The 57,671-nt window shown below is 69.8% G+C and carries 47 protein-coding genes (2 of these 47 running past the window's edge); 42 read left to right on the top strand and 5 right to left on the bottom strand.

The genetic code is table 11. The features are described from left to right. The 5 genes in view from IU476_RS29855 to fadD8 are tightly spaced (at most 23 nt apart) and all read left to right on the top strand, a layout consistent with a single transcriptional unit that may run on beyond the window. Positions 1–38, top strand: the end of a protein-coding gene (locus IU476_RS29855; RefSeq protein WP_195105622.1) for a thiolase family protein. The gene continues 1,042 nt to the left of window position 1, outside the view; only the last 38 of its 1,080 coding nucleotides appear in the window; its start codon lies beyond the left edge, outside the window; it ends in the stop codon at positions 36–38. Then, entirely contained in the window at positions 31–1,191 is a 1,161-nt protein-coding gene (locus tag IU476_RS29850) for a thiolase family protein (protein WP_195105621.1), read from the top strand. Before IU476_RS29855 ends, IU476_RS29850 begins: the two co-directional genes overlap by 8 nt. After that, positions 1,188–1,976: an enoyl-CoA hydratase-related protein gene (locus tag IU476_RS29845; RefSeq protein WP_195105620.1), complete on the top strand. Its 789-nt coding sequence runs from the start codon at positions 1,188–1,190 to the stop codon at positions 1,974–1,976. The genes IU476_RS29850 and IU476_RS29845 overlap by 4 nt, the downstream gene beginning before the upstream one ends. 23 nt (positions 1,977–1,999) lie before the next feature. Next, positions 2,000–3,196 (top strand): thiolase C-terminal domain-containing protein, encoded by a 1,197-nt coding sequence (locus IU476_RS29840; protein WP_195105619.1) that lies wholly within the window; start codon positions 2,000–2,002, stop codon positions 3,194–3,196. After that, positions 3,193–4,830: a fatty-acid--CoA ligase FadD8 gene (gene fadD8 / locus IU476_RS29835; protein ID WP_438944085.1), complete on the top strand. Its 1,638-nt coding sequence runs from the start codon at positions 3,193–3,195 to the stop codon at positions 4,828–4,830. The genes IU476_RS29840 and fadD8 overlap by 4 nt, the downstream gene beginning before the upstream one ends. 178 nt (positions 4,831–5,008) lie before the next feature. Here fadD8 and IU476_RS29830 read toward each other — a convergent pair whose 3' ends face one another. Further along, on the bottom strand, positions 5,009–6,559 hold the full coding sequence (locus IU476_RS29830; protein WP_195105618.1) for a succinic semialdehyde dehydrogenase: 1,551 nt from the start codon (positions 6,557–6,559) through the stop codon (positions 5,009–5,011). 73 nt (positions 6,560–6,632) lie between these two features. On the opposite strand from IU476_RS29830, the gene IU476_RS29825 reads away from it, so the two are divergent. The 4 genes from IU476_RS29825 to IU476_RS29810 all read left to right on the top strand — a co-directional run bounded on the left by IU476_RS29825 (position 6,633) and on the right by IU476_RS29810 (position 10,373). Then, the gene (locus tag IU476_RS29825; protein WP_195105617.1) at positions 6,633–7,301 is read left to right on the top strand and encodes a TetR family transcriptional regulator; all 669 of its coding nucleotides are present in this window, start codon (positions 6,633–6,635) and stop codon (positions 7,299–7,301) included. Between the two features lie 114 nt (positions 7,302–7,415). Beyond that, positions 7,416–8,432 (top strand): MASE1 domain-containing protein, encoded by a 1,017-nt coding sequence (locus IU476_RS29820; RefSeq protein ID WP_195105616.1) that lies wholly within the window; start codon positions 7,416–7,418, stop codon positions 8,430–8,432. 43 nt (positions 8,433–8,475) lie between these two features. After that, positions 8,476–9,930, top strand: a complete 1,455-nt coding sequence (locus IU476_RS29815; RefSeq protein WP_195105615.1) for an aminotransferase class I/II-fold pyridoxal phosphate-dependent enzyme — start codon at positions 8,476–8,478, stop codon at positions 9,928–9,930. A 245-nt stretch (positions 9,931–10,175) separates the two neighbouring features. Beyond that, positions 10,176–10,373 (top strand): hypothetical protein, encoded by a 198-nt coding sequence (locus IU476_RS29810; RefSeq protein WP_195105614.1) that lies wholly within the window; start codon positions 10,176–10,178, stop codon positions 10,371–10,373. A gap of 4 nt (positions 10,374–10,377) precedes the next feature. On the opposite strand, the gene IU476_RS29805 is transcribed toward IU476_RS29810, so the two are convergent. After that, positions 10,378–11,091: a MerR family transcriptional regulator gene (locus tag IU476_RS29805; RefSeq protein WP_195105613.1), complete on the bottom strand. Its 714-nt coding sequence runs from the start codon at positions 11,089–11,091 to the stop codon at positions 10,378–10,380. A 262-nt stretch (positions 11,092–11,353) separates the two neighbouring features. On the opposite strand from IU476_RS29805, the gene IU476_RS29800 reads away from it, so the two are divergent. The 10 genes from IU476_RS29800 to IU476_RS29755 all read left to right on the top strand — a co-directional run bounded on the left by IU476_RS29800 (position 11,354) and on the right by IU476_RS29755 (position 23,355). After that, positions 11,354–11,833, top strand: a complete 480-nt coding sequence (locus tag IU476_RS29800) for a hypothetical protein (protein ID WP_195105612.1) — start codon at positions 11,354–11,356, stop codon at positions 11,831–11,833. Positions 11,834–11,880: 47 nt separating this feature from the next. Continuing rightward, positions 11,881–12,774, top strand: a complete 894-nt coding sequence (locus tag IU476_RS29795) for an ROK family protein (protein WP_195105611.1) — start codon at positions 11,881–11,883, stop codon at positions 12,772–12,774. Between the two features lie 298 nt (positions 12,775–13,072). Beyond that, positions 13,073–14,197, top strand: a complete 1,125-nt coding sequence (locus tag IU476_RS29790) for a GAF domain-containing protein (RefSeq protein WP_195105610.1) — start codon at positions 13,073–13,075, stop codon at positions 14,195–14,197. A gap of 70 nt (positions 14,198–14,267) precedes the next feature. Then, positions 14,268–15,278 carry a conjugal transfer protein gene (locus IU476_RS29785; protein WP_324194420.1) on the top strand — a complete coding sequence of 337 codons (1,011 nt, stop codon included), beginning with the start codon at positions 14,268–14,270 and terminating at the stop codon, positions 15,276–15,278. 18 nt (positions 15,279–15,296) lie between these two features. Continuing rightward, positions 15,297–15,560 carry a hypothetical protein gene (locus tag IU476_RS29780; RefSeq protein ID WP_187684214.1) on the top strand — a complete coding sequence of 88 codons (264 nt, stop codon included), beginning with the start codon at positions 15,297–15,299 and terminating at the stop codon, positions 15,558–15,560. Next, positions 15,557–16,096, top strand: coding sequence for a hypothetical protein (locus tag IU476_RS29775; RefSeq protein WP_324194418.1), 540 nt, complete (start codon positions 15,557–15,559; stop codon positions 16,094–16,096). The genes IU476_RS29780 and IU476_RS29775 overlap by 4 nt, the downstream gene beginning before the upstream one ends. Beyond that, positions 16,096–18,615 carry an ATP-binding protein gene (locus IU476_RS29770; RefSeq protein ID WP_195105609.1) on the top strand — a complete coding sequence of 840 codons (2,520 nt, stop codon included), beginning with the start codon at positions 16,096–16,098 and terminating at the stop codon, positions 18,613–18,615. Before IU476_RS29775 ends, IU476_RS29770 begins: the two co-directional genes overlap by 1 nt. Before the next feature lie 164 nt (positions 18,616–18,779). Continuing rightward, positions 18,780–21,188, top strand: a complete 2,409-nt coding sequence (locus IU476_RS29765; protein WP_195105608.1) for an ABC transporter permease — start codon at positions 18,780–18,782, stop codon at positions 21,186–21,188. Positions 21,189–21,230: 42 nt separating this feature from the next. Continuing rightward, entirely contained in the window at positions 21,231–22,136 is a 906-nt protein-coding gene (locus IU476_RS29760; protein WP_195105607.1) for an NlpC/P60 family protein, read from the top strand. A 49-nt stretch (positions 22,137–22,185) separates the two neighbouring features. Then, positions 22,186–23,355: a transglycosylase SLT domain-containing protein gene (locus tag IU476_RS29755; RefSeq protein ID WP_228824528.1), complete on the top strand. Its 1,170-nt coding sequence runs from the start codon at positions 22,186–22,188 to the stop codon at positions 23,353–23,355. A 15-nt stretch (positions 23,356–23,370) separates the two neighbouring features. On the opposite strand, the gene IU476_RS29750 is transcribed toward IU476_RS29755, so the two are convergent. Then, positions 23,371–24,840 carry an NlpC/P60 family protein gene (locus IU476_RS29750; protein ID WP_195105606.1) on the bottom strand — a complete coding sequence of 490 codons (1,470 nt, stop codon included), beginning with the start codon at positions 24,838–24,840 and terminating at the stop codon, positions 23,371–23,373. Positions 24,841–25,316: 476 nt separating this feature from the next. Between IU476_RS29750 and IU476_RS29745 the strand changes: the two genes are divergently transcribed. The 10 genes from IU476_RS29745 (at position 25,317) to IU476_RS29700 (ending at position 36,709) form a co-directional block, all read left to right on the top strand. Then, positions 25,317–25,781 carry a hypothetical protein gene (locus IU476_RS29745; RefSeq protein ID WP_195105605.1) on the top strand — a complete coding sequence of 155 codons (465 nt, stop codon included), beginning with the start codon at positions 25,317–25,319 and terminating at the stop codon, positions 25,779–25,781. 112 nt (positions 25,782–25,893) lie between these two features. Beyond that, entirely contained in the window at positions 25,894–27,669 is a 1,776-nt protein-coding gene (locus tag IU476_RS29740) for a hypothetical protein (RefSeq protein WP_195105604.1), read from the top strand. A gap of 48 nt (positions 27,670–27,717) precedes the next feature. Beyond that, the gene (locus tag IU476_RS29735) at positions 27,718–29,214 is read left to right on the top strand and encodes a PE domain-containing protein (protein WP_195105603.1); all 1,497 of its coding nucleotides are present in this window, start codon (positions 27,718–27,720) and stop codon (positions 29,212–29,214) included. Then, positions 29,211–29,567, top strand: a complete 357-nt coding sequence (locus IU476_RS29730) for a hypothetical protein (RefSeq protein ID WP_228824527.1) — start codon at positions 29,211–29,213, stop codon at positions 29,565–29,567. The genes IU476_RS29735 and IU476_RS29730 overlap by 4 nt, the downstream gene beginning before the upstream one ends. After that, positions 29,564–30,310: a hypothetical protein gene (locus IU476_RS29725; RefSeq protein WP_195105602.1), complete on the top strand. Its 747-nt coding sequence runs from the start codon at positions 29,564–29,566 to the stop codon at positions 30,308–30,310. The genes IU476_RS29730 and IU476_RS29725 overlap by 4 nt, the downstream gene beginning before the upstream one ends. 9 nt (positions 30,311–30,319) lie before the next feature. After that, on the top strand, positions 30,320–30,676 hold the full coding sequence (locus IU476_RS29720) for a hypothetical protein (protein WP_195105601.1): 357 nt from the start codon (positions 30,320–30,322) through the stop codon (positions 30,674–30,676). A 37-nt stretch (positions 30,677–30,713) separates the two neighbouring features. Beyond that, positions 30,714–31,022 (top strand): hypothetical protein, encoded by a 309-nt coding sequence (locus IU476_RS29715; RefSeq protein ID WP_195105600.1) that lies wholly within the window; start codon positions 30,714–30,716, stop codon positions 31,020–31,022. Positions 31,023–31,029: 7 nt separating this feature from the next. Next, a complete protein-coding gene (locus IU476_RS29710; RefSeq protein WP_195105599.1) occupies positions 31,030–33,564 on the top strand; it encodes a hypothetical protein in 2,535 nt (844 codons plus the stop codon). Between the two features lie 39 nt (positions 33,565–33,603). After that, positions 33,604–35,592 carry a type VII secretion target gene (locus IU476_RS36895; RefSeq protein ID WP_195105598.1) on the top strand — a complete coding sequence of 663 codons (1,989 nt, stop codon included), beginning with the start codon at positions 33,604–33,606 and terminating at the stop codon, positions 35,590–35,592. A 31-nt stretch (positions 35,593–35,623) separates the two neighbouring features. Beyond that, positions 35,624–36,709, top strand: coding sequence for a hypothetical protein (locus tag IU476_RS29700; RefSeq protein ID WP_195105597.1), 1,086 nt, complete (start codon positions 35,624–35,626; stop codon positions 36,707–36,709). Positions 36,710–36,725: 16 nt separating this feature from the next. Here IU476_RS29700 and IU476_RS29695 read toward each other — a convergent pair whose 3' ends face one another. After that, positions 36,726–38,030: an FAD-binding protein gene (locus IU476_RS29695; protein WP_195105596.1), complete on the bottom strand. Its 1,305-nt coding sequence runs from the start codon at positions 38,028–38,030 to the stop codon at positions 36,726–36,728. Between the two features lie 107 nt (positions 38,031–38,137). Between IU476_RS29695 and IU476_RS29690 the strand changes: the two genes are divergently transcribed. The 3 genes from IU476_RS29690 to IU476_RS29680 are packed head-to-tail and all read left to right on the top strand — an operon-like array spanning position 38,138 to position 42,693. After that, positions 38,138–38,521: a hypothetical protein gene (locus IU476_RS29690; protein WP_195105595.1), complete on the top strand. Its 384-nt coding sequence runs from the start codon at positions 38,138–38,140 to the stop codon at positions 38,519–38,521. 33 nt (positions 38,522–38,554) lie between these two features. Next, positions 38,555–40,507, top strand: a complete 1,953-nt coding sequence (locus IU476_RS29685) for a type VII secretion target (RefSeq protein ID WP_195105594.1) — start codon at positions 38,555–38,557, stop codon at positions 40,505–40,507. Continuing rightward, positions 40,507–42,693 (top strand): hypothetical protein, encoded by a 2,187-nt coding sequence (locus IU476_RS29680; protein WP_195105593.1) that lies wholly within the window; start codon positions 40,507–40,509, stop codon positions 42,691–42,693. Before IU476_RS29685 ends, IU476_RS29680 begins: the two co-directional genes overlap by 1 nt. Before the next feature lie 185 nt (positions 42,694–42,878). On the opposite strand, the gene IU476_RS29675 is transcribed toward IU476_RS29680, so the two are convergent. Next, positions 42,879–44,069 carry a hypothetical protein gene (locus tag IU476_RS29675; RefSeq protein WP_195105592.1) on the bottom strand — a complete coding sequence of 397 codons (1,191 nt, stop codon included), beginning with the start codon at positions 44,067–44,069 and terminating at the stop codon, positions 42,879–42,881. Between the two features lie 192 nt (positions 44,070–44,261). On the opposite strand from IU476_RS29675, the gene IU476_RS29670 reads away from it, so the two are divergent. The 10 genes from IU476_RS29670 to IU476_RS29625 form a co-directional block, all read left to right on the top strand. Continuing rightward, positions 44,262–45,245, top strand: a complete 984-nt coding sequence (locus IU476_RS29670; RefSeq protein WP_195105591.1) for a C40 family peptidase — start codon at positions 44,262–44,264, stop codon at positions 45,243–45,245. A gap of 663 nt (positions 45,246–45,908) precedes the next feature. Beyond that, a complete protein-coding gene (eccA, locus tag IU476_RS29665) occupies positions 45,909–47,714 on the top strand; it encodes a type VII secretion AAA-ATPase EccA (RefSeq protein ID WP_324194428.1) in 1,806 nt (601 codons plus the stop codon). Positions 47,715–47,718: 4 nt separating this feature from the next. Continuing rightward, positions 47,719–49,278, top strand: a complete 1,560-nt coding sequence (eccB, locus tag IU476_RS29660; protein WP_195105589.1) for a type VII secretion protein EccB — start codon at positions 47,719–47,721, stop codon at positions 49,276–49,278. Continuing rightward, positions 49,275–53,285, top strand: a complete 4,011-nt coding sequence (gene eccCa / locus IU476_RS29655; RefSeq protein WP_195105588.1) for a type VII secretion protein EccCa — start codon at positions 49,275–49,277, stop codon at positions 53,283–53,285. Before eccB ends, eccCa begins: the two co-directional genes overlap by 4 nt. Before the next feature lie 99 nt (positions 53,286–53,384). Beyond that, positions 53,385–53,705, top strand: coding sequence for a hypothetical protein (locus tag IU476_RS29650; protein ID WP_195105587.1), 321 nt, complete (start codon positions 53,385–53,387; stop codon positions 53,703–53,705). A 36-nt stretch (positions 53,706–53,741) separates the two neighbouring features. Continuing rightward, a complete protein-coding gene (locus IU476_RS29645; protein ID WP_195105586.1) occupies positions 53,742–55,097 on the top strand; it encodes a PPE domain-containing protein in 1,356 nt (451 codons plus the stop codon). A 48-nt stretch (positions 55,098–55,145) separates the two neighbouring features. Then, the gene (locus IU476_RS29640; protein WP_195105585.1) at positions 55,146–55,490 is read left to right on the top strand and encodes a hypothetical protein; all 345 of its coding nucleotides are present in this window, start codon (positions 55,146–55,148) and stop codon (positions 55,488–55,490) included. Positions 55,491–55,540: 50 nt separating this feature from the next. Continuing rightward, positions 55,541–55,834, top strand: coding sequence for a hypothetical protein (locus IU476_RS29635; RefSeq protein WP_195105584.1), 294 nt, complete (start codon positions 55,541–55,543; stop codon positions 55,832–55,834). 35 nt (positions 55,835–55,869) lie between these two features. Next, positions 55,870–56,730, top strand: a complete 861-nt coding sequence (locus IU476_RS29630) for an ESX secretion-associated protein EspG (protein ID WP_324194417.1) — start codon at positions 55,870–55,872, stop codon at positions 56,728–56,730. A 30-nt stretch (positions 56,731–56,760) separates the two neighbouring features. Beyond that, positions 56,761–57,671, top strand: the 5' portion of a protein-coding gene (locus tag IU476_RS29625; protein WP_195105583.1) for an AAA family ATPase. 580 nt of this gene lie beyond the right edge of the window; 911 of the gene's 1,491 nt are visible here — the first part of the coding sequence; it begins with the start codon at positions 56,761–56,763; the stop codon falls past the right edge of the window.

Here is a 57,671-nt window from a genome sequence, read left to right as displayed (position 1 = left end):
ATATGGTCTGCCTGCTGGAAGGGGACGCTCGTGCCTGAACCCATCGCTGTCGTCGGCATCGGCCAGGGCAAGCAGGCCAAGCGGCGCGAGACCACCATCGGCGGACTGGTCCGCGAGGCCGTGGCCGCAGCCATGGCCGACGCCGAACTGGAACTCGGCGACGTCGACGCGGTCGTGCTGTCCAAGACTCCCGACCTGTTCGACGGCGTCATGAACCCGGAGCTGTATCTCGCCGACGCGCTGGGCGCGCGCGGCCTGCCGGTGACGCGGGTCTTCACCGGCGGCAGCGTCGGCGGGCACGCGGCCATCTACGGCGCACACCTCATCGAGGCGGGGCTGGCGCGGCGGGTGCTCGTCGCGGCGTATTCCAAAGAGTCCGAAGGGAATTTCACCTGGGCGCTGTCGCGCGGGCTGCCGTTCAGCGCGTCGCTCGGGGCGGGCGCGGGCGGGCACTTCGCGCCGGTGATCCGCGAGTACATCCGCCGCTCGGGGGCTCCGGAGCACATCGGGTGGCAGGTGGCGGTGAACCACCGGCTCAACGCGCTGCACAATCCCTTCGCGCACGTGCACATGCCGGACATCACCGTCGAGAAGGTTCGCGAGTCGAAGATGCTCTGGGACCCGATCCGGTATCTGGAGTCGTGCCCGTCCTCCGACGGCGCGGCGGCGATCGTGCTGTCGGGCGCTGCCGATGTCGGGAATCCGGCGCGGCCGCCCGCCTGGATTCACGGGATGTCGTGGAGAACGGAGACAGGGCATTTCGCGGGCCGCGACGAGGTCAATCCGCGGGCGGGGGCCGAATGCGCGGCAGACGCGTACCGGCAGGCGGGAATCGGTGATCCGGCCACGGAGATAGATGTCGCCGAGCTGTACATCCCCTACAGCTGGTACGAGCCGATGTGGATGGAGAACATCGGTCTCGCGCCGTTGCACGAGGGGTGGAAGCTGGTCGACGACGGCACCACGCGATTCGGCGGTGCGCTGCCGATCAACCCGTCGGGTGGTGTGCTGTCCGGCAATCCGACCGGGGCGACAGGGCTGGTGCGCTTTCTCGAAGCGGCACTGCAAGTTCGGGGTCTGGCGGGGGAACATCAGGTCGAGGGCGCGCGGCGGGCGGTCGGGCACGCCATGGGCGGGGCGTCGCAGTTCCACGCGCTGTGGGTGGTCGGTAGCGAGAGGCCGAATTCGTGAGCGGCACAGGCGAATCGGTTCTGTTCGAACGAGCCGGTGCGGTGGCGGTGGTGACCATGAATCGCCCCGAGCGCCGCAATGCCCTGAACCTCGAGATGATCGGATTGCTCGCTCGCGCGTGGGACGAGATCGACTCCGACGACGGCATCCGGGCCGCGATCCTTACCGGTGCGGGCGAAAGCTACTGCGTCGGTGGCGATCTCGGCGACGGCTGGATGACGAAGGGCCGCGAGCAGGCGAACTACGATCCCGCCGTGCTCGGGCGGGGGCTGCTGCTCACGCGCTCGCTGCGCAAGCCGTTGATCGCCGCCGTGAACGGGGCCTGTCTGGGCGGCGGCCTGGAGATGTTGCAGCAGACCGACATTCGTGTCGCGGACGAGCAGGCGAGCTTCGGGCTGCCGGAGGTGCGGCGCGGGCTCATACCCGGTGCGGGGTCGACGGTGCGGCTCAAGCGGCAGATTCCGTACACCAAGGCGGTCGAGATGATTCTGACCGGTGATCCGCTCACCGCGCGGGAGGCTTACGAATTCGGCTTGGTCGGGCATGTGGTGCCCACGGGGACCGCGCTCGCGAAGGCACACGAGATCGCGGATCGGGTGGCGCGCAATTCGCCGCTCGCGGTGCAGCACGCCAAGGCCGCGCTGCTGGCGAGCGGCTGGCTGCCCGATGAGGACGCGCGGGCGATCGAGGGCAGGTTCGTGCGGGAGGTCATCACCTCCGAGGACGCGCGGGAAGGCCGGAAAGCGTTCGTGGAGAAGCGGGAACCGAGATTCACGGGCCGGTGAAGGAAAGCGTGAGGATGATGCAGATGCGGCGTGTTTTCGTGGTCGGGGTCGCGATGACACCGTTCGTCAAGATCGGGTCGCGGGAGTGGACCTACCCGCAGATGGTGGGGGAGGCCGTGCGTGGGGCGCTCGCGGACGCGGGGGTGGGGTACGACCGGATCGAGCGCGCGGCGGTCGGGTATGTGTTCCAGCCGTCGGCGGCGGGGCAGCGGGTGCTGTACGACGTCGGGCTGACCGGGATTCCGATCGTCAACGTCAACAACAACTGTGCGACCGGGTCCACCGCGGTGATGCTGGCGCGGGAGTGGGTGGGGAGCGGGCTCGCCGACGTGGCGCTGGCCGTGGGCTTCGAGCAGATGACGAAGGAGGCGATGGCGGGGCCCGCCACCAAGCCCGCCGTCACCACCGTGGACGCGCACCTGCGGGTGATGGCCCAGGAGTACGACTTCGGGACCGCGCCGATGACCACCCAGTTCTTCGGCAACGCGGCCGTGGAGCACATGCAGCGCTACGGCACCACGCCCGAGCAGCTGGCGCGGGTGGCTGTGAAGAACCACGAGCACTCGACGCGAAACCCCTTGGCCCAGTTCCAGGTTCCCTACACCCTCGACGAGGTGCTCGGCGACCGGCCGGTGCACGGCCCGCTCACGCGCTCGCAGTGCTCGCCGATGTCCGACGGCGCGGGCGCGGCGGTGCTCGTCAGCGAGGACTTCGTCCGTGAGCACGGCCTCGAGGCGCAGGCCGTGGAGATCCTGGCGCAGGAGCTGGTCACCGACGACGCGCAGGCCTTCGACACCGGCTCGATGATCGACGTCGTCGGCGCGCCGATGACCCGCGCCGCGGCACGACGCGCCCTGGACACCGCCGGGATCGGCATCGGCGACGTGGACGTGATCGAGCTGCACGACTGCTTCTCGATCAACGAGCTGATCACCTACGAGGCGCTGGGACTGTGCGATGCCGGCGAGTCCGGGCCGCTGGTGGAGTCCGGGGCCACCACCTACGGCGGCAAGTGGGTGGTCAACCCGTCCGGCGGGCTGATCTCGAAGGGGCATCCGCTGGGCGCCACCGGGCTGGCGCAGGCGGCCGAGTTGTCCTGGCAGCTGCGCGGACTCGCGGGCGAGCGGCAGGTTTCCGGCGCGCGGATCGCGCTCGCACACAATCTGGGCCTCGGCGGGGCCTGCGTGGTTACCGTCTACGCGGCACCCGGCGTCGCATGAGTATGGGAGAGACAGTGCGCGAAACATCGACCGAGATAACGGATCCGGCCACCCGTCTGCGGCTGCCGGTGCACAACGGCCACTCGCTGCTGGCGGGCCTGCGCCGGCATCGCCGCGAGCCCGTCATGACCCTCGGCGACACGGTGCTCACCGGTGCCGACGTCATCGACGCGATCAGTCGCTACGCCGCCGCGTTCGCCGCGCACGGCGTGGACACCGGCACACCCAGCGCGCTGCTGGCGCTGAACCGGCCCGAGGTGCTGTTCATCCTGGGCGCGGGGCAGATTCGCGGCCACCGGCGCACCGCCCTGCACCCGATGGGCGGGCTCGACGACCACGTGCACGTGCTCGCCGACGCCGGAATCACCAGCCTGGTGATCGACCCGCTGCCCCAATTCGTGCAGCGCGCACGGGATCTCGTGGACCGCGTGCCCGAGCTGACCCGGGTGCTGGTGCTGGGGCCGGTGCCGGACGAACTCGCCGACGTCGGCGTCGATCTGATCGCCGCCGCGGCGGAATTCGAGCCGCAGCCGATCGAAGCGGTCGACGTGCCACCGGATTTCGTCGTGTCGATCAGCTACACCGGTGGCACCACCGGGAAACCGAAGGGCGTCATCGGCACCGCCGGCGGCATGGCGACCATGACCCAGATCCAGCTGTCGGAGTGGGAGTGGCCCAAGCGGCCCAAATTCCTCATCTGCACGCCGCTCTCGCACGCCGGGGCCGCGTTCTTCCTGCCCGTGGTGCTGCTGGGCGGGCAATGCGTGGTGCTGCCACGCTTCGACGCGGGAGAAGTGCTGCGCGCCATCGAGGAACATCGGATCACCGCGACCATGCTGGTGCCGTCGATGCTGTACGCGCTGCTCGACCATCCCGACATCGACCGCCGCGACCTGTCCTCGCTGGAGACCGTGTACTACGGCGCGTCCTCGATCGACCCGACCCGGCTGACCCAGGCGATCGAGCGGTTCGGGCCGATCTTCGCGCAGTACTTCGGGCAGTCCGAGGCGCCCATGGCGATCAGCTACCTCGCCAAGGGCGAGCACGACAAGGAACGCCTGACCTCCTGCGGGCGTCCCTCGGCCGCGCTGCGGACCGCGCTGATCGGCACCGACGGGAAGGCCGTGGCCGCCGGTGAGGTCGGCGAGATCTGTGTCTCCGGGCCACTTCTCGCGGGCGGCTACCTGAACCTGCCCGAGGTGACCGCGGAGACCTTCCGCGACGGCTGGCTGCACACCGGGGATCTCGCGCGCGAGGATCCCGACGGGTTCTGGCATATCGTCGGGCGCAGCAAGGACATGGTGGTGACGGGCGGGTTCAACGTCTTCCCGCGTGAGGTGGAAGACGTTGTCTCCGAACATCCCCGGGTGCTGAACGTCGCCGTGGTCGGGGTGCCCGACCCGCGCTGGGGTGAGGCGGTGACCGCGGTGGTGGTGCTGGACAAGGAGATCGCCGACGATGCGGCCGCCGTGGCGACGGTGATCGAGGAGATCCAGGCGGAAGTGAAGCAGCGCAAGGGTTCCGTGCAGGTGCCCAAGCACGTGCTCACCGTCGACGACCTTCCCCTCACGGGGTTGGGGAAGATCGACAAGAAGGCGGTGCGGGCCCTCGCCGCAGAGCGGCTCGGGCAGTAGGAGGGAGTTCCTCCCGTCATTCCGGCATGCTTCGAGCCCCCGTCATTCCGGCATGCTTTTGGCCGGAATCCCGCCTGGGGGTGTGGATCCCGGCCAAAAGCATGCCGGGATGACAGGGAGGGGGAATTCGACCGTCCCACCGCGTGACACCACCAAACTGCCTGCGCTACAGCCGAACTCAGCGCAGGCGGAAGCGGCGCATCATGCGCAGCATCCGTATCGTCTGTCCCACGTACTTCTCGTAAGGTTGATTCGGCGGGGGCGTGAGCACCTGGCGTTTCAGGGTCGCCACGTTGGTGGATTCGGTGAACTTCAACAGGCCCTGATCGCCGTTGCGCACCCCCATGCCCGAGGCCTTGAAGCCGCCCGACGGCGCGTTCTTGCTCGCATACGCCAGGGCCGCACTGTCATTGATGTTCACGTGCCCCGCCTCGAGGCGCGCCCCGACCGCGCGGGCGGCGGCCAGGTCGCGGCCCCACACGCTGGCGCTCAGTCCGTAGCGGGTGTCGTTGGCCAGCCGCACCGCCTCGTCGACGGTCGCGAACGGGTACAGCGCCACCACCGGGCCGAAGGTCTCCTCGGTGAACAGATCCGTTCCGGCCGTGACGTTTTCGAGCACGGTCGGCTCGTAGAAGGTGGGCCCGAGATCCGGCCGGGTGCGGCCGCCGGTGAGGACCCGCGCCCCGTGCTCGCGCGCCCGGTCGACCTGGGCCGCCACCCGGTCGCGGTGCTCCTCGGAGATCAGGCCGCCCATCTCGGCGTCGAAGTCGTAGCCCGGACCGACGCGCAGCGCCGCGACCCGCGCGACGAACCGGTCGCGGAAGTCGGCGTACACCGAGTCGTGCACGTAGAGGCGTTCCACGTGCAGACACAGCTGACCGGTGTTGTTGTACACCCCGGCCACGGCACTCTCGACAGCCTCGTCCACGTTCGCGTCGGCCAGCACGATCATCGGATTCTTGCCGCCCAATTCCATGCACGCCTCGACCAGGCGGCCCGCGGCCTGCGCGGCGACCCGGCGGCCCGTGGCCTCCGAGCCGGTGAACATGACGAAGTCGGCGCGGTCCACCACGGCCGGGCCCACCACCGGCCCGTCGCCGCAGACGATCTGGACCAGGTCAGTCGGAATTCCCGCCTCCCGCAACAACTTCAGGCCGTAGGCGGGACTCAGCGGGGTGCGGTTGTCGGGCTTGAGCACGACCGCGTTGCCCGCCAGCAGCGCCGGGATCGCGTCGCAGAAACCGATGGCGAACGGAAAGTTCCACGGGGCGATCACGCCGACCACGCCGCGCGGCTTGCGAATCTCGGTGGCGGTGCTGACGAACGGGATCGCGCCCGGATGCCGGACCGGGCGCAGCAGTCGCGGTGCGTGTTTCAGGTAGTGACTCGTCGCCATCGGGATGTCGCACAGCTCCTCGAACGCCATCCGCCGCGCCTTGCCCGTCTCGATCTGGATCAGGTCGGTGATGGTGGCGTGGCGTTCGGTGACCAGGCGGTGGAAGCGCTCGAACACCGCCAGCCGCCGGCGAATCGGCCATCGCGCCCACTCGGCCTGCGCGGCGCGGGCGCGCGCGAAGGCGGCGTCCACGTCGGCCGCGGTCGACTGCGGCAGCCGCGCCACCGGGTTGCCGGTGAAGACCTCGACCACGGGGACCGCGCGATCCGGGTCGCCCGCGACGAGTCCGGTCAGGTCGGCGAAGTCGTGCACGGGCGCGGTCAGCGTGCTCATGACGGGCCACTCTATCAGTTGATTAGATCACTTGATAGAGATTGTGGGAGACGCTGGTCCGCACGTGATTACAATGCGGCAGGTGACGAATGGAACGGGCGATGCCGAACTCCGGGTGACCGCCGAGGAACTGGCGATGCCGACGGATCGGCGGCTGGTGCTGGCCGCGGAGCGCCTGTTCGCCGAACGCGGAGTGGACGCGGTGTCGCTGCGGGCCGTGATGGCCGCGGCGGGCACCAATGTCGCCTCGGTGCACTACCACTTCGGGTCCAAGGACGCGTTGATCGAGGCGCTGATCCGCCGGCGCAGCGACGCCGTGGCGACTCGGCGCGGAGCGCTGCTCGACGAGATGGAGCGGTCCGGCGAGGTGACGGCGCGGGGGCTGGCGGAGGCGTTCGTGGTGCCCGTGCACGAGATGGCCGCGGGGGAGGGCGCGGCCTGGGTGAAGTTCATCGCCGGCATCCTCGGCAGCGGGCATCCCGCGCTGACCACCGTCGCCGACGGATTCACCGATCAAGCGGTGCGCTTCACCGCGCTGCTGGAGCGCCGGTATCCCGACTTGCCCAGGCGCACAGTGCGTTTCCGATTGGCGCAGGCCATGACGATGACCTTCCAGGTGCTCGGCGACGTGCATCAGACGCAGAATCTGCTCGCCATCTCCGGCGTCCGGCTCACCCCGGACGAGGTGCTGCGCGAACTAGTCGACGTCGTCACCGCCATCCTCGCGGGCCCGCCGGACTGACGCCGGGTCGGCTTTCGCCCCGGTCCCGCCCGGATGCCAAGGGGGCTTGAAATGCCAAGTCCCCGAGCAAGATCGGCGTCGAAGCGAGCGAAGTGGGCGGTATTCTTGCTGACTGTGTCGTTCCGCACGCAGGCGGCGGCGGTGCTCCGGGGAGTCGCCGTGGCCGCCGCGTACTTCGTGGCCGCCCAGGCCGGGCTGCAACTCGCCCTCGTCGGCCAGCAGGTCACGCCGATCTGGCCGCCGACCGGGATCGCCCTGGCCTGCCTGCTGGTGCTCGGGCCGAGGAGCTGGCCCGGTATCGCGCTGGGCGCGTTCGCGACCAATATCCTGATCGGGCCGTCGCTGCCCGCCGTGCTCGCCATCACCGCCGGGAACACCGCGGCCCCGGTGTGCGCGTATCTGTTGTTGCGGCGCGCGGGTTTTCGCAATCAGTTCCAGCGGGTCGGCGACGCGCTGGCGCTGGTGTTCCTGGGCGCGCTCGGGGGCATGCTGGTGAGCGCCACGATCGGCAGCGCGACGCTGGCACTCGCCACCGACGGCCCGCGCAATTTCTGGGGGACGTGGTCGGTGTGGTGGACCGGTGACGCGATGGGCGTACTGACCTTCACGCCGTTGCTGCTGCTGCTCGAACGCTCTCGGATGTTCAAGCCGCTCAACGTGTTCCGTGCCGTCGAGGCGGTGGGCGTGCTGGCGGGCACGCTCGCGGTGACGCTGGTCGCGGTGTCGAATTCCGGGGCGCTGATGTTCCTGGTGTTCCCGTTCCTGATCTGGGCGGCCGTGCGCTTCCGGCTGGCGGGGGCGCTGCCCTGCGCACTGATCGCCTCCCTCGTCGCGACCGTCGCGGCCTCGCGCGATCTGCCGGTGTACACCGGGCTGGACCTCACCGCCAAGATGATCGTGCTCCAGTTGTTCAACGCCTCCGTGGCGCTGACCGCGCTGCTGCACGCCACCGTCATCGTGCAGCGCGACCACGCCCGCGCTGCCGTCGACGACGCCTGCGCGCAACTGGCGCAGGCCGTGCTCGTACTCGGCAAGGGCAGCCCGCTGGGCGACGGCATCGTCGAGGTGGTGAACCGCTTCCACTCCGGCAACACCGCCCTCGGCGGCGTGGACCCGCCGATCTTGTCCTGAGCCGCGGCGCATAGTGCCGCCGCGTCCGGGTATGGCGAGAACGATGGATCATTCACGTGCACCGATGCTCGACGCGCTGGCGGAGTACCAGCGCCTGGGCCGCTACGGGTTCACTCCGCCCGGTCACCGGCAGGGCCGCGGCGCGGACCGGCGGGTCCGGGACGTGCTCGGCGACGCCCTGCGCTGCGACGTGCTCGCCACACCCGGACTGGACGACAGGCTCGCCCGCGGCGACCGCCTGCCCGAGGCCGAGGCGCTGATGGCCGACGCGGTCGGCGCGCAGACCGCCTTCTTCAGCACCTGCGGCAGCTCGCTGTCGGTGAAGGCCGCGATGCTGGCGGTGGCCGGCGGCGACGGCGGGCTGATCGTCGGCCGTGACAGTCACAAGTCGATCGTGGCCGGGCTGGTCTTCTCGGGCGTGCAGCCGTACTGGGTGGCCCCGCGCTGGGACGCCGAGCGCCACATCTCGCATCCGCCGTCGCCGGAACAGGTCAGGGAGGCCTGGGAGCGGCACCCCGACGCGGCAGGCGCACTGATCGTCAGCCCCAGCCCATACGGGACCTGCGCCGACATCTCGGGGATCGCCGAAGTGTGCCACGAGCGCGGCAAGCCGCTCATCATCGACGAGGCGTGGGGCGCGCACCTGCCCTTCCACGACGACCTGCCGACCTGGGCGATGGACGCGGGCGCCGACATCTGCGTGGTCAGCGTGCACAAGATGGGCGCGGGCTTCGAACAGGGCTCGGTGTTCCACGTGCAGGGCGACCTGGTCGACCACGGGCGGCTGAAGCTGTGCGCCGACCTGCTCACCACGACCAGCCCGAATGTGCTGCTGTACTGCGCGATCGACGGATGGCGGCGGCAGATGGTGGAGCACGGCCGCGAATTGCTCACCGCCGCACTGGAGAACGCCGCCCGGGCGCGCACCGAACTCGCGCGGATCCCCGGCATCACGGTGATGGAGCAGGAACTGCTCGGCGTCGAGGCCTCGCACGACCTGGATCGGATGCAGGTGCTGCTGGACGTCTCCGAGACCGGCGCGACGGGATACCAGGTGGTCGACTGGCTGCGGGAGAACCGGCGCATCGACATGGGGCACAGCGATCATCGGCGGGTGCTGGCGACGCTGTCGATGGCCGACGACAAGACCACGATCGACACGCTGGTCGACGCGCTCGCCGCCTGGCGGGTGCAGCTGACCGACCCGCGGCCGCCGCGGATGCGGCTGCCGGAACCGCGTGAGCTGCAACTGGAATCGGTGCTGCGGCCGCGCGACGCCTTCTTCGGGCCGACCGAGGCGGTGCCGATCGAGGAGACGCCGGGCCGGATCGCGGCCGAACAGGTCACGCCCTACCCGCCGGGCATTCCGGTGATCGTGCCCGGTGAACTCATCGACCGCGCGGTGATCGACTATCTGCGCACCGGGCTCGCGGCGGGGATGAATGTGCCGGACCCGACCGATCCGGAGCTGAACACGCTGCGTGTCGTGGCGCGGTGAGGGCAGGGGCGGTGATGCGGTTGTCCGGCGATTGTCCGCTCTGGGGTGGAGGTGCGGTCCGAAGTGTCCGGGCTCGGGGTCCGCATGCGGGTTGTGCTGGGGATTTGCCAGCAAACCGACCGGACCGGTCGATCTTGGCAACCGTTCGGGGTCCCGGCGCTGACCGGGCGGCGGCTATACACTCGAGATTGCTCGAAATATGCTGAACGCAATCGTGCAAACCGGAGTCTGGTGGGTGTGACGCAATGCCTGAGACGCAGCGTGTGGTCCATGTGCAGATGAGGTTCCCGCAGGGCGGAGTCGTGCTCGACTACCGCACCGCGCCGACCATCGCGGCCCGGCTGGCCACCGAACTCCCGCGCCACGGCGTGGACGTGCACGTCGACGACCACGTCACCGACGCGCTGGCCGATCTCCCCAACGCGGAGCTGTGGACGCAGTAGCGGCTCAGGCCGACTGCTCGCCCGCGTACGGCGGGGTCTCGGCGTGCCGGGCGAAGGACTGATCGATGAGTTCGGAGGCGGCGCGCGTCGCGATGAGCCTGGCGATGGCCAGCTCGGTCTCGAGTTTGGCGTAATCCTTCGGGCTGCGCTCCGAGCGCTCGTACTGTTGTCCGGCGAGCAGGTACAGGACCTCGGTGGCGAAGCGGCCGGTGAGCCGCTCGCAGTCCTGCCGGAGCCGTTCCACCAGCTGGATCGCCTGTTCCACCGGGAGGCCGGAGTCGACGAGCCGGGCGGCGAGGTCGTAGCAGCGCGGATTCATCACCCGGTAGGCATCGAGTGGGTCGCCGCTGGCGGCCAAGGCTTCCTTGACGTAATCGGGGAGTTCGAGATCCGGTGGGGCGTCGGCGGATTCGTTCGCGGGCCGGGGCGGCGGGGCGCCCTCGGCGGGCGGCTGGTCGGCCACCCCGAGGACCTCGGCCAGGCCGTCGCCGCGGTCCCAGGCGTCCAGGAGTTCGCGGATGCCGTTGAGTTTCATGCCGCGACTGAGCAGCCGGCTTATCGTTTGCAGGCGGTTGAGGTGGTCGGCGTCGTAATATCCGATCCGCCCCCGCACATCGGGGGAGGGCAGCAGGCCGCGTTCGTGGTACACGCGAACGCTGCGCACAGTAGTGTCGGCTGCTCGCGCCAGTTCATCAATGGTGTACTCCACTGCAGCCATACCTCACAGAAAACCACAACCTACGCCACACGGAAACGGACCGTGGTTGAACGAGCCGTTAAATGACGATACGCGAGCATCACGTCTTGGTCAACGTGCCGTTAAGTAGCGGTGGAAGTGGTTGCCCACTGTCGAATCGTGGGTTAACGTGCCAATTACAGCGTTCACTGCTGGTTTTCCGGGGACTGTTGAGCAGCCTCGATGTCCGCCCGACCACGGGTCACGCGCACTCGGCGTGCCCTCGGCATCCTCGGAGACGGCTATGCGTACCACTCAGCCTCGTTGGCTGGTTACGAATCCCACTGCGCCGGTGCAGATCCCGGCAGCGATTGCCCCCTCGGCCTCGCATCTTCCTTCGAAGTCACCTTCTCATCGGCCCCCCTGTGCCGACGGTCCCGACGATTGGGATCTCGACGTCGGCACCCCGGAATCCTGGCGCTCGGCGATCCGGACCTGCCAGAGCTGCCCCCTTTTCGCGAAATGCGACCAACTCGCGCAGGCGCTCATCGCGCGCGGGGACGGGCCGCGCGCGATGATCTGGGCCGGCGTGGCCTACGACAGCGCGGGCCGGATCGTGGAGAACCTCGACCGCCACCGCGCCGCGCCCATCGACCACAAACGGCCGCTGCGCATCATCCACAACGGGCCGCGTCCGGTGTGCACCGAACCGGCGCCGCCGACTCCCCACCGCCGCATCGTGCTCGGGCGTCGCCGGGTAGCCGCGCCCACGGGCGGGCTCTGAGTTATGGTTCGTGCCTCGACTATTCGGCATATCTCGATGGGCAGCTGATGACACGACTCGCATTGGAGATCGGTCCCGTCCGGTTCGCGGCCGGGCGGGTGGCCGACGACGTAGGGGAGGACGAGATACGCCGGATCCCCGTGCCGGATCGCGGCGTGTGGGACGCCTGCCGCGAGCTGCTGCTGGACGTCGCCGGAAGTATCGAGGTGTCGTCGGTGGGCATCGCCGCGGCCGGGCCGATCGATATGGCGGCGGGAATCGTCGCGCCGACCGAGATTTCGGAGTGGCGGACCGGATTCGCCATCGTCGAACAGGTGCGGAAGCTGTTTCCCGCCGCCGAGGTCAGGCTCGCCTTCGACGGGGTGTGTCTGGCCCTGGCCGAGCGCAACTTCGGCGCCACCAGCACGGTGATGGATTCCCTGTCGATCTTCGTGTCCGATCGGGTGGTCGCCGGCATCTCGGTCGGCGGCTTCACGGTCGTCGGCAGGACCGGCAACGCCGGGCACATCGGGCACATGCTCGTTCCCGGCTTCGACGATCGCTGCGGATGTGGCGGCCGTGGGTGCCTGGAGGCGGTCGCGAGCGAAGGCGCCGTCCTGCGCTGGGCGACCGGACAGGGCTGGACCGGCGGGTCGGCGGAGAACCTGCTCGCCGCGGCCGTTGCCGGAGAGAGCATTCCGGTTGCCGCACTGGAACGGGCGGGAACGGCGCTCGGGCGGGTGGTCGCCTCCGTGGCGCCGCTGCTCGACATCGATCTGGTCGCGGTCGGCGGGCCGCTGGCGCAGAGCGGCTCACCACTGTGGAAGCCGATCGGCACCGCGGTCGCCACCCATGCCCGGCTCGGCTTCCTGACCGGGTTGCGGGTGGTGCCGTCGGAACTCGGCGCAGTGGGAGTGCTGGCGGGCGCGGGCGTCCTGGCCATGACCGAAAGCGACGACTGACCGCCGCGGATCGGGCGGCGTGGATCCGAGTGCGGCGCTCTGGCACGATTCGCGCTCGCGCGGCCGGTTCGGACTGTAAGTTCACTTACCGAGGACGGTATACAACTTCGAGTACATGTTGTCCTGGCTTCGAATGCCGGTAACCTTGCTTCTCACCCGAGCAGTCTTCGATCCCTATTGTATGGACCGCTGAGTAACGGTACATTGCTTTGGGTAAGCATGGCTCATCTGAGTCGTGCAGCCGAAGGAACGGGTTGGTACGGGCAAACACATGCGAAGCGACGCGGTGATCCCATGGGTGACGATCGAGACCCTGAACGCGGGCGAGATGTCCGTGGCGTCGGTCGGGGATTCGGCACGTGACTTCGCCGGTTGGCAGCGGGCGATACAGCGGTTGCTGGCCAAGATGCCGGCCTGCTACGACGCGATCACCACGGCGCGCATCGCCGAGCTGATCCAGCTGGCACGGGAACAGGCCGAGGATGTGGATCTGCGGATTCAGACCCGGACCGAGCCGCACGTGCTGAAGGTTCGCCCGGTCTTCGGACCGGCGGGCGACGTGCACGCCGTGCGGCTGTGGCTGGGCCCGGCGCTGTCGGTGACGCCGCCACCGAACCACGCGGTGGGGGCGATCTGGGATCTGCACTCGCAGACCCTCCAGCAACCCAGCGGCATCACGCGGCTGGCGGGGATCTCGCCCGAGGAATACGTGCCGCGGATGTCGATCGCGGAACTGTTCCACCGTGTTTCGGGGTTCGATCGCCATGCCGAGGTGCTCGACCTGCTCTACGAACCGAAGTCCGGCGGCAAGATGCAGTTCGACGTGCCGGTCACCGACGGCATGGGCCGGCTCGGGCAGTGGCGCATCACGATTCGCGTCCGCGACGACGAACGGACCTGCGGCGCCTGGCTGCTCATCGAGGACATCACCTCCGATCGGACCTCGCCGGTGTGGCCGACCCTGGAGCGGGTCGGGTTGCGTGAGGCGCACCGCCGGGCCGGCACGCACCTGGCGGTGTTGCAGCTCGAGCACACGAGTATCTCGCATTGGCTCACCGATCCCGCCCCCTGGATTCGGTGGGATTATCTGTTCCGGCCCATCGACGTGTTCCACCCCGACGACCGGAACCGATTGATCGAACTGGGCGATCAGCTACGCACCGGCGACACGGCCGGGGTCACGGTGCGGGCGCTCAACTACAGCGGCGGCTACACGCCGACATCGCTGCTGCTGTACCCCTATCCGGGATACTCGAGCAGACCGCTGGCGATCGCGCAGATGGTGCGGGTCGCGGTGGACACGCCGATGGTCGAACCGCACCGCAGCGCGCTGGAACCGCAGTCGCGGCGATCACCGATCGGCTATGACGATCAACTACGACATTGGCTCACGGGACGGATGAATCGCAGCCCCGTCTGCTGATTTCGACCATTCCCAGTGCCGGGAAGTGAGGGACCCGGTGGTGACGAATGCGCTCTCTACTATTTCGAGGGTGAGAACAAAGGCGCGATCGGCGGATTCGGGTGAAGAACTCCTTCGCCGGATGGCCGTCCGCCGCCGCCGCGACAATATTCTCGTCGCGGGACTGGCCGTGCTCGCCGTGCTCGGTGGTGTCCATGCCGTCCTGAGCTGGTTCTCCTCGCCGCCGCCCGGCCCGTCCGACGAGACGACCGTGGGCCTGATCGGACGTTCCGACCTGGCCGAGTCGTTCGCCCGGGATTTCGTGGTGACCTATCTCGGCGCGACCTCCGATCAGCAGGAGCGGATCGCGCAGTATGTCAGTGCGGGACAACAGATCACGCTGCCCAGTAATCACCGCCAGGTCGCCGACGCGCAGGTGGTGCACTCGTCGCGCAAGCTGACCGCGGGCAATGCCGAGATCTGGTCGGTCACCGTGTCGGTCCGCATGGGCGGGCCCGGCGCGGTCGCGGCCACCGGCAAGGACGGTGCGGCGCGCCAGTACTACCGGGTCGCGATCTCGGTGACCGACGGGTTGCGGGCATTGTCGATCCCGAGCCTCGTGGAGGCGCCGGCGCGCGGCGGCGATGTCGCCCTGTCCTATACGGCGACCTGTGCCGCGGACACCCCGCTCGCGCAGGTGGCCATCGGATTCGTCAAGGCGTACCTGTCCGGCAACGGCGACCTGTCCCGCTACACCGTGCTGAACTCCGGAATCGTCGCGCCGTCGCCGTCGCCGTTCACCACGGTGGAGACGGCCTCGGTGACCGCCGACGACAACGGTTGCGGCGCAACGGGTTCCACCGCCCACGTGCTGGCCTCGGTCAACGCGAAGGGCGCCGAGGGCGGCGTCCCCACGCTCGCCTACCCGTTGACTCTCGTGCGCCCCACCGGACAGTGGCAGGTGCAATCGGTGGACGCCATACCGGCCCTGCGGACTCCGCTCACGATCGTGGCCGACCAGAACCAGGGTGGGGCTGCCGCACAAGCCACCACAACCGCGCCGTCGACGACGGTGTCGGTCCCGCCCGCACGTCAGAACTGATCCGGAAAGGGCAGTCAAATGGGCACTCAACTCGGCATCATTCTCGAATACATTCTGGAGACGGTGCGTTGGCTGGGCATGATCATCATCGCCATCGTCGGGATCGGCTTGCTGATCTCCGAGGGCGCTAAGTCGAAGCTCTCGCCGAGCAAGATCCTGATGGTCGCCGGGTCGGCGATCCTCGCGGCCGTGCTGCTGTGGATCCTGCCCACCCTGATCAACTATGCCCGTGTCGACGCCAACAACGTGGTTCCCGATCACCCGATCGGGAGTTATCGGTGAGTCAGCTGATCAAGGTATACACCCCGGTCAAACGGGTGCCGACCATGGTCGGCAAGGCGCAGAACGGGCAGAAACTGCCGTTCGGGCCGTATACCTTGCCTCAGGTGGTGGGCGGGGTGGTACTCATGCTGATCACTTCGGTGTTCGCCATGACGTTGCCGCTGAATCCCGCCGTCACCTTCATCGCGGGCACGATCGTGACGATCGCCGCGGTGTTCGGTCTCGGGCTGGTGCCCTACACCGGCGTGCGGACCACTTCGCGAATTCTGTGGGTGGGGCGGCTGATCCTCGTCCGCAAACCGGTGTCGGCAGCGGGGATGCCGGTGACCGAGGAGTCCGCGCGGCACACCATGTTCATCGAGGAGAGCATTGTGGTGATTCTTCCCGACCGTGAGCAGATCACGGCCGCGGCGGCCGGTCCGGCGCCCGTCTCGGTCTTGGAACCGGCGCAGAGCATTGTCGACCGGTGGAGTGCGGTGTCCAAGCGCATGACGACCGTGAACGGCAACGGAGTCGCGGCGGAAGGGCGAGGCTGATGGCATTCGAACGGGAACTCCAGCCCACCGCCGCCATTCGCGGCAATCTGCAATTCACCCATGCCGGACTGGTGACCGCGACCTATTTCATCACGCCCCTCGGCTACGGTCTCCGCAAGGAGAGCGACAAATACGATGTGAAGTCCGCGCACCACGCTCTGATCAACAATCTGCCCAGTGGTTCGCTGCTGCTGGGAATTCAGGCGCGGCTCAACACCCTCGACGTGCTGAGCAAGATGGTGGAGGGTATCGACCTCGACGAGTGCGAGGACTACGCGCTCGAGGTGGTCGCCTCCTACGAGCGGGTGCGGTCGATCATGCCGCAGACCAGGTTGCATCTGCTGACCATTCCGGTGGGCACGACCAGCTCCGCCATCTCCGGCCTGTCCCGGGTCCTGCGCGGCGGCTCGGCCAGCGTGGACACCTCGGGGATCACGCGCGCCGACTTGGAGCAGTACGACCAGAAGGCGAAGGAGATCCTGTCGCGGATCGGCAGCGAGTTCGAGCCGACCCCCGTACCGGCGTCGCTGTTCCAATGGCTGTGGGAACACTATCTTTCCCGGGGCGCGGGCGGCGATCCCGTCGCGCCCACCCGGGCGGGAATTCTGGACGACGCGACCGCGGCGGTGTTCCGGTCCGCTGCGCTCGACGAAGGGGCACAGTCCGACAGCAAGCGGCGGGTGCGGCCGTCCTTCGTCCCGGTGATCAAAGTGGTGCAGCCGGATTACGATTACTGGCCCTCGTACCAGGCGATGATCACGCCGCATTCGTTCCCCTACGCGGGCATGACGTTCCCGGGCGGCAGCGAATTCCTCTCCGTGCTGGAGGGATTCGACGATGTGACGGTGGACTGGGGCATCCGGGTCTCGACGAAGCCCGCCGAGATGGTACTCAAGAACAACGAGCTGAATCTGCGCCGACTGGGCGAGCAGATGGATCAGCGCGACCAGGAGATGTCCTTCGCGCAGAACACGCTGATGACGAAGGCGCAGGCGCTCGCGGAGTACAACCACCACTTCGAGGTGAACGGCGGCGAATCGGAGGTCTCGTTCACCACGGTCATCGCGGTCGGCAGTTCGTCGCACGAGACCACGATGGACGCGGTCAACAAGATCAAGCGGCGGTACAAGCGGTTCCAGGTGGAGATGACCACGCCGCTGGGCGCGCAGGTCGATCTGTGGTCGATGATGATTCCGGGCAGCCCGATGCGGCGTGCCTACGACGATTTCGCGCATATCGTGCCCTCGGACATGTGGGCCGGGTTCGTACCCTTCATCACCAGTCAGATCGGTGACGACAGCGGGCCCGTGATCGGCGTCAATCTGCTCTCCGGCAATTTCGAGCCCATCCATTTCGGCATCATGGAGGCGGCGCTGCACGACCTGTCCGCGTCGTTCGCGGTCACCGGCGAACTCGGTTCGGGCAAGTCGTATTTCCTGAAATTGATGGCCGTGCTCGTGCACGACATGGGCGGCCAGTTCCTCGCCATCGATCGCAGTCAGGTGGGGGAGTGGGAGCATTTCGCCTCGTCCATCGACGACGCCGTGGTGATCGATCTGAGCAATCCGGTCGTCTCGCTCGATCCGCTGCGGCTGTTCCCCCGGCGGGTGGCCGGGGAGCGCACGCTGGACTCGATCCTGCCCCTGCTCGACCTGTCGCCGACCAGCGGCGCGGGCGCGGCGATGGGCAACCTGCTGAGCCAGAAAGGCATGGAAGAGCACAACATTCGGAGCATGCTGGACCTGTTCCACGTCGTGCGCCGAATGCGGGACGAGGGCCGGTACGGCGAGGAGTACGCGGATCTGGCCGCGCGGCTGGGCACCATCGTCGACCGGATGCCGGTGCTGTTCGATCCGAGACTGCCGACGCTGCGGCTGGACGCCGCGGCCACGGTGGTGCGCAGCCACCAGCTGTCGCTGCCGTCCGCGGAGGAACTGACCACCCCGCACCTGTACAACCGGCTGCCGCTGACCAAGCGGCTCGGCACCGCGCTGTACGAGCTGGTGGGCGTCGCGGCGAGGGACGCGTTCCTCACCGACAACGGACGTTTCGGCCTGCTGGTCGGCGACGAGGCGCACCACTTCACGCAGACCCAGGTGGGCGGGGCGGTGACCTCGGATTTCAGCCGTGACGGCCGAAAGCATCTGGCCGCGATCGGACTGGCCTCGCACGACCCGGCCACCGACTTCCAAGGCGCGGCACACAATCTGATCCCGAACCGGTTCGTCTTCCGGCAGCGCGACGAGACGCTGGCGCGCAACAGCCTGGAGTGGCTGGGCGTGGATCTGTCGGAGGCCCCGTTCCTGTTGCAGGTGCTGCGCGAGGAGACCTCGCCCCCGGTCGGTCCGGGCCGCCAGGTCCCCGAGGAGCGGCGCGGCGAGATGTTCATGCGCGACGCGCTGAACCGGATCGGCCGGGGCAAGGTGCTCGGCCCCGCCCGGCCGGACCGGGCCGAGGCGATCGGCAGCACGCCCGAGGTGGCGCGGAAGATGGTGGCGGAACGGCAGGCAGTGTCATGATCATCGTCGGCGGTTCCGATCGCCGTACCCAGGCCGAACTGCGGTTCTTCAACTGGCAGATGGATCTTTTCGACGCCCGCAAGTGGCGTCCCTCGGCGCTGTGGCAGACGTTCGTGAGCTGGACCGCCGTGACGCGCCGCCGGTGGTGGACCGTGTGGTCGTCGGTGACGCTGTTCGCGCTGTTCGGACTTCCGCTGATCGTCGGCGCGGTGGCCACGGCACAGACTGCCACGGCTACCGAGACGGACACGAGCACAAGCGATCCCGGCAACGGTGGGCTGAGCTGGATGAACATCCACGACTCCGCGGGCGTGCCGCTGTCGAGGTACCAGATCGTGACCGACCCCGGCGGCCTGTTCCATCCGGTGGACACGGGCATCTCGATCATCGTGAATCTGGAGTTCGCCGGGTGGAGCGTGCTCGTCACGTCCTCGATCTGGTTGATCGGCTGGGCGCTGAGTTTCCGTTGGCTGGACATCTTCAGCGCCGCCCTGCGCGGTGTGGCGGAGAGTCTGACCAACCAGCTCGCGACCTCGATCATGTTGATCACGGCCGCGACGATCGGCGCGTTCTTCGTCGCCTACTTCGTCACGCGCGGTTTCTATACCAAGGCGACGTTGCAGGTCGTCACCATGCTCGGCGTTGCGATCGTGGGCACGATGTTCCTGGCCCACCCGCTCGGTGAGGTGCTCGGCTCCAACGGGTGGCTGGCGCAGGGGCGCAATGTCGGTATCACGGTGGCCGCCGGGCTGAACGGCAATTCGAATCCGAATCCGAAGCAGCTGGTGGAAACCATGCAGGCCGACCTGGCCGACAACTTCGCGCGAAAACCGTTGCAGGTCTGGAATTTCGGGCACGTGGTCGACCAGCGGCCCAACTGCGAGGCGATGTGGTCGGCCGGTGTCAATGCCGGCAGCAGCGAACGCATCAAGAACGGCATGAAAGCCTGCGGCGATGCCGCGGCGTACGCCGCCGCCGACGACGTCTCGGTGAGCCAGATCGGAGCGGGACTGATCCTGATCCTCTGCGGTGGTGTGCTGCTGGCCTTCGCGGTGTATCTCGGCATCAAGATCATCAAGTCCGCCATGGACGCGATCTATCACGGCATCATGTGCATCTTCGGGTTCGCCGCGGGCGGATTCATCTACGGCCCGACGCAGACATTTCTCATCCGCAATGTCGTGGACGGATTCATCGCGGCAGGAAAGATGGCCGCTTACACCATCTTTCTCGGCTTCTACGTGCTGTTCATGGGGAATCTGTTCAAACAGGCTCCGGGACAGCAGATGGCGGTGTTCTTCATCGGCGCGGTGGTGATGATCGTCGCGATCATGCAGTTGGGGAAGCTGGGCGACAGTCTGGACCACGGCAACGAATGGGTCGCGAACCGATTCGCGCTGGCCACCCAGGGCGGACTGATCCGCAGCGGTGGTGGTGGCGGCGGTGGTGGTGGCGGCGGTGGTCGGGCCATCGGGATGGGCCAGATGGGCGCGGAGCGCCACATGAGCGGACTGGCGGTGTTCGCCGGAGCGAGCACGTTGGCGAATTCGCCACTCAGCGAATGGATTCTGGGCGGACTGCCCGGATCGTTCCATCCGCAGTCGCGGCTGAAGGCGAGAATGGCCGAAGCGCAGGGAGGCGTGTGGGTGGACGAAGGCCGCATGGGCGGCTACAACGGCATGTACAACGCCTCCTACATGAAGTGGGAACAACTCGGTATGCAATTCGCCGAGGACGCCGAGGTGTACGGCGGACTGGACACAGTGCGCGGTACTGCGGCGGGTGTGCAGGGCGTGCTGGACAACGACGGCAGTATCGCCGATGTGCAGGGCGCGCACCGGCGAGCCGGCGGTACCGACGAGCGGATGGCCCGGTACGCGGGCCGCTCGCGCGCCATTGTGGAGAAGATGGCCAAGGCCGAGCCGCTGAAGGACGACGACCTGTCGTTGATGGTCGCTTCGGTGCATCGCGCCCAGGAGTCCACGATCGCGTACCTCCGCGCTCCCAACCAGGGCGGCCACTCGTTCTTCGGGCGGATCGACGCGGACGAGGTCGCTGCCGATTACGCCACGATGGAGCAGGCGGCGCGCAGGCTTCGCCGAACCCGTCGCGGTGGTGTCGATCTGGACGGCGGTTACAACAATGGTGAACAGTTCAGGTTCGTCCGCCACTATTTCGACCATGCAACCAGCGAAGAGCGCGATCTTATGATGGGTGATCTGCGCAATGTCGTCCAGGGGCGCCAATTTGCTGCCGCTTCCCCGCTGCTGCCTGCCAACCTGTCGGCTCGCGACGCGGAACGCATGCAGAACTGGATCAAGAACGAGCACGCCAAGCGCCTGCAAGAAGTGATCAGTGGCGAGAACGGCGTCATGGCGGACGTGACGGACCAGACGCGCATGCGCGCCGTGCGCGACGAGGTCTACGAAACCCTCCGCACCGAACAGCGCCTGCACGGCGAAGAACGAGTGCCGTCGCTGTCGGTGGTGCCCAGCGGCGGCGCGGCCGGCCCCAACCGGCCGCATCCGCGGTGGCGTGACGGCCTCGCCGACGTGGCGAGGAGGCTGCGGTAGGGCTCGCCGCTCGGCCGGACACGCTGAATTGGAGAGAGACAGATGCTCAACCGCGTGATCATGGTGACCATGCTGCTGGCGATGGTTCCCGCCTGGGGCTGGATCGTGGTCGCCGTGGTGGCGGTGATCGTGTTCGTCATGATTCTGGTGGTTACGGTCACCGGCAGCACCACCGGTGCGCTGGCGTCGGACTTTCATTACCAGTGCGACAGCGCGATCGGCCCGGAGTCGTCGGTCGTCATGACCGAGCCGCCGGTGGCGGGCGGGGACGAGTCGCGGTATCCGACCGCGACGCCCTCGGTGGTGCCGTCCACGAATCCGTACGCGAGCCTCACCGTGGCGCCCGACGACAAGTCCGTGAACGATTGGCAGCGTAGCTGTTTGACCGCGATGCGGGCCGCGCCTTATCAGCTGCCGCCGCTGCGTGGGTACAACAGTGGGACGGCGGCGGAGTGCGCCCGGCAGCTCGCGCTGGCGGGAGCGCAGGGCGGCGGGGCCGCGCAGAGCGGCGGCGACGCGGCGTTCGCGCGGTCGGTGATCGCGCAGGCGTCGGCCGCGCCCTTCACCGGGAACTGCGGTTCCGGGGGCGCGAACGGGCAAGAGGCGGCCGGCGGGCAGGGTGCGCCGCAGATCCGTTACGGGTCGGACGGTTCCGTGCAGGCCGAGTCGTGTGCCGACATCTCCAAGCCCGGCCTGCCGACCATGGTGTCGCTGCCGGCCACCGTGGCCGAGCAGGCCGCGTGCGGTCAGCGGGTCGCGACCGCCGCGGCGTCGGCGGGTGACCTGGTGTTCTGGGACTTCCGCAACAACGCGCCCACGCGGGTCGGAGTGTCGGTCGGCGGGACTCAGCTCGTAACCATCGACCCGAGCACGGGACAGGCGGTGGAGCAATACATTCCGACGGGTGCGGACGTGCGGGTGAAGCGGGTCCTGCGGGGTGCCGCGTGAACCGGGCGCGCCGCGCCGGGCGAAGACGGCGGGCGCTGTGAGGCAGTGAATGGCGGGCGAGCGCGAGAGACCTGATCCGAGCGTCGGCGAGGGCGTGGACGCGCGGCCGAGCATTGCCGTCGCCGAGCCGCGCCGGGATCGCAAGGATCGGAAAGGCACTCCTCGCGGGTCGACGCCCGCGCCCGTCTCGACCGCGAAACCCGCTGCGGCGCAGGCATCTTCGGCTCCCACCGCCGGAAATTCGGCCGGGGCCCAGACCGCGCCCGCGCCCGCGGCTCCACAGGCCGACGGCATGGCGGCGGCAGCGTCCCTGCCGATGGCGGCCGCGGCCATGGGAGCGCTCACCGCCATGGCGGCCCAATACGGGACCGGCGCCCCGGGCGACTCCGGACAGCCGTACGCACCGCCCACGTTCGCGACAGACGTGCCGACCGGGCCGGTGGCCTGGGGCGGCGCGATGGGCGGAAACTACCTGGCCGACAACGGGAATCGGGCCGGGCAGAGCGGTGCGATGGGGCATCTCAACGCGGAGCTGTCGCGGCTGCTCGGCGGGGCCGCCGACGACACCACGGCGGGCCGGGCGGCGATCCAGGCCATCATCGCCGAGACCGACGCGGCGCTCACGGCGCTCGGGCCGGTGGCCAACACCGCGGCCGGGCAGCGCCAGGTGATCGAGACGCTCGGCAACGCGCTGCATCGCGCCGGATCGGTCCTCGGGCAGGGCCAGGCCGCCACCGCCGTGACGGCCGAGCAGGTGTCGGCGCTGGCGAATCGCTATGTCGCCGAGTCGAATCCGGTTCGTGCGGCGCAGCCGACGCGGCATGCGGCGACGGGCGGGGGACCGCCGTCGGGAGTGCCGTCCGGCAATACGGGCATGTGGATCAATCAGGCGCTGCAAATCCTCCGGCAGCAGGGTTACGACCTGAGTCAGATAGATCCGTCCGCCATCGCGGCGATCATCCAGCACGAGTCGAGCGGCAATCCGCACGCGATCAATCTGTGGGACAGCAATGCGGCGGCGGGGCACCCGTCGAAGGGGATCATGCAGACCATCGACTCCACCTTCAATGCCTACGCGCTGCCCGGGCATCGGGACATCTGGAATCCGGTGGACAACATCATCGCCGGAGTGCGCTACGCGATCGATCGGTACGGGTCGGTCAGCGACGTGCCCGGGGTGGCGCAGATGCGTTCGGGGGGTTCGTATGTCGGGTACTGAGTGCGGGTGCGGCGGTCAGTTCGCCCAGCGCGCGGCGTAGTAGCTGCTCGGCAGCGAGGTCACCTGGACGTTCTTTCCGGCGCTGGGCGCCTCCACGCATTTCCCGTTGCCGATGTACATCATGACGTGGCCCGGGTTGCCGCCGTTGTATTGGGCGGCGGGGAAGATGAGGTCGCCCGGCTGGATGTCGGAGGGACGCACCTTGGGCAGCGAGCGGTACTGGTCGGCGGCGACGCGCGGAATATTGACCCCGGCGGCTCGCGCGGAGTACTGCATGAGTCCCGAGCAGTCGAAGGAGTTCGGGCCCTCGGCCCCCCACACATAGGGATCGCCGACCTGGGCGAGCGCGACCTGAATCGCCTTCTGCGCGGCGGGCGAGCCACCGGCTCCCGCGCCCCCGGCCGCGTTCGTGGCGGTGTAGTTCTTGCCCGCCAGGTTGTAGATGTACTGCTTGGTCAGCTGGTTGATCTCGGCGGCGGTCTGGGCGGCGGTGACATTGTCGGCGGAGACGATCTTTTCCGCGCGCTGCACCGCGATGGTCAGGATCTGATGCACCTTCTGCTGACCGGCTTTGGTGTAGGCCGCCGGGCCCAATTCGGCCAGGGCCGTATCGACCTCGCGGATCAGCTGGTTGACGGCCTTCTTGTTTATCTTGTTGTTCCCGGCGATGCTGCGCATATAGCGGAACAGCTGGTTGTCGAGATTGTTGAACGCCTTCGCCGCGGTGCGTTGGTACAGCCGCCGCAGCTTCACGGCCTTGGCCGTGGTCCCGCTTCCCGTCGAGCCGGAGGTGACTTCGTCGGCGAGATGTTTCGTGTTCGGGCCGAGCGGATCGTCGGAGCCGTAGACGGATTGGAGCTTCTTGAGCACCGCGAGCGCGTGCTGCGCCTCGGGGGAGAGCTGACCGTCTCCGGTTCCGGACGCGCCGCCCGTGCCCGTGCCGGTCGCGCCGCCGGTCTGCCCGTTCGAGCCGCCGCCGTTGAGGCCGGAGAGTGCGGAGGCCAGCATCGGCAGCATCGCCATGGCCATCGCTCCCGCCGACAGCGCGGCGGGGGCCAGCTCGGCGACGGTGTCCATGTCGATGCCCGGTTCCGGAGGCGGGGGCTCCGCGCCGGGCGGCGGAGCGGGCAGTTGTGCTACAGCGGCCTGCGGCGGGGGCTGCGGCGCGGCGGGCGGCGGTGCCGCGGGCGCGGCACCCGGTGCGGCCGAGGGCGGGGCCGCCGTCGTGCCGGTGCCCGGAACGGGGGTGGTGCCGGGTCCCGGTGTGCCCGTGCCGTTCTGGCCGTTCTGGCCGGGCTGCCCCTGCGCGGCGGGCCGGTTCTGGTCGGTGGCCCCGGGCGCGCCCGGCGTGACCTTGTCCTCGGGCCGCGAGCGATGGGGCCCCGGTCGCGTCCACGGCGTGGCCGAACCCGAAGTGTCGTCGTGGCCTTCGGATTCGGCGTCCTCCGTGGTCGGTTCGGGCGCCACGTCCGCCGGGCTGGTCATCGCCCACCGCCGGCGGCGACCGCCGCGCGGAAGGCCGGTCGCGCGGCGGCCGCGGTGGCCTCAGTAGGCGGCCGGTTCGGCTCAAACGGGTGCGAGGGGTTCATTTCGGTCGGCTACTCCATCGTTCTCCGGGCCCTGGAAGGTGATGGCAGTCATGGCAATAGCGCACCTCTGGAATGCTCACTCGGTCGGACCTTCATTCTGGACGTGCGAGTGGAACGTCGGTTCCCAATGTTGGGAATCCTCGACAATGGTGAAGCCCAGGGAAGTTCCCTGGTGCAGTGGCGGTAGTCGCGGGATCGTCGGAACCTCGGACTGATTCCGGCCGCTCGACCGGAAGGTGGATTCGGCGGTGGAGGCTCGCGGGACAAGCGTGGTAGGCACCGACCGGACGTCGTTGCGCACGCGCTCCGGCGATGCCGCGGACGTCCCATCGCGCGGTGTCGAGGTTCGTAGCGGATCGGGTAGGTGATCGCATGTTCGGCTTGAGCTGGAAAGAAGCCATCGTCGGCGGGGTGGGCTTCGCTGCCAGCTTCCTTCCTGGCGGGCCGCTGACCGGCGCCGCGGTCTCCGGCCTGCTCGACGGTGTGTGGACCGGTATCGAGAAAGGTGATGTCGGTGAGGGGTTCAAGGCCGGTGCGACCACTGCCGGAATGGGCCTGGCCGGCGGACTCATCGGTGGGCGGCTGCTGTCGGGGGTGCTCGGCCGGGCGGTGGGGAGCCGGATGGGCTCGAGATTGGTGGCGCGCGGCGCGCGCACCTTCGGGGCAAGGACCGCGCGGGCGGTGGCGTCACCGCGGGGATTGCTGCGGGGTTCACGAGCGATCGGTACGGGTGTCGGATCGGCGATCGGGGCGGATTTCTGGAATGCGGGCGGCGGTAACAACCCGGCTGATAAAGTCGCCAGCCTTCCGGTAATAGACCTGCCGACGCCGACATAGGAGTCCTGCTATGCCGATGACGGTAATTCAGATGCCGAACATGAGGTCCGAGACTCCGAAGTATCCGGACGCATATCGGTTCAGCAAGGCCACCGAAGACATTTATCGGGGTATGCCGAGATTCTTCAAGGATCTCTACGACAGCTGCGGCAAGGACAGTAAAACCGATCCGCCCGACAGCGGGCCGAACGTTCCGCCGGATGCGGTCGCGAAGGACTCGCTCGGCGCCAGCCTCGCGGGCGAGGTCGTCGCGAATTACTCCACGCTGAGTTCGGATCTGCGGCAGGCCTTCGTCGATCTGATCGCGGTGGACAAAGAGATCGCGCCGCTGGCCAAGAAATCGGCCGCGATTTCCAAGGCGGCGCAGGAATCGATCAACACCGTTATCGGAGATATTCGTGCCAACGCCCGGACACCGTCACCGAGCGGGTCTCAGGACGATTTCATCCTGACCTTCTTGGACCAGGCTGTCGGCGACGCCCAGACCAAGATCGAAGAGGCGAAGACGGCGCAGGACAAGACCGGCAGCGAGACCGACGGCAAAACCAGCGATCTGCAGAAGATCATGGATCGGCTGTCGGCTCTGGAGCAGAAGCTCGGTGTCACCAACCCGGGAACCACCCAACCGTCCTACGATCCCCGTGGCCTCAACCCGACCTCCCCGTCGGGCGCCACCACCGACCCCGGTTTCACGCCTATCGATCTCGGCGCCGACAAGTCGGGACTGGACCCCTCCGGCAGCCTGGACCCGACGGGGTCGAAGGGACTCGACGGCTCGAGCGGGCTGGACGGTTCCAACGGAATGAACGGTTCGACCGGCGGCAGCCTGGATCCCAGCGGCGGCGGGTACGGCGCGACCCCCGCGAGCATGGGGGCAGGGGGCAGCGGCATGGACATGATGGGCATGATGCTGCCCATGCTGATGTCGCAGCTGATGCAGCGCGGCATGAACGACCAGGACCTCGAGGATCGCCGCAACGAGCTGGATCCGGATCGGAACATGCGCGGCTACCCGCAGCCGGTCGTCGCGGCGCCCGCCGCGCCGCCCGCGGCGCAGGCCGGACAGCCGTCGGCCGCCGCCGCCGGGGCGGGGTCGGCACAGGCCGGCGCGGCGCCGCCGGCGAAGACCGACGCTCCGCCGCAGGGTCCCCCGGCCACCCGGGAACCGGGTACCGACGGCAAGGTGCTCTACACCTTCCCCGACGGTCGCACCCAGCGGGTGTGGCCGATGGTGGCCGCGGCCCTGGACGCCGCCTTCGGCAACCGGGCCAACACCGATGCGAAGAAGGCGTACGAGGGCACGCCCGCGAAGTGGACCGACGACAAGCAGATCGGCGCGCGGATCGACCCGTCGCAGCTCATCACCGGCGACGTGGCGACCTGGGACGGCGGCCACAGCGCGCTGGTCGTGGTGTGGAAGCCCGGCGAGGGCGCCGCGGACGCCGGGCTGGACCTCGCCGTGGACGGCTCGATCACGCCGACCGGCGGGCCGATCGACTCCGGCCCGCCCCCGCTCGGTTCCGGCGGTTCCGATCCGCTCGGTTCCGGCGGTGCGGGCGGCTCCGGGTCCGGATCCGGGTCCGGATCTGGTTCGGGCTCCGGCGATTCCGGTTCGGGTTCGAGCAGTTCCCAAGGCTCCGGGTCGAGTTCGAGTTCGAGCGGGTCCGCCGACGGCAGCCTGGAGATCGTCGTGGACGGCGAACTGAAGCCGTTCTCGCCGCAGATCTCCGGCAAGACGGGCGATTTCGGCCAGTTCGCCGGCTTCGCCCACCCGAACGGGATCGAGGGGACCGGCGTATCGTCCGGTCATACCGATCAATCTCCGATGATGCAGACCGGCACGGACCCCGCGTCCAGCGGTGCGCCGGTCGTCGCGGCGCCGGCGTGACCCGCCGGCCCGCGTGGAGAGTCCGAGAGGTGATGAGAGGAGGCGGTCATGCCGATGAATGTCGATCCGGCGCAGTTGGCCGCGGCGGCGGCGAAACTGGCCGACATCGCCCATGGCACCGGGGGTGAGCTGCCGACATCCTGGGTGCTGCCCGCAGGCTCCGATCCGATTTCCGCGGGATCGGTGCCGCAGCTCAACGACAAGGCCGCGTCGACGTTCAACGGCATGGCCGGGGTGCTCAACGACATCCACCGCCTGGCTCACGAGGTCGGCGCGTCGGCGTCGGACTACACCAAGGCCGACGACGAGAGTGCGCGGACCGTGAACAACGGCGGCGGGGAGATCCTCACGAACCCGGTCGCGCCCGCCGGGACGCCGGGGCAGTGGCGGCCGCCGACGTTCAAGATGCCCGCCGCCGCGGCGGCCGGGGATCCGCTCGTCTACGCCCAGCAACTGCGTGCCGGGCCCGGCACCGGTCCGGCCAACGGCTTCTCCTCCGATGTGCGCAAGTACCTCGCGGGCTCGCACCCGAAGATCATCAGCGGCGTCGACGACGCGGTGCAGGCGCTACAGCACTGGACCCCGGTCGGCAGCAAGGCGGCGGGGGACCTGCACAAGCACCGCAACCGGCTCGACCAGTACGGCAGTGACCTCGAGAAGCTGGTCGACATGGTCGAGACCTACACCGGGGCATTCGATACGGCGAAGGCCAAACACCCGACGCCCGAGGAGATCATCGCCGCGCGCAAGGAGCTGCTGCGCTCCATCCGGTCCAAGAACGAGGCCGGCATCCAAGCGGCGCTGGCGAAGTTCGAGGAACAGAACGCGCGCTCGACCGAGACCATGACCGGGTACTCCAGCACGGTCAACGGAAAGAACGCGGCGAACGGCAACTCCGCCTCCGGCGCCTCGTCCGGGCAGTCCTCCGGCGGCGACGCGATGTCGCAGATGCTGCCCTCGCTGCTCAGTTCGATGATGTCCGGCGCGGGCGGGCTCGCGGGCAACCTCGACAAGTCGGACTCCACGAGCGGGCTCGACGATTACGACTACGACTACAGCGACTACGGAGGAGTGGGCGCCGACTACACCTCCGCCCTCGGTGGCGGTGGCGGTGGCGGCGGGATCTCCGGGGCCGGAATCCCTTCCACCGGTGACGTTTCCGGTGCGATCACCAATACCGCCGGTGCGGCGATGGGTGCGATGGCCGCGTCGGCGGCCGGATTCAGCGGAGCAGGTACCGCGACCGCCGCGGAGTCGCTGCGTTCCGCGGGCGGTGCCGCGGCGGGTGCCGCGCGCGCCGCGGCCGGGGGCTCGCCCATGATGCCCTACATGCCGATGGCGCCGGGCATGGGCGGCGCGGGTGGCGCGGGCGGCAACAGCGAGCGCAACCGCGTGGTGGCCTGGCATCCGGACCGTTTGATGTACGTCGACGACACACCGCACACCGAGCAGGTGATCGGCGAGAAGCCGACGATCGCGCCGACCGTGACACCCCCGACGCCGGGGCCCGCCGGCCAGGACACACGAGCTGGAGGTTCCACATGAGTGAAATTCATCCCGACGTGCAGGCGGCCCTGGACGCCGCCCGGGCGCTGCGGCACCGGATCGCCGACCTGCGCGAGCGCATCGACGGGATCCGCGCGCGGCGGCCCTCCGCGAGTGGGGCGGTCATCCCCGAGGTCGACGCGATGGGCCGGCTGACCGGCCTGTACCTCGCGCCCGGCACCGCCGACCGCTTCACCTCCGAGGAACTGGTCGCGGAGATCATCGGCGCCATCCGGGACAGCACCGCCGACGCCGCGCGGCAGTACCGGGTGCTGATGGACGCCGAGCCGGAACCCGACACCCAGGGGATCCTCGGCGAGCCGGAGCCCGCGGCCCAAGGGCGGTCGGCATGAGCGATGCCGCGCAGGTGACCGTCGCCGACACCATCCGGTGGCTGCACGAGGAGGGCCTGAGCCGGCTGGTCGGCGTCGCGGACCGGGTGTCGCACCCGATCTCGGCCTTCACCGTCGACATCGCCACGGGAACGGTCACGGTCTATCCGGCCGCGGGCGGCGGCGTGGGCTCCGATGTGATGACGCTGGCCGCCGACGACCTGCCGCATCCCACCGGCACGCCGCGGCGGCTGGTGATCGTCGGCGTCACCACCGCGGAATCGGTTCTGGTGCTGGATCTTTCGGCCAGCCTGGATCTGGCGATCAACGCCACGCGTCCGGAGACCGTCGCGCGTTCGTGGGTGTTGCAGTTGATGCTGAATCCGGAGGTCACGATCGTGACCAACAGCGACGACATCGCGATCGTCGACAGTCCCCGGCTGCGTCAGAGTTTCATCCCCGGCGGCGGCGCCACCATCGTGAGCGTCGACGACGAGCGGCCGCCGGTCACCACCATCGCGTTCAACCCGACGACGGAGGAGCCCGACCACCTCGACGTCGCCGCGGACGGCACCGCGGAGATGTACCTGCGCGCCCGGTTCTGGCGGCTGCGCCAGGTGCTGTCGCTCGAGGACGCGCAGTGGCAGGCGCTCGCCGAGCAGATGACGGCCGCGGACGAGCCGCCCCCGGCCGCGGGGCCGCCGGCAGTGTCCGCGCCACCCGATCGCGTATCGGTCGGCGCCCCCGATTTCCGTGCAACCTAGGAGCAGACCGTGACCGACGTGTACGACGACTACGACGACGACCTCGAACAGCAGGCGCCGCCGCCCGACCGGCAGCACACCATCTACGAGGTGTTCAACCCCGACCACACCGCCGGGGTGGCCTGCAACGGCGACGGCGAGATCGTGGGCCTGCACCTCACCGACGAGGCGCGGGAGAACGGCGAACTCTGGCTGTCGAAGGAGATCGTGAAGCTCGCCAAGCTCGCGCACGCCAAGTCGCGGGTGGGGCTGCGGGCGGAGATGGAACGCAACGGCGCCCGGCCGTACACCATCGACGCGTTCGACCTGCCCACCGAGGCGTCCTACCGGGCGATGGAGAGCGCCGAGTTCGGCCAGAACGCCTGAGCGCCCGACGCTTTCGCCAGAACAGGAGAGCCGCGACATGCTGGATATGGACGAGCCGGACGAGGTCGTCGCCGCGTCGAGCAAGTTCAAGGTGGCCATGACGGCGGTGGCCGACCACGTCGACGCCGTCGCCGGCGGGCTCGAGCTGCCGCGGCGGCCGGAGTCCCCGCTGGACCAGGGGCTGGCCGTGGTGCACCGGTGGATCCCGAAGACGCTGCTGGCGGGCAGCGGCGGCATCGTGTCCCACGCCGACACGACGCATCGGCAGGCCACCGACACCGCCACGGTGCTGGCGTCCGCCGACGTCGACGGCGGCACGCGGGTACGCCGGGCCGACCCGGTCTGAGCGCGGCATGCCGCCGGAGCAGCACAGCCCGTACTGGGGGGCGATCGTGCAGAACAACTGGCCGGTGATCTCGCCGGCCGACTGGCATGCCCTCGAGACGAAGGTGCGCGACGGCGCCGCCGCGATCGATCCGCAGGAGGCCGAGCGCGCCCGCCGCGCGTTCGACGACCGGGTGCGCGCCAGCCGCGGCCTGGATCCGATCAAAGAGGACATGCTCGCCCAGCGGGGCACGCCGCAGGCGTTCGTCGACGCGCTGGTGGCCGCCGCGGACACCTACGGGCGCATGTCCGACCTCGTATATCGCACGCGCAACAAGATTCTCGACATCGTCGACGAGGCCACTCGCGCCATCGGCGGCAAGCAGGCCGAGGACACCGACGGCGACGGGGACAACTCCGACGAGGAGCGCCGCCGGGTCGGCGGGATCATCGCCAATGCCCGCCGCGCCGTCGAGGAACGGGTGGCCGCCTCGCTCCAGGAGATCGGACCCGGTGGGCTGCCGGAACTTTCGGCCATCGCCGACGTGCTCGGGCTGCCCGGACCGTGGGCTCAGGGGCCGGGGCACCACGCGCCGCCGGGGCACTGGGATCCGCGACATCCGCACGGGCACGGTGGTCCGCACGCGGGGCCGCCCGGCGGGCCGGGGCCCGGAATGGGGCCGTGGCCAGGAGGTTTCCCGCCCGGTATGCCGGGGTTTCCGACGCCGATCGGCTGGGGGCCGGAGGGTCCGGAGTGGCCGGACGGGCTGCGGCCGGAGCTGCCGGACTTCTCGGATCCCGCAGACCTGCCCACCGAGGACCGCACCGACACTCCCGATACGCTCCCCTCGGCATCTCCGGTCGGGGGTGGGCCCGGACCGGTATCCGCCACGCCCGCACCGGGTTACGCTCCGGCGGGCGCCGCTCCGGTGGGGTCCGCGCCGGTGGCCGGGCCGGCGCAAGTCGGGACCGATCGGATCGACGCGCCTGGATCGGCCGGGGAGGACCAGGGCGTCGCGGCGCCCGGTCGTGCCGGAACACATGATCCGACCGGCGCGGACGATGCCGCCACGATCGGTTCACGGTCCGACAATGCTGCCACGCAAGAATTTTCGCATTCGGGTACCGGTTCGTCCGATGCCGCGAACGCGGGCGTGCCGTTCGGCGCCCCGATGGGCGTGGTGCCCGCGCAGGCGACCACGCCCGGTTCCGTCTCGCAGTCCGGAACGTCCACGGCGCGTGGGGTTTCGGCGGCGGGCACGGTGGGCGCGGCACCGGACCGGGCGCGAGCCGTGTCCGCGCCCGAGGTGAAGGCGCCGCCGCCGACGGATTCGAAACCGGGTGCGGCCGCGAAGGTTATTGCCGGATCGGGCCCGCCGCCCAGCACGCCGGGCGGTCCGACCACGCCGAATACGCCGGGCAAGTTGCCGCCCGCGCGCCCGCTGGCCCCCGACAAGCCCGGCGACAAGCCGCCCGCCGACACCGGCGCGGCCGCCTCGGGCGCGGAGCACGAGACGCTGCGCGACGCCGTCGGTACCGCGATGATCGCGGCGGCGGGCCCGGCCTTCGTGGTCGGGGAACGCGTGAACGGCGATCTCGTGCTGGCGCGGTCGCTGCTGAGCAGCCTGCTCGCCGCGACCGGATCGACCGCGGTCGGGGTGGCGTGGTCGGTGTCGGTGATGCGCCACTCCGGCGGGGTGAGCGCGTTCGTCACCTCCAACGAGGGCCGGGGCTGGCTGCCCGCGGGGGTGTTCCTGCCGCGCGAGTTGTCGACGCCCTGGATGTGGTCGGTGTCCGAGCAGGCGCCGTGGGAGGGGATCGCCGACCCGGCCCGGATCATGGCCGAATTCGCCGCGGCGTGGGGCGTCAAGTCGGGGGCGGTGCTGACCGCGCTCGTGTCCTCGGCGGCGCTGGACGCCGCGCTGCTGCGGCAACTGGGCGACGTGGCGGCCGAGGGCGAGGTCGAGGCCGCGGCCACGATGAATTTCGCGGTGCCGTCGAGTGGTTCGGAGGACCGGCTCGGCTTGGTGAGCGCGCCGCAACTGCTGGAGCGGACCGCCGGGGTGCGGCCCGAGCGGATCCGGGGCCGCTGCCTCGAACTCGCCGTCGACGCGCATGTGCGGGTGGGAAAGCTGAACGCGGGCAATCCCGCGACGCTGGGCGCGCCCGCGCTGCGGGAGCGGATTCTGGTGGCGATGCAGCAGGGCAAGCCGGTGCCCGAGGAATGGTGGGAGGAATTGCGTGATGTCGACGATCTGATGGCGGCGACGGTGCTGCCGCTGCGGGCCGACCTCTCGCGAATCGCGTTGGGGCAGTTGCGCAACGAGGGTCCGGGCGCCGCCGGCGCGGCCGCGGTGCGAGCGCTGGCGTTCGAGCGGCGGTGCAGCGAAGCCGTCCTGCTGCTGGCCGGGGAGGCGAGCCGGCAGTGCCTGCGCGACACGGTGTACGCGCACGGGCAGATCATCGATCATCCGCACTTCGGACAACCGGTCGCCAACGCCGCCGACCAGGCCTCGACACCGCGGCGTTCGGCGATCAGCGCCGGTCCCGAGCGGCGGCGGTGACCGACCGCGCACTCCTGCCACTGGTGGGAAGACGCGACAATGAGCACGTCGGTGCTGGGAAAGGATCTGAACGACATGCCGGACAACGTGAACGTCGATCCCGAGCTGTTGCGTCTGCTGGCCCAGAAACACGACGGAATTGCCGACGACACCCGGAAATGGGCGGAGCCTCCATCGGATTGGCTCGCCGCTTTTCCCGAGACCTACGGAAAAATCGCGCACCCGGTGCACCAGGCGCTGATGCGTTATTACACGGCCCGGGAACGGGCCGGTAACGCGCTCGCCGACGAACATCAATACACCGCGAATTCGTTGCGCGAAGCGGCGCTGGCCTACGAACAGGCCGACCAGGATTCCGGCCACGGCATCAAGATCTCGGGCGACGAGTTCGGCGGTTCGCCCAGTACACAGACTCCTACCGGACCCGCCGGGCCCGGGAGCACACCGCCCTCCGCGCCGGACGCCGGTCCCGCCGGTGGCCCGCCGCCGGCCGGTCCGTCGACCACGGGCGCGGGCCCGGGCGGCGCGGGTCCCAACGGCGCCGGACCGAACGGCGCCGGGCCGCAGGATCCCGGCGCGGGTCCCGACAGCGGGCGGCAGACGCCGGCGGTGGCCGGTCCCGACGGCGGCGGTCCGGGCGGTGGCCCCGGCGGTCCGGGCGCGGGCCCCGGCACCAATGGAGCCGCCTCGACGGGTACCACCGCGACGCCACTGGGCGCCATCCCGCCGGGCGGTCCCGGCGGTGGTCCGGGCGGCCCCGGTGCGTCCGGGCCGTTCGACGATCGAACCAGCGCGCAGACCTCGGGCAGCCGGTTCGATGGCCCGCCGATCCCGGTCGTCACGCCGTTCGCCGCGGCCGTCGCCAAGGCGAAGGACGAGGCGGCCGAACCCGCCTACGTGGTCGGCGACGCGGTCGACGAGGACCTCGTGCTCGCCAAGACCCTGCTCGGCGGGGTCCTGGCCGCGGCCGACACCTCGGCGATCGGCCTGCACTGGGCGGTCGCGGTACTGCGCGGACCGGCCGGACTGGGCGTGTTCATCACCTCCAACGAGGGCCGGGGCTGGCTGCCCGCGGGCGTATTCATGCCGCAGGAAGTGTCGACGCCGTGGTCGTGGGACGAGGTGCTGTCCGAGGGCGGCGAGGCGGGATCGCCCTGGGAGGGCGTCTCCGACCCCGCCCGCATCCTGGTCGAATTCGGCCTGGCCTGGGGTCCGAAGGCGGGCGCGAAGCTGACCGCGCTGGCGTCGTCCGCACCCTTGGACTCGGGCATGCGCAACCGGTTCGCCGACGTGCCGATGGAGGGTCTGGTCGGGCCGACCTACGACGTCGACCTGCGAGTGTTCACCGCGGACACGGCCGACCGCCTCGGCCTCACCGGTTCGCCGGCGGCGCTGCAGAAGGTCGCGTCGGTGCCGGACAACCGGGTGCGCGCCACCTGCATGGAACTGGCGGCCGACGCGCACGCGCAGGTCGGCCGGGCCGGGCCGGTACCTCCGGAGGCCGCCGCCGGGCGCGACGTGCGTCAGCGCATCCTCACCGCCCTGGAGGGCGGGCGCGAGGTTCCGTCCGCGTGGTGGGAGGAACTGCGCGACGCCGACGACCTGCTCGCCGCCGCGATGCTCTCGCGCCGGGTCGACGTGGGCCGGGTCGAACCGGGCGAACTGCGCGTCGACGACAATCCGGCCTTGCGCGCCATGGTTTTCGAACGTCGCTGCAACGAACTAGCGCTGCTGCTCGCCGACGCCGAGACGACCCGCCAGCACCTGCGTGACGCGGTCTACGCACACGTCCAGATCACCGAACACCCCCAGTTCGTGCTCACCCCGGCGGCGGTCTCCACCGCCGAGACCGAGCGTGCCGCGGTTCCTTCGGCCGCGCCGAGCGGAGTCAGTGCGCCCGTGGGGCAGGTCTCCGGACCGCCTGCGGGGGTATCGGTTCCGCCGGTCGCCTCCGCGCCTCCGGTCGCCCCGCCTTCGGTCGCTCCGCCTCCGGTGTCCCCGCCGCCGGGTGCGCAGGGACAGTCGTGAGCGGACGGCGAGCCGGCACGAGCGGGATGGGATGACCCTCGCGGACGCCGCGCCGGGTGCGCCCGAGTCGCCGGCCGGGAACCCCGCCGCCGACCGCTCGTCGGTCGGCGTGCCGGAACTGCTCGCCGACCTGGCCGGACGACTGACGCCCGGCTGTGATCCGGCGACGGTCCGCGCCGTGCTGCGGCGCGCCTGTGGCGGACAGCTGGTTCCGCTCGGTCCGGACGGACATCGCGCCAGCACGCTGGTCAAGTCCGGGCTGCCGTTCGAAGCCAGTGTCTCCGGTGGCCGCGGCGAGGTCGCCCCGGTCGTCCGGTACTCGACGGAGACCGCGACGCAGGAGACGCGGTTCGCCGTGCGCCTCGCCGCGCAGCGGGCGGCGATCGGCGACTTGGTCGCGTGGTTGCCCGGCGGGGACCGGACGGTCGTCGAGTCGTTGCGGTCGTTCGTCGACGCGTTGTATCCCGAGCCCGCGACGATCCCGGCGCGCTACCGGTCCGCCACGTGGATCGGCGTCGTCCACCACCCGGCGGCCCCGCACGGCGTCGCCGGGTTGAAGGTCTACGGCTCACCGCTGATCGCGCCCGGTGCGATGCGGCGGCTCGCCGCCCGATGGCCCGAATTCGCGGAGCTGGCAACGGTTCCCGACGACGAGAGGTTGGTGCGGCTCGCGGGCGCGGCGCTGGAGGTCGACGCGCGGGGCACGGTGAAGTGCAAGCTCTATTACCAGACCCGGTACGCCGACGTCGGTGTGCCGATGAAGCTGGTCCGCTACTTCGGTGATCCGGCCTGGGAGGTGCTGTCGGAGTTCGTCCGGTGCGGCGTCGACGCGGCGGAGCTGCACCGGCACCGCTTCTTCGTCGGCTGTGCCCGCACCCTCGGCGCCGCGGCGCCGAGCCTCGGGATGCACCTGTTCGAGCGCTCGTCCGACGACATGCCGCGGCTGGTGCGCGAGCTGGCCGTCCGTCATCACGGGACGACCCGGGCCGTGGACGCGCTGGCCGACGCTGCTCGGGCCACCGGGGCGAGTTGGCGGTATTCCGGTGCGGGACTGGGGTTCTCGGACCGGATCGACAAGCTCAATGTGTACGGCACTCCCACCTGGCCCGCGCCGTAATCGCGGCGCGGGATGGTCAGGCGGGTCGGGCCGGGGGTGTCCGGCGGGCGGCGGCTCCGGCCAGCGAGATCTGCGCGTTGACGTGGTCGAGCCGGTACTCGCGCCGCAACTCGGCGAGCCGGTCCAGGTCGCTGCCGTACAGCCGGGCGGCGAGCGCGTCGTCGAGGTCGTTGCGGCAGTAGAGATATGGGCGTCCACCGAGATCGCAGCAGTGATCCAGCAATCGGTCGAGGAGGTCACGTACCACGGTGACGTCGTCCCCGGCGCGTTTCGCCCACGTGTACACGCCCACGCCGATCGAGACCGGGCCCGGGGCGACCGCGGCGAACGGGAAGACGGTGGCGTCGGCCGGGCGGCGCACGATCAGGACGTACACCATCGTGTAGAAGCGCTCGGCGGGGATGCGGTGCCGGAGAGTCTCTACCGCGGCGAGCATCGGCGCGAGCCGTCCCGCCGGCACCACGTAGTCCGCCCACAGCCGCACTCGGCCCGGTGGCAGGTCGGCCGCTCGCGCCGTCGAGGCCTGGCCCTGGTAGGGCAGGTCGGTCAGGACCGAGCAGCGCTCGTCGGCACACTCCCGCGGGCTGCGGTCGTACCAGCCGGTGGTGGAGACGATCCGGCCGCGCCGCAGGTTGGCGGTGTAGAGGTCGACGTCGTCGCGCTGGGCGACGCGCTCGGTGTGGTCGGCCAATTCGGCCAAGGTGGCGTGCTGGGTGCGATGCAGGTGCGCGGCGTGGCGGGCCGGCACTGTGCGTAGCACGGCCCGCTCGATCAGTCCTGCCGTGCCGAGTCCGGCGAGGGCGAACCGGAACAGTTCGGGATGGTCGGTGCGGGAGCACCAGCGGCTGACGCCCGTCCCGTCGATCAGCTGAATCCGTTCGACGTGATCGATCTGCATGCCGCAGCGCACCGAGTCGACACCGACACCTCCGACCGAGAGCGTGCCGCCGACCGACATGTGCAGGTAGTCCGGCAGCACCGGAAGGGCGCTGCCGAGGCGGCTCGCGTATCGCTGCACCTCGAACCAGGTTGCGCCGCCGGGCACTTCGAGCAGGCCCCCGCCGAGATCGCACAGCTGCGCCGCCGCGGCGCCGGGCGTATGGGTGACGAGCAGTTCACCGTCGGTGACGGTGTGTCCGTCGCAGGAATGACCCGTGCCGCGCAGGGCGAGCGGACTGCCGGTGGCGAGAAGCGCGGACGGAAACGCGCGAGGCATACGGTGCACGACTCGTGGCCGGGCGTGCCGTAACCCGCCGAAATCGGTGGTGAACTCGTCGATGGGGACCTCGCTGGCCGCGTGGTCACGCCGTGCGGGGACCACAACGTCACCGAGTATGAACGCTTCCCAGCACTGGGAATTTCCGTCCGTCGTTCGACACTGACAGGGTCGCCGCGGCCGCGGCTCCGCCGGCAGATGGAGTGAGGACGATGAGAGACATCCACCCCGACGTGCGGGTTGCACTCAGCATGACGCGCGAGTTGCGCCATCGCATCGCCGAGCTACGCGAACGCTCCGAGGGGGTGTTCGCGCGTCGGCCGTCGCCCAGTGGCCTGGTCATCCCGGAGGTCGACGCGATGGGCCGCCTGAAGGACCTGTACCTCGCGCCCGGCACCTGTGCCCGTTTCGAGAATCACGAACTGGCGGCCGAGATCATGGCCGCCATCGTCGAGAGTGCCGAGGATGCCCGGCGGCAGCACCACATCGAGATGAACGATCCGGACAAATTGCCCCGGCCGATGTCGGAAATCATGCGGGAATGGCGAGCTGGACCCGCCGATGCGGTCCCCAACTTTGGGAAGCCGGAAGAATGAAACAGAAATAGCAGGCGGAAGGAACACCGGGGCATGCCGTACATGGATGTCGAGCCGGAGCAGTTGCGCGCGTCGGCAAGGCAACACGAACTGCGCGCCGCGGACATCCGGAAATGGGGCGAAATTCCCGAAGCCTGGCTTGCGGGATTCGCCTCCTCGTACGGCACGATCGCCGACCCGGTGCGGGCGGCCCTGAACGACTACTACATCAAGCGCCACGAGAAGGCGGAGCGGCTCGCCGCTCACCACGAGCAGACCCGCGACAACCTGCTCGCCGCCGCGCAACAGTTGGAGGCCGCCGAGCACGACGGCGGCCGGAACATCGGTCGCGCCGGCGACGAGGTCGGCGCGGCTCCGCCGCCGAGCGCCCCGGGGCCGCACGGGCCGACCGACCCGGTGAGCCCTCCGCCGTCCCCCGGCCCACCCGGACCGGCGGGGCCGGACCGCCCGGACGGCCCTTCGGGCCCGGGGCGCGACGAGCGTCCGAGTGCCGATGGTCCCCAGCCCGGCCCGATGGCGCCTGTCGCGCCCGCCGGTCCGCCGGTTTCGCCGCCTGTCGCACCTGCCGCATCCGCGGGGCCCGCGGTCGGCGTCGGCCTGCCGCCCGCGATGTCGTCGCCGGAGGTGACGGTGTCGCCGGGCGGTGACCCGGGCGCCGGTGGTGCCGCGGTACCGCTCGCGCCGCCGGTGGTCGCGCCGTCGGCGCCGGCCGGACCTGGCCCGCTGCCCCCGGGCACCGTGGCCGCGGCGGGGGGCTCGCTGCCCGCGACGGCCGCGCCGCACGGCGGGCCGGAGATGGCGCGGTCGCGGCCCTCGGCACTGCCCACGGGCCCGTTCGTCGCCGCAGCGCGCGCCGCGAAGAGCAAGTACGCAGAGCCGGCGCTCGTCGTCGGCGAGGACCGCGACGACGACCTGGTGCTGGCGCGCAACCTGCTCGCCGCCGTGCTCGCGGCCGTGGCCGAGTCCGCGCCCGGCGTGGAGTGGGCGGTCGCGGTCGGGCGCACCCCCGTCGGGCCGATCGTCGTGCTGAACTCCACGGAGGGGCGCGGCTGGCTGCCCGCCGGGCTGTATCTGCCGTCGGAGGTGGTGCTGCCGTGGACCTGGGACAGCATTCTGAGCCCGCGCGATCGAGAGGCCTTGACCGCCTTGGAGGGTGACCCGGACCCGGCCCGGGCGCTCGCCGAATTCGGTACCCGGGTGACGCAGCGCATGAAGTTGCGCCTGAGCGCGGTGGCCTCCTCCACCACCACCTCCGAGGAGTTGCACACGGTACTCGACGCCGGTACCGCCGTGGCGGAAGGGATCGTCGCCGGCACGACCCTGATCGACCTGGACACACCTGCCGTCGGCCTCGTCGACCGGCTGACGATGGCCGGCTCGGAGGAGCTGCTGCGCCAGGCGGAGACGGTGCCGGACACCGAGATTCGCGCCACGTGCCTGCGCTTGGCGCGCGCCGCGGACGCCGCCGCGCGGGTCGCCGCGGGCGTCGAGGGCGCGTTCTCGGCCCGCCGGGCGCTGCGTGAACAGATCCTCGATACGCTGCAGGCCGGCCTGCCCGTCCCGGTGAGTGCCTGGGATCAACTCCGTGCCGCCGAGAGCGCCCGACAGCCGCAGCGCGCCTTGATCTCCGCCGGCGCCCGTATCGATGACTCCGGCGCGGATCGATTGCGCGGCATGGGGTTCGAGCGGCGCGCCGATGAATTGGCGCTGCTGCTCGCGACCGGCGAACTCGATCGACAGCACCTGCGGGACGCGTTGTACACCTACGGCCAGATCGTCGATCATCCGCTGTTGCCCGAGGCGGCGCGTGTGGTGGCGGCGGCGCGGGTGGAGGACAGCCGGGGTGCGGAGACAGACTCGATGCCCGAGGCGGCGAGCACCGTCAGCGTCGGCGTGACCGGTCGCGCGCAGGCTCCTCCGTCCGTCGCGGAAATCTTGACAGGTAGGGCGGGGTCCGCGGATTCCGGTGAACGGAGGAATGTCTGATGGGCGCTGCCGACGATGCCTACAACCAGATCAACAAGAAGTACTACGACTGGGAAAACGGCTACGACGACAACGAAGTCGAGGAATCGCTGAAGATCCTGAAGGATCTGAAGGATCCCAAGGATTTCGAGACCGTCTTCAACAAGCTCGACGACAACGAGCGGCAGGGCATTCTCGCCGGAGTCCGGAAGAAGAACGACGGCGCAGCCGACGACCGCGACTACCGGATCGATCCGAAGTACGCCCAGTACACGGATATCATCCGTGCGCTGGAGGACGGCAAACCTGATGCCGTCGTCAAACAGAAGCAGACCGAGAAGGACAACGCCGAGGAGCCGCAATTCGCGGATACTCCGGCGCGCAAGATTCCGCGCGAATCCGATATCGACCACATCTATACGGTGGCGTTGCCCTATCCGCAGGGCAGCAGTAAATCGCTGCAACTGCTGATCGACGACACCAATTTCACGATGCAGTGGGACATCGACACCCTCGGCGATCGCAATCCCAAGGCCGCGCCCGATTTCGCGAAGATCCTGGACAGCGACATGATCACGTCGCCGGAGGGCTGGTCCGACGTCAAGAAGCAGTACGACACCCTGAAGAGCGATCTGGAAGGCCGTCAGACCGAATACGCGAACAAGCACAAGGACGTCAAAGGAAAGACCAAGGACACCGAGCTCGAAGGCAACGAGATCTTCATCGCCCTGCGCGGCTATGCGGAAGAGCTGAAGAAGGAACTCGGTTACAACTACAAGTATTTCAAGGACAAGTACGGCGACCGGCTGAAGCGCGAGAACGACAAGATCACCGTTACCCATACCGGTGAGGAAGCGCCGTACGGCAGCTACACCGAAGATCTGTACAAGAAGGGTGACGACGGGAAGTTCGTCCTGACCGACGCGGCCGAGCAGATCCATTACGTCAACGCCATCGACAGAACCGTCGATGTGTGGGAAGCGAAATACGCCGAGGCGACCAAGAAATTCCAGGACAAGGCGAAGGAAGTCGACACCAGCGACGATCCGCCGCCGGAGAAGAAGACCGAGCCTACGACCACGACCACGACTACTCCCACGACCACGACGACTACCCCCACGACCACGACCACCACGCCCACGAGCACCACCACGACGCCGACCTCCGATACGACGGGGACGGGTGACGAATTCGACGACATCGTCAGTGACGTCCTGGGCAAGGACGGGTCGGATACCGGCAGTGATGCGCTCGGTACCGGGGACAGTTCCGGGCTGGGGACCGGTGGGCTCGGGAACGTGTCGGACGTGTCCGGTACCGGCACCGGGACGCAAGGCGGGGCCATCGGTGGTGGCGGCGCTACGGGCGGGGGTGCGGCACCCGGCGCGGCGGGCGGCGGGGAGAACCCCTTGGGCTCGTTGATGAGCATCCTGCCCCTGTTGCTGAGCATGGGCGGCGGCCTGGGTGGGCTGTTGGGCGGCGGCAAGAAGGACGACGCCGAGGAGCGGAAGCGGGACAAGGAAGAGGCCAAGAAGCGGGAGCAGGAGGCCTACGACGCCGGTGTGGCGGCTGCCGGTGGGCAGACCCAGCAGGTGGTCAACGGGCAGCCCGGGTCGGCGCAGCCGGGCGCGGCGCAGGCCACCCCGGCCGGGGTCACCGCGCCCAACGGCGCCGGGAATCCGCCGCCGGTCTCCGCTCCGGGCACCAAGGTCGACTTCCCGATCCGCGACGGCGTCACGCAGTCGGTGCCCTCGACGGTCGCGGAGGCGCTCAACCGGCAGTTGCACGGCGGCGCGGCCGACGCGAACGCGGCCTATCAGGGGACGCCGGGCGAATCCAGCGGCGACCACCGCTGGACCACCGTCAACGACCTCACCAAGTTGCAGACCGGCGACGTGGTGCAGTGGTCGAATCACAACGCGCTGATCGTCGTCGAGAACGGGTCGCTGAGCTACATCGACAACGGCCAGCTCATCCCGCTGGACCCACAGCACCCGCAGAACGACGCGTACGGCGCCTTCCAGGGGTTCCGTCACCCCTCGGGCATCGGTGACGGTGCCGGCCAAGACGCGGCGGCGCCGCCCCCGCCCGGCCCCGGAACGCCCGGCCACAACGGATCTCCCGGCAACGCCGTCCAAGCCGCGGCCACGCCCCCGCCGATCACGCCCGCCCTGGACCCCGCGGCCAGCGGCCCGCCGAAGATCTAGCCGAACCCACTGCGCGGCAACGCCTCCCGCTCGAGGGACGGCGTTGCCGCGCGGAGATGTCCCCGGGCCAACGCACAGACCGGTCGGCGTGTGCGGAATGGTGGCACGCCGGAACTGTTGCTACAGAGAGGGTTCCGTGTCGCGGTGCTGCGGCAGACCCCGCACCGCGATCGGAAGTCGGTCGATCAGGTGATGATCTGCGCCCCGGTCTCGGGGGCGTCGTGGGTGACCTCGACGTGTTCGGCGGTCTGCGCCTCGTTGCCGTCGGCGGTCGGGTTGTTGCCGGCCGGGCGGTCGCGGCGGGGGCGCAGCGGCACGCCGCCGGGGAGGACGGCGGCACCGGTGGTGTGGTTCTCGCCGGCCGCGGGTGCGGGCGCGCCTGCGGGCTGTGCCGCGCCGGGCGCGGTCGGGTCGCCGGGCGGGGCGGCCGCGAGTGCGGTGTTCGGGGCGCCGGGTGCGGCGTTCGGGTCGGCCGGGGGAGGGCCGCCGGGAGCGCCTGCGGCAGCGGCCTTCTCGGCCTGTTCCTGCTGCTTCTCGTTGTGCTGCTGCACCGCGTTGATCACCGCCGGAGCGGCCGACATCAGGCCCATCGGGATCATCGCGAGCATCGGCAGCAGGGAGGCCAATCCGCCCATGCCGTCGCCGCCCGCCGCGCCGCCGCCCGCCTGGCCCGCGCCCGCGGCCGCGCCCTCGGAACCGCCGGCGACCGCCTCGTTCACGTCGGCCGCCGCGTTGACCAGCTTGTACACCGCCTCCACCGCGCGCGAGATGAGCTTCATCAGCGCTTGCTCCTCGGCGGGCTTCAGCTTCTTGGCGGTCACCGCGTCGAGCTTGGAGTTGAGCGCCGCGACGATCTTCTTGATGGCGGCGAGGGTTTCGTCCTTGCCCTCGGCGACGACGATGGCCGCCTTCACCACCTCGTCGTCGAGACCCACCAGCGCCTTCTGCCGGGTCTGCACCTTCTTGAAGGCCTCGGCGTAGTCCTCCGCGGCCTCGCCTTCGCCGAGTTCCTCGTACACCGCGGGCTTCAGCAGGTCGTCGACCTTGGGCGGCGGCACGGGCGTGCCCCGGCCGAGCAGGTCGACGGCGGTCTGGATGGCCGTCTCGGCGAGTTGGATGACGGCCTTCAAGCCCGCCGAGGCGCCGACCGGCCGATGCAGTTCGACGGGCCAGTAGTGCTTGCCCACGCCCTTCTCGGTCGTGCCCTTCCCGCTCGCGGCGGCGACCGCTTCGTCGGAAATCAGGGGAGGGGTGCCGTTCACGCCCAGCAGCTGGGCGAACTGCTGCTGCTGTGGCGCCGCGCCACCAGCGGCCGGCGAGGCATTCAAAAACGACAAGGGGTTGCCGAGACCGGATTCCGCCGTACTCGCCGCCATACCTTCGCCCTCCTCGGAATTACCCCCATTGTTGCCTCTTCCCGCGAATGGGAAGGAGATCCGTTTCGATCGGTGGCTGCTATAGCGCATAGTCGTTCACAACTTCTGCGTGCGTATTCCGCGTGTTTCGCGCCGGTGCACAGCTGGCCCGGACCTTGAAAGGCAGTCGGTGATGGACGATGGCGAGGTCGTATGGCGCCGGCACTGACAGACGACGTGGACTCGGTACTGCACGAGCTGCTCGGCCTCTACGGCACCGGCCAGCCGGGCCCGGCCGGGCAGGCCGCGATGATGCGCGAGATCTCGGAGAACATGGCGGACGCGCATCGCGGCATCGGCCGCGACCGCTACGCCGAGTCGCGGGCCATGCAGGCGTCGATGGTCGCCTCGCACGCCGACAAGGACGGGGTCGTGCACCAGGCGGTCGGCACGGCCGGTGACGACACCGTCAACGGCCGCACCCGAATCAGCAACCAGATCAACGACCTTCAGGCCAGGCTGCGGGCGATCGCCTCGATCGGCGACTCGCGCTTCAGCGGCCCCGCGATGCTCGACGCCGCGCACGCCACCATCACCGGCGCCACCAAGCAGGTCGACGCGGATGTCGCCGCGGCGCAGCGGCAGGCCGCGCAGATCTCGCCGCCGCCGGTGCCGCAGCCGCGCTATCGCCATGCCGCGGCGCCGACCCGGCGGCGACGTCGGCGCCGCTCACGCTCGGTGTCCGGCGCGCACGGCGGTTCGAACGGCAGCGGGGCGCCGTTGCCGAAGATGCGCCGGCCGGTGCCGTCGGACGGCACGGCCGGCGGCAATGCCGTGCGGGCCGCGAGCGCCTGGCTCGGCACGCCCTACGTCTGGGGCGGCGGCGGCGCGGGCGGTCCCAGCGGGGGCGGATTCGACTGTTCGGGGCTGACCCAGTACGCGGTCGCCGAGGCCACCGACGGCCGCGTGCACCTGCCGCGCACCACCTACGAGCAGATCTACAGCGGTGTCCGGATCCCGCCGGACCAGGTGCGGCCGGGGGATCTGGTGTTCCCGGCGAGCTCGTTCAGCATGCGCGGGCCCGAGCACGTGCAGCTCGCGGCGGGCGGCGGCATGGTCATCGAGGCGCCGTACACGGGATCGACCGTGCGCTGGTCGCGCATGTCGAGTGATGCGGTCGTGGTCCGCGTGATGTGAGGCGTGAGGCGAGGTGCGCGGGGCGGGCCCGTCGGTGCGGGCGGCCTCGATCGCGCAGGTGCCGCGCTGCGGCCGGTCTGGTTACCGGCCCTCCCGGCCGCAGCGCAGCCGAGCTGTCGGGATGAGGGGGTCCGACAGCTCACATAGAGGGAACTACCTTCCTTCGCGGCGGTTGGTGACCGGATCGCGGTCCCCGGGGCCGCCGGCCCGGACCGGGTCCAACGGGATGAGGAACCGTTCGACCCTGAGAACAATGTACCGTTGTGCAACGGCTCATACAATAGTGAACCGTTAAAAACTTCTGCCAGCAATATTCGCGCTGGTGGCGGGGCATCGCTGACGGGTCATCCGATCGTTGTCCGGATGTGCCGGGTGCGCGGTGAAACATGATGGCAATCCGGGGATATCGAGTGGACGGGTGCGCACGGCCGTAGCGGGGACGCGCGGGCGGGGTGGGTGGCGGCGGCCGGGAGGGGATTGCTCGCCGGTCGCCGCCGCGGTCCGCACCGTGAGGATTCGTGGGTGGTGCGTTCCGCCCGCATAGTATCGCTATATAATGGACCGCTCAATAACGTTATATTTTGCCGTCTATTCGAAGTCGGCTCGATGGCCGTGAGCGTGTCTTCTCATATCTGGGAAGGCGCCTTCACGGCCTCGGCTTCGGTGTGTCTATCGTTCGAGCAGGCGACATGGCGGAAGGAAGTCCAGGTGTCAGCGGCCGAGGACGCGTTCTACACAGGTGTTCAATCTCTGGGATTGGTCGCCGGGGGTGTGCGCAATGAAGCACAGGCAACGGCGGCGTTTCGGGCGGCGACCGATCTAGATCCGGATATGTGCGACGCGTGGCTGGGCCGCGCGATGGCCGGCGAGGTCACCTCGGAGGTGATCTACGGCGCCTACCGGTCGGTCCACAACCTGTATCGCGACCAGCAGCGCGCCGGTCTGGTGGACCGGTCGCTGTGGTGCCAGGTCGAGATCGGGATGTACGGGCTGCGGGTGGCGATGGCCGACCGCGACCAGATCGCGATCGCCCAGGCCTGCTCCTACGCCGAGGGTGGGGAGTGGCAGGAGGCCGAGACCATCCTCGGCGAGGTGCCCCGCGACGACGTGTCGGACTTCGTCCGGATGTCGCTGTACTTCCGCACCGGCCGGTGGACCGACGTGCTCGACGCGCGTGCGGCGCGGCCCATGCTCGAGGACGGCCTGCTCGACATCGCGGCCGAGCTGATGTCCGCGCAGGCCCTCACGCACCTGGGCCGCTTCGGCGAGGCCATGCCGCGGGCGCAGCGCATCGTCGAGGAGAGCTCGTCGGGCAACCTGTCCTACATCTGGGCCGACGCGCACTTCCTGCTCGGAATGCTGTTGCGGCACACCGGCGATCACGAAGCCTCCGACCGCGTCCTGAAGGGCCTGCAGGGCTCCTCGCTGTGGCCCGAGCGCGAACAGTGGCAGCGCGCGGTGCGCGACAAGTCCTACCGGCTCGAGGTCACCACGCCGGCGCTGCTGGCGTCCCGGCGCGACAAGTGGGACCCCAAGTCCGGCGACGACCCGACCGAGGCCGCGGCCACCGAGGCCCGCAAGGAGCGCGAGGCGCTGCTGGCCGAGGCGTCGGAGCTGCTGGACTCCCAGATCGGCATGGACTCGGTCAAGGAGCAGGTCGACCGGTTGAAGTCCGGTGTGCTGATGGACCAGGTCCGGGCCCGGCGCGGCCTGGCCGTCGAGACCCGCTCGCAGCACCTGATCTTCTCCGGCCCGCCCGGCACCGGCAAGACCACCATCGCCCGCGTGATCGCCAAGATCCTGGCGGGCCTGGGCGTGGTCGAGAACGCCGAGGTCGTCGAGGTCTCCCGCAACGACATGGTCGGCACCCACCTGGGCCACACCGCGCCCAAGACCAACGCGCTGATCGACTCGGCGCTGGGCGGCGTGCTGTTCATCGACGAGGCCTACACCCTGATCCAGGAGGGCCTGTCCGGCGGCGACGCCTTCGGCAAGGAGGCCGTCGACACCCTGCTGGCGCGCATGGAGAACGATCGCGACAAGCTGGTCGTCATCATCGCCGGGTACGAGGACGAGATCGACCGCTTCCTGTCCTCCAACGACGGTCTGGCCTCGCGGTTCACCAAGCGCATCCGGTTCTCCAGCTACGGTGCCGACGAACTCGTGCAGATCGCCGATCACATTGCGCAGAAGAAGGATTCGCTGCTGTCCGAGCAGGCCAAGGGCATTCTGCGGGACCGCTGCGAGCAGCTGTCGGAACAGACCCGCAAGGGCCGCCGGCTCATCGACCTGGCCGGCAACGGCCGCTTCATTCGCAATGTGGTGGAGTCCGCCGAGGCCGAACGCGACTACCGCTTCACCCGCGACAACGTCGATGTCGCCGCGATGACCAACGAGGAACTGATGACGATCGACGCCTTCGACATCAGCGCCGCGCTGGCCGGTTTGGCGCCCACCACGACGAGCTGACGCCGTGGCGCGCTTCCGGGTGGTGACCAAGCACCAGATCTCGGGATGGCGTTTCCTGCTGCGCCGGATCGAGCACGCCCTGGTGCGCCGCGACGCCTCGATGATCGACGATCCGCAGCGCGGGCGGTCCACCGCGCTGTCGATCGGGATCGCGCTGGCCTGCGTGGTCGTGGCCGGTGCGGCCGTGCTGGCGTTCTTCAAGCCGGCCAAGCACGTGGCCGAGGCGAAGATCGTGTCCGACAAGGATTCCGGCGCGCTCTACGTCCACCTCGGGGACCGCCTGTTCCCCGCGCTGAACCTGTCCTCGGCGCGGCTGATCGTCGGCTCGCCCGACGAACCGGTCCCGGTCGCGCGCGACGAACTCGAGAAGTACGCCAAGGGCCCCACGGTCGGCATTCCCGGCGCGCCCGGCGCCATGGTCGACAGCGGCGGGCCCACCTCCTCGTGGGCGGTGTGCGACGCGGTGCAGCTGGGCGCGTCGGCCCCCATCAACCAGCAGACCGGCCTGCCCACCCGGGCCAAGTCGCCGGTGCGGACGACCGCGATCGGCGCCACCCTCACCGTCGACGGAGACAGCACCCGGCAGCTGGCCGAGGACGAGGCGCGGCTGCTGCGCGACGGCAACACCATCTGGCTGGTCTATCGCAAGGGCGCGGGCGTGGTGCGCGCCGCGATCGACCCGGGCGATTCCGCGGTGGCCCTGGCCCTGGGCATCGACGCGACGGCGCCCGTGATGCCCGCGTCGCCCGGGCTGATCAAGAGCATTCCGGAGGCGGCTCCGCTGAAGGTGCCCCGGATCCCCGAGGCCGGGTCGACGATCACGATGGTCACCGGCCTGACCGTGCCGATCGGCGCGGTGCTCACGGTCTCGCTGCCCGATCGGGGTGCGTCCTACTACGTGGTGTCGCGGTCCGGGGTGGTGCAGATCAGCTCGGTCGTCGCGGCGATGATCCGCAACGACGACTCGCAGGGGATCGCCGGCAGCCGGACGGTCGGGCCGGACGTGATCGCCTCGAATCTGCGGCCGGGCATCTGGCCGGGCACCCAGAACTTCCCCGACCGGCCGGTGCGCCTGGTCGACGCCGAGAAGTCCGCGGTCACCTGCTACCACTGGTCCAAGACCGGCAACGACGCGAACGCGCTGACCGAACTGCTGGTCGGGCGGCGGCTGCCGCTGCGCGACGACGAGCAGGACCGGCCGGCTCCGCTGGTGACCGCGCCGAACTCCGGCGGCGCCACCGCCGACGCGGCCTTCCTGCCGCTCGGCAGCGGGCGTTTCGTCCAGGTCACCGGCGCCGATCCGGTGTCGCCGCGGCGGGAGTCGCTGTTCTGGATCTCCGACAGCGGCGTCCGCTACGGCATCAACGTGCACATGGACTCGCTGACGCCGGGCGCGGTGGATCCGACGCTGCGCGCGCTCGCGCTGAAGTCGCCGGTGCTGGCGCCGTGGACCATCGTCTCGCTGTTCGCGCCGGGACCCGCGCTGTCGCCGGTGGACGCCAAGATCGCGCACGACGCGATCGCGCCCGATCGCGCCGCGGTCGGCCTGGGAGGAGGACAGTGACCAGCACCCGTCGCTTCGTGCGGCCAGCGCGGATGACGCGCGGCCCGAAGGCGCCGGCGGTGACCGAGCTGCGCCTGCAGCCACCGACCGAGCTACCCAAACCCGTGCCGGCCTCGCGGCTGAAGATGATCATGCCGGTGGTGATGGTCGCCGCCATGGCCGGGATGATGGTGATGATGTTCCGCAACGGCGGACAACTCTCACCGATGATGCTGTTCTTCCCGATGATGATGCTCGGCTCCATGTTCGGCATGATCGGCGGCTCGGCCGGCGGCGGCTCCAATGCCGCCAGCCTGAACGAGGAACGCAAGGACTATCTGCGCAGCCTCGCCGACAACCGGAAGTCGGTGCACACGGCCGAGACCGAGCTGCACACCTACCTGAAGTACACCCACCCCGGGCCCGACGGACTGTCGCGCCTGGTCGGCACCACGCGCATGTGGGAGGTGCAGGTCGCCAGCCCGCAGTTCCTGCGCGCGCGGGTCGGGCGGGGCCGGATCGCCAACCAGGTCCGGGTCATCGTGCCCGAGGCCGCCCCGACCTCCGACCTGGATCCGGTCGGCGTGGTCGAGCTGACGCGGTTCGCCAAGGCGTACTCGACGGTCGGCGGCATGCCGGTGGCCATCAACCTGCTCTCCGCGCCGCTGGTCGGGTTCGACGGCGACGACGACGCGGTGCACGCGCTGCTGCGCGCGCTGCTGGCGGAGATCGTCGTGACGCACGGGCCCGACCAGGTCGCGGTCGCCGCCGTGCTGTCGGAACCCGATGCGCCGCACTGGTCTTGGCTGAAGTGGCTGCCGCACACCCAGCACCCCACCGACACCGACGCGATCGGGTCGAGCCGCATGATCTACGGCAGCGTCGCGGAGCTGCGGGCGAAGGTGCTCGCGGATCTGAACCGCGGGCCGTTCTCGGCCAACAGCGAACCCAGCGCCGACCGCAAGCACTTCCTGCTCGTCGTCGACATGGGCGCGGGCGTCAGCGACCGCGACATCTCCGGTATCGACGGCTGCACCTGGCTGCGCCTGGGTCCGGTCGAGCAGACCCTGCCGCGGTCGCTGCGGTTCACGGTGGAACAGGACCGGTCGCTGCTCGAGGTGAACAGCCGCGGCACCCGCAAGGTCGGGGTGGCCGACGCCATGTCGGTGCCCGCGATGACGGCGCTGGCGCGCAGCATCTCCCCGTTCCGGCTGTCCACGGTGGTGGAGGCCGTGGTGGCCGAGCAGGCCAGCGGCGGCACCTCGTGGGAGGAGATGGTCGGGATCGTCGACCCGGGCGCCATCCGGGTCGAGCGGCAGTGGGTGCAGCGCGCCGACGCCGACCGGGCGCGCCTGAACATTCCCTTCGGCCACGACCCGGCCGGCGGCGTGGTCCATCTCGACATCAAGGAATCGGCCGAGGAGGGCATGGGCCCGCACGGCATGTGCATCGGCGCGACCGGTTCCGGCAAGTCGGAATTCCTTCGGACACTGGTGCTCTCGGCGATCGCGACGCATTCGCCCGACACCCTGAACCTGCTGCTGGTCGACTTCAAGGGCGGCGCGACCTTCCTCGGCTTCGACCGGCTGCACCACGTCACCGCCGTGGTCACCAACATGGAGGAGGAGGCCGACCTCGTCACCCGCATGGAGGACGTCCTCAACGGCGAGATGGCGCGGCGGCAGCGCATCCTGCGCGACGCGGGCAACTTCGCCAGCGTCGCCGACTACGAGCGGGCGCGGGAGCAGGGCGCGCGGCTGCCACCGCTGCCGACGCTGCTGGTGATCCTCGACGAGTTCGCCGAATTGCTGGAGCAGTACCCGAGTTTCGCGAAGCTGTTCGTGGCGATCGGCCGGCTGGGCCGCTCGCTGCGCATCCACCTGCTGCTCGCCTCGCAGAAGGTGCCGGCCAACCGGATGGGCGAGCTGGAAGCCCACCTGTCGTACCGAATCGCGTTGCGCACCAACCAGACCAGCGACTCCCGCGACGCCATCGGCACGGCGGACGCCTACCACCTGCCGAAGAAGCCGGGTTCGGGCTACCTGCGGGTCGGCGCGGGCGATCTGCAGCGCTTCCAGGCGTCCTACGTGGGTTCGCCCTACACCCCGCCCGCGCAGACCGCCGCCGCGTCGGTGCAGCGGGCCCGGCGCGCGGGCGGCGGCTATCGGCCGCCGCAGCAGTTCACCGCCGGGCACATCATCGATGTGCGGCCGCAGCCGATCGTCGAGCAGGAACCGATCAACGCCGAACCGGACGCCACCGCGGACGGCGAGCCGGTGACGCTGATGGAGACGGTGCTGCAACAGTTCGCCGGCGTCGGGCGGCCCGCGCACAAGATGTGGCTGCCGCCGCTGAGCGAACCGCCCACGCTGGACCGGATGGTTCCCGCGGTGCAGGCGGGCACGTTGCAGGTCCCGGTCGCCCTCATCGACAAGCCCCGTCAGCAGCGCCAGGACGTGTGGTCGGTGGATCTGTCCGGCTCCGGCGGCCACGTGGCCGTGGTGGGCGGGCCGCAGTCGGGCAAGTCGACCGCGGTGCAGACGCTGATGCTCGGCGCGGCGCTGACCCACAGCCCGGCGCAGGTGCAGTTCTACTGCCTGGACTTCTCCGGCGGCCTGTCCGCCATCCGTCGGCTGCCGCACGTCGGCTCGGTCGCCGGATCGCGCGACACCGACCGCGTGCGACGGACTTTCGCGCTGATCACGAACCTGGTGGCGAGCCGGCAGTCGCTGTTCGCCGAACTCGGCATCGACACCATGCGCGAGTTCCGCCGCCGGCGCAGCTCGCCCGCGGAGTCGGCCGAACTCACCGCGCGCGGCGAGATCCACGGCGACGTCTTCCTGGTGGTGGACGGCTGGGACATCGGCTTCGCGGTCAACGGCCCGTACTTCGACGAGTACCTGTCGGTCATGGAGTCGATCGCCGTGCAGGGCCTCAATTACGGTGTGCACCTGGTGATCACGAGTTCGCGCTGGGCGGCGATCCGGCCGGCCATCAAGGATCTGCTGCAGACCAGGCTGGAGATGCGGCTGGGCGATCTCACCGACACGGTGTTCACCACCCACCGCGCCATCGTGAGCGCGATCCCGCCGAACCGCCCCGGCCGCAGCATTTCCAGCGAGGGCCTGCACATGCTGACGGCGCTGCCGCGCATCGACGGCGTGAGCGACCCCGAATCCGCCGGCGCGGGGCTGGCCGCCGCCATCGAGCACGTGAGCCGGACCTATCCGGACCAGCGGGCGCCGGAGGTGCGACTGCTGCCGGCGCAGATCGACCTTTCCGAAATCGTTGCCGGGCAACCGGAACCGACCACGCTGGCGCAGCGTTTGGTGGTGCCCTTCGGTATTCGGGAATCCAATCTGAGTCCGGCGACGGTGGATTTCGGCGCCTCGACGCATTTCATCGTGCTGGGTTCCACGGGTTGCGGTAAATCGACCGTGATCGACGCGTTGTTGCGCTCGATCTGCACCCGATTCAACAAGGACCAGGCCCGGGTGCTGCTGGTGGACTATCGCCGCCAGCACATGGATGTCGTGCCCGAGGAGATGCTGATCGGCTATCTGACCGCCGAACGCGACGTCGTCGAGGGCCTGCCCGCCTTCGCCGCGCGCATGCGCCAGCGCCGCCCACCGGACGGTGTCACGTCGCAGCAGCTGCGGGAACGCTCGTGGTGGAGCGGCCCGGAGATATTCGTCGTCGTCGACGACTACCACATGGTCGCGCAACGCGGCGCGATGAATCCGCTGGAACCGCTCAAGGACATCATCGTCGACGGCCGTGACACCGGTCTGCACGTAATCGTGGCCCGCAGCATCGCCCAGGCCGATATGGCGCTGTACGACAATGTGCTGGGGCAGATGAAGAATCTGAATTCCTCCGGCCTCATCATGGACGGATCGAAACTCGACGGCGTGCTCGTCGGTGACGTGAAGCCGACCAAACAACCGGTGGGACGCGGAATCTTCGTCGAACCGCTGCATTCGCGGCGCGATCTGGTGCAGGCGGCGTGGACGGCGCGGCCGGAGTGAATCGTCGCGCGACTCACACCTTCCCAGAGTTGGGGATGGCTTAGCGTTCTTGCTGTACCGGCTCATCGAGAGGTCGGCACGAGTTCTAAGGAGACCTCCATGCTTCTCCAGGTAGACCAAGAGATTCTGACCGCCATCGGGTCCCAGGTCGGCGTCGGTGCCATGGAACTGCTGCAGGCAGCCAACGCGACCGCGGCGGTCGCGGTCCCGCCATCGCCCGGAAGCGACTTCGTGAGCCAGCTGTTCCCGTTCGTGCTGGGGGCCTACAACGTATCCATGGTCAGCTGCACCACCCAGGGGTGTTCCTTCGGAGCCGAGGGCGGCCACGCGCTACCGACGACGGCCGTGTCCTTCTCCGGTGGTGACGTCATCAGCGGCGGCGAAGTGGCCGTGCAGAGCTCGGTAATCACCACCAAATAGAATTCGTCAGCTTTTTCCTGCGCGGGAGCAAATGTCATGACGCTGCCTGTCAGTTTCGCAGGTCTGCCGCCCGAGATGAATATCGCGCTGCTGCTCAGCGGGCCGGGTAGCGGTCCGACGCTGGTTTCCGCCGCCGCCTACACGGCACTGGCCGCACAATTGAATGCCGCCGCGGCAGCCCTGGACGGCGCGACGGCCGGCATGGCGGAATCCTGGCAGGGATTGGCCGCGGGAAAGGCGAACGGAGCGTTCCAGAACTACGCCGCGTGGCTGCACGAGCAGGCCGCGATCGCCGCGGAGGCCGGAAAGCTCATCGAAACGGCGGCGGGCGCCTATACCGCCGCGGCGGGCGAAATGGCCGGTGTCGCAGCCTGGCTCACCTCGTTCCGGGCGCGCGAGGCGGCGATGCTGGCCGCCTCCGCGGCGGTACCGGGCACGGCGGCGGCCTTGGTGGCCATGGAGGCCGAGTACTTCGCCATCTGGGCCGCGGCCGCGGGTGTCATGGGCGGCTACGCCGGCGCGGTCGTACCGGCCCTGTCGGCCCTGCCGCCGCCGGCCTTCGCTCCGCCCATCGTGGTCGGTGGCGGCGTGGAACCGCCGCCGGGGAGCTCGTTCGAGAACCCGCTGACCAAGGGCACTCCCGACCTGCCGGGCCACCCGCCGGGCCCGACCGACACCGGCGGACCGACCGATACGAACGGGCCGACCAACACGGACACGGGCGGCCCCCAGGACACCAACGGGCCCACCGACACGACCAACACCGACCCGGTCCAGCCGTCCGATCCGTCCACACCGTCGGACCCGACGTCACCGTCGGATCCGGGCCAGCTCGGCGATCCGAGCGGCTACGGCGCGGACTCCGGCTACGGGAGCAACTACGGCTCCGAGGTCGGCGGCATGGACCAGGGCGGTTTCACCGGAACCTCGCCCTACTCGACCACGCTGGCGGGATTGAACGGCGGCATGGGCAGTGTGGTGGCGCTGGGCATGATGCGGGGCGGCATCGGCAACATGCCGGGCGCCTCGACCGGATTCCGGATGCCCGCCAACTGGGCGCCCGGCTCCGGACGGGCGTTCGGCGCGATGAGCAATCCCGCCGCCACGTCGGGAGCCCAGGCGGCGCCCCGCCGCGGCGTCACGGCGTCGGCGCGGCAGATGCGCCGCCGCCGCGATCAGGACAAGAGAAAATCGAAGGTATTCGTCCCGGGGGAACCGCAGGACGTACCAGTGCTGGAGAAACCTCCCGTGGTCGGCGTCATCGAATACGACGACGACCGGCGGGACGACCGCGAGGTCGAGCATTTGCTGCCGGTCGGAATCGGAGTGCTCGCGCGCCCCGAGGAAGAAAACGAGAACACGGCGGAACCCATCACAGAACGTCCCCGGTGACACGCGCCGAGGCCGAAATAGCGAGACAGTCGCGAAAGGAATTCGACAATGGCTATCACTTACACCGGTGATCCCAGTCAGCTGCAGACCGGTGCCAAGAACACCGCCGGCTGCCTCGGCGAGCTGGAGAACCACCTGCGGGCACTGACCAACCTCCAGGACGAATTCGGCACGGCGGTCAAGAGCGAGGCGACCGCGCCGGCGCTGCGCCAGGCGTTCATCGACGCCTACACCAAGGGCAAGGCGCTGGGCGGCAGCCTGCAGAACATCATCGACGCGCTGAACACCTCGGGCGTGCAGGTCTCGCAGGCCGATGCGGAAGCGCAGAGCGCCATCGTCAAGGCGGGTCTCGACGGTCTGTCGCAGACCGGCGGGGTCAGCACCAACTGGTGACGTTCGAGCACACTTCCGGGAACTATTCACGATAAGGATCGAGGAAAACAATGCTTTTCAACTTCTCGGCTGTCGACGAGCACTCGACAACCATGCAGGGCGTCCTGCAGGCCATGGACGACAACGTTCAGCACATCGTGCAGCTCAAGCAGCAGCTGCTGACGGAGTTCCAGGGTGCCGGCGCCAGCGGCTACAAGGAGGTGACCGATGCCCTGGACAAGCGGCTCAGCGAGTACAACACGAGCCTGGGCGGCCTGCGGGCGGCGATCATGAAGGCGGCCGGCTCGCAGGGCATCATGCACCAAACCGACACCAACAACGGGAACCGTTTCCTGGCCGGCTGACCGTGCAGATCACCTCCACATCGGTGCAGGATCCGGTGACCGAGGCCGAAGCGCCCGACACATCGATGGACGACGATCCGGTAGCGATCGATCTGAATGTCGATGCGGCCCTGCTGTTGCAGAGTCTGGTGGGCATCGACTCCTACCCGTCGGTGCTGGCGCTGCTGCCGAACGTCTACCGGGACGACGACCGGTACCGGGTGCACGCTGCCGTCGCGGAGGACCTCACCGAGGTGGGCGTCCTCGTCGACGGCGCGGTGCACCCGGTGGTCGAGCACTGGCTCCGGTGTCTGTACCGGCCGGATGTGGAACTGGCCGTGCGGATCCTGGACGGCGGGTCCGACGAGCAGGATCCGAGCATGCTGCGGTTGTCACTGGTGCGCGCCGGTGACACCCACGTGCTGGCGGTCCGGTGCGACGACCACGTCGTGATCCAGTCGGTATTCCAGGAAGGAGAACAGCTCGACACCGTGGCGGCCGTCGTCGGAGCGGCGCTCGGGCCTTGTCCGCCACTGAAATTCGAGCCGATGACCACGACCGCGGCGGAGATCGCCGAGATTCCGGTCGAACCCGCCGAACGTCGGCGGGCGCTGGTGGAACTCGGGGCGCAACCGCACACCGCGAGCGTGCTCACCCGGGTATTGGAGGAGGTGCAGCGGCGCGCCGAGATCGTGATGATCGAACACCACGACGGCAATACGCCACAGCCGGAAATCTGTGTGAGCGTGGTGGATACCGCTTCGGGCCGCTTCGTGGTAACACCGAGTGTCGCGATGGACGGCGAGAATTGGTCGACCTACGCGCCGGGTGACGAGACCGCCCTGCGGGCCGGGATCGCCGCCCTGGTGGAATTACTGCCGGGCCGAAGCTGGTTCGGTACCAGTCGGACCGATTGAGGTCCGACCGGTCGAGAGGGATGAGGGAAGATGAACCGAGCACCGAATTCGAATGGGCATCCGGCCGAATCCGTGCGGGCTCGGGGTGGATACGACGCGTATTTTTCCCAGCAGTCCGCCGCGGTCGAGTCGAAGGACGCCGAAAGCGCGCCGCCGCAAGAGCGGTCGGACGCCTTCCGGTACACCACCGGTCTGCCGACGCAGGGCGCCGCCGCCCCGACGGTCGGCGCGCCGGGCCAGTCGCAACCGGCGCAACCCGCACCGCCGCAACCGGTTTCGCCGCAAGCCCCGCCCCCGCAGACCGCCGTCCCGCCGACCGCGCCGCCGCCGACCGCGGCCCCGCACACCGCGCCGCCGCAGGCCGCCGCACCGCAGGCCGCGCCGCCGCAGCACACGCAGAGCGCGCCCGCACAGGCCCGGCAGGCCGCGAACGAGACGGTCGAATACGGCCGCGCCGAACACACTTCCGCGCCCGTCCCGAACCCGGCGGCCGCGTCCACCGGTGACCAGGGCCGGGGCCTGGAGCGGGTCGACCGCTCGCACTCCGACGTCGCCTATCCCGAGGTGCTGCCGGCCTCGCTGACCTCGATGGACCTGCTGGCCGAGATCGCCGCGACCCGGCGCGCGCACCTGCGGTCCACCAGCGGCGTGCGCGGCGCGCTGAACAAGGTCGGCTTCAATCTCGGCCTGTCCCCGGCCGAACAGCGCACCGAGGAGCGCCGCGGCCGCATCCGGCGGCAGCTGACGGCGACCTATCAGATCGCGGTGGTGAGCGTGAAGGGCGGCGTGGGCCGCACCACCGTCACCGCCGCCCTCGGTTCGACCTTCGCGAGCCTGCGCCCGGACCGGGTGGTCGCGGTCGACGCCAACCCCGACTTCGGCGACCTGCCCACCCGCACCCGCCCGCACCCCTACGGCCTGACGCTGCGCGATCTCGTGCG

Source organism: Nocardia blacklockiae (assembly GCF_015477355.1).
GTDB lineage: Bacteria > Actinomycetota > Actinomycetes > Mycobacteriales > Mycobacteriaceae > Nocardia > Nocardia blacklockiae.
This window is presented reverse-complemented; position numbering and strand designations above follow the sequence as displayed.

Coding starts and splice junctions, on each gene's coding strand:
- IU476_RS29770 (WP_195105609.1), top strand. CDS start 16,096: ATGGCATTCGAACGGGAACTCCAGCCCACCGCCGCCATTCGCGGCAAT.
- IU476_RS29730 (WP_228824527.1), top strand. CDS start 29,211: ATGAGTGAAATTCATCCCGACGTGCAGGCGGCCCTGGACGCCGCCCGG.
- IU476_RS29700 (WP_195105597.1), top strand. CDS start 35,624: ATGACCCTCGCGGACGCCGCGCCGGGTGCGCCCGAGTCGCCGGCCGGG.
- IU476_RS29755 (WP_228824528.1), top strand. CDS start 22,186: ATGGCGGGCGAGCGCGAGAGACCTGATCCGAGCGTCGGCGAGGGCGTG.
- IU476_RS29650 (WP_195105587.1), top strand. CDS start 53,385: ATGCTTCTCCAGGTAGACCAAGAGATTCTGACCGCCATCGGGTCCCAG.
- IU476_RS29685 (WP_195105594.1), top strand. CDS start 38,555: ATGCCGTACATGGATGTCGAGCCGGAGCAGTTGCGCGCGTCGGCAAGG.
- IU476_RS36895 (WP_195105598.1), top strand. CDS start 33,604: ATGAGCACGTCGGTGCTGGGAAAGGATCTGAACGACATGCCGGACAAC.
- IU476_RS29840 (WP_195105619.1), top strand. CDS start 2,000: ATGCGGCGTGTTTTCGTGGTCGGGGTCGCGATGACACCGTTCGTCAAG.
- IU476_RS29745 (WP_195105605.1), top strand. CDS start 25,317: ATGTTCGGCTTGAGCTGGAAAGAAGCCATCGTCGGCGGGGTGGGCTTC.
- IU476_RS29760 (WP_195105607.1), top strand. CDS start 21,231: ATGCTCAACCGCGTGATCATGGTGACCATGCTGCTGGCGATGGTTCCC.
- IU476_RS29640 (WP_195105585.1), top strand. CDS start 55,146: ATGGCTATCACTTACACCGGTGATCCCAGTCAGCTGCAGACCGGTGCC.
- IU476_RS29795 (WP_195105611.1), top strand. CDS start 11,881: ATGACACGACTCGCATTGGAGATCGGTCCCGTCCGGTTCGCGGCCGGG.
- IU476_RS29830 (WP_195105618.1), bottom strand. CDS start 6,559: ATGAGCACGCTGACCGCGCCCGTGCACGACTTCGCCGACCTGACCGGA.
- IU476_RS29710 (WP_195105599.1), top strand. CDS start 31,030: ATGCCGCCGGAGCAGCACAGCCCGTACTGGGGGGCGATCGTGCAGAAC.
- IU476_RS29750 (WP_195105606.1), bottom strand. CDS start 24,840: ATGACCAGCCCGGCGGACGTGGCGCCCGAACCGACCACGGAGGACGCC.
- IU476_RS29645 (WP_195105586.1), top strand. CDS start 53,742: ATGACGCTGCCTGTCAGTTTCGCAGGTCTGCCGCCCGAGATGAATATC.
- IU476_RS29810 (WP_195105614.1), top strand. CDS start 10,176: ATGCCTGAGACGCAGCGTGTGGTCCATGTGCAGATGAGGTTCCCGCAG.
- IU476_RS29670 (WP_195105591.1), top strand. CDS start 44,262: ATGGCGCCGGCACTGACAGACGACGTGGACTCGGTACTGCACGAGCTG.
- IU476_RS29675 (WP_195105592.1), bottom strand. CDS start 44,069: ATGGCGGCGAGTACGGCGGAATCCGGTCTCGGCAACCCCTTGTCGTTT.
- IU476_RS29735 (WP_195105603.1), top strand. CDS start 27,718: ATGCCGATGAATGTCGATCCGGCGCAGTTGGCCGCGGCGGCGGCGAAA.
- IU476_RS29635 (WP_195105584.1), top strand. CDS start 55,541: ATGCTTTTCAACTTCTCGGCTGTCGACGAGCACTCGACAACCATGCAG.
- IU476_RS29690 (WP_195105595.1), top strand. CDS start 38,138: ATGAGAGACATCCACCCCGACGTGCGGGTTGCACTCAGCATGACGCGC.
- IU476_RS29815 (WP_195105615.1), top strand. CDS start 8,476: ATGGATCATTCACGTGCACCGATGCTCGACGCGCTGGCGGAGTACCAG.
- IU476_RS29780 (WP_187684214.1), top strand. CDS start 15,297: ATGGGCACTCAACTCGGCATCATTCTCGAATACATTCTGGAGACGGTG.
- IU476_RS29680 (WP_195105593.1), top strand. CDS start 40,507: ATGGGCGCTGCCGACGATGCCTACAACCAGATCAACAAGAAGTACTAC.
- IU476_RS29715 (WP_195105600.1), top strand. CDS start 30,714: ATGCTGGATATGGACGAGCCGGACGAGGTCGTCGCCGCGTCGAGCAAG.
- IU476_RS29805 (WP_195105613.1), bottom strand. CDS start 11,091: ATGGCTGCAGTGGAGTACACCATTGATGAACTGGCGCGAGCAGCCGAC.
- IU476_RS29825 (WP_195105617.1), top strand. CDS start 6,633: ATGCGGCAGGTGACGAATGGAACGGGCGATGCCGAACTCCGGGTGACC.
- IU476_RS29800 (WP_195105612.1), top strand. CDS start 11,354: ATGCGTACCACTCAGCCTCGTTGGCTGGTTACGAATCCCACTGCGCCG.
- fadD8 (WP_438944085.1), top strand. CDS start 3,193: ATGAGTATGGGAGAGACAGTGCGCGAAACATCGACCGAGATAACGGAT.
- IU476_RS29740 (WP_195105604.1), top strand. CDS start 25,894: ATGCCGAGATTCTTCAAGGATCTCTACGACAGCTGCGGCAAGGACAGT.
- IU476_RS29725 (WP_195105602.1), top strand. CDS start 29,564: ATGAGCGATGCCGCGCAGGTGACCGTCGCCGACACCATCCGGTGGCTG.